At 66.9% G+C, this 55,441-nt stretch carries 56 protein-coding genes, 1 tRNA gene and 1 pseudogene (2 of these 58 running past the window's edge); 41 read left to right on the forward strand and 17 right to left on the reverse strand.

Features of this window, described 5'->3' with window-relative positions; translation table 11 throughout:
- On the forward strand, positions 1-862 hold the 3' portion of the coding sequence (locus tag BCEP18194_RS12105; RefSeq protein ID WP_011351566.1) for a pyridoxal-phosphate dependent enzyme. Its footprint begins 59 nt before the window's first position; only the last 862 of its 921 coding nucleotides appear in the window; its start codon lies beyond the left edge, outside the window; the stop codon is at positions 860-862.
- 343 nt (positions 863-1,205) lie between these two features.
- On the opposite strand, the gene BCEP18194_RS12110 is transcribed toward BCEP18194_RS12105, so the two are convergent.
- Both BCEP18194_RS12110 and BCEP18194_RS12115 read right to left on the reverse strand, forming a co-directional pair.
- Entirely contained in the window at positions 1,206-2,333 is a 1,128-nt protein-coding gene (locus tag BCEP18194_RS12110; RefSeq protein ID WP_011351567.1) for a DUF2242 domain-containing protein, read from the reverse strand.
- Between the two features lie 116 nt (positions 2,334-2,449).
- Complete coding sequence (locus BCEP18194_RS12115) at positions 2,450-3,343, reverse strand: LysR family transcriptional regulator (RefSeq protein WP_011351568.1); 894 nt, start codon at positions 3,341-3,343, stop codon at positions 2,450-2,452.
- Between the two features lie 108 nt (positions 3,344-3,451).
- Between BCEP18194_RS12115 and BCEP18194_RS12120 the strand changes: the two genes are divergently transcribed.
- Both BCEP18194_RS12120 and BCEP18194_RS12125 read left to right on the forward strand, forming a co-directional pair.
- Entirely contained in the window at positions 3,452-4,207 is a 756-nt protein-coding gene (locus BCEP18194_RS12120) for a TerC family protein (RefSeq protein ID WP_041492794.1), read from the forward strand.
- Between the two features lie 90 nt (positions 4,208-4,297).
- Entirely contained in the window at positions 4,298-4,612 is a 315-nt protein-coding gene (locus BCEP18194_RS12125; RefSeq protein ID WP_011351570.1) for a zf-TFIIB domain-containing protein, read from the forward strand.
- 87 nt (positions 4,613-4,699) lie between these two features.
- Here BCEP18194_RS12125 and BCEP18194_RS12130 read toward each other — a convergent pair whose 3' ends face one another.
- Together BCEP18194_RS12130 and BCEP18194_RS12135 are read right to left on the reverse strand one after the other, a co-directional pair.
- On the reverse strand, positions 4,700-5,110 hold the full coding sequence (locus tag BCEP18194_RS12130; RefSeq protein ID WP_011351571.1) for an Hsp20/alpha crystallin family protein: 411 nt from the start codon (positions 5,108-5,110) through the stop codon (positions 4,700-4,702).
- A 16-nt stretch (positions 5,111-5,126) separates the two neighbouring features.
- Complete coding sequence (locus tag BCEP18194_RS12135) at positions 5,127-5,567, reverse strand: Hsp20/alpha crystallin family protein (protein WP_011351572.1); 441 nt, start codon at positions 5,565-5,567, stop codon at positions 5,127-5,129.
- Between the two features lie 247 nt (positions 5,568-5,814).
- Between BCEP18194_RS12135 and BCEP18194_RS12140 the strand changes: the two genes are divergently transcribed.
- Complete coding sequence (locus BCEP18194_RS12140) at positions 5,815-6,732, forward strand: 3-hydroxyacyl-CoA dehydrogenase NAD-binding domain-containing protein (protein ID WP_011351573.1); 918 nt, start codon at positions 5,815-5,817, stop codon at positions 6,730-6,732.
- 34 nt (positions 6,733-6,766) lie between these two features.
- On the opposite strand, the gene BCEP18194_RS12145 is transcribed toward BCEP18194_RS12140, so the two are convergent.
- Positions 6,767-7,048, reverse strand: coding sequence for a DUF4148 domain-containing protein (locus tag BCEP18194_RS12145; protein ID WP_011351574.1), 282 nt, complete (start codon positions 7,046-7,048; stop codon positions 6,767-6,769).
- 181 nt (positions 7,049-7,229) lie between these two features.
- Positions 7,230-8,078, reverse strand: a complete 849-nt coding sequence (locus BCEP18194_RS12150) for a LysR substrate-binding domain-containing protein (RefSeq protein ID WP_011351575.1) — start codon at positions 8,076-8,078, stop codon at positions 7,230-7,232.
- Between the two features lie 328 nt (positions 8,079-8,406).
- On the opposite strand from BCEP18194_RS12150, the gene madL reads away from it, so the two are divergent.
- The 11 genes from madL (at position 8,407) to BCEP18194_RS12205 (ending at position 17,241) form a co-directional block, all read left to right on the forward strand.
- Complete coding sequence (gene madL / locus BCEP18194_RS12155) at positions 8,407-8,802, forward strand: malonate transporter subunit MadL (protein WP_011351576.1); 396 nt, start codon at positions 8,407-8,409, stop codon at positions 8,800-8,802.
- Between the two features lie 11 nt (positions 8,803-8,813).
- On the forward strand, positions 8,814-9,581 hold the full coding sequence (gene madM / locus BCEP18194_RS12160; protein WP_011351577.1) for a malonate transporter subunit MadM: 768 nt from the start codon (positions 8,814-8,816) through the stop codon (positions 9,579-9,581).
- A gap of 134 nt (positions 9,582-9,715) precedes the next feature.
- Positions 9,716-11,362 carry a malonate decarboxylase subunit alpha gene (gene mdcA, locus BCEP18194_RS12165; protein ID WP_011351578.1) on the forward strand — a complete coding sequence of 549 codons (1,647 nt, stop codon included), beginning with the start codon at positions 9,716-9,718 and terminating at the stop codon, positions 11,360-11,362.
- A 10-nt stretch (positions 11,363-11,372) separates the two neighbouring features.
- A complete protein-coding gene (mdcC, locus tag BCEP18194_RS12170) occupies positions 11,373-11,690 on the forward strand; it encodes a malonate decarboxylase acyl carrier protein (RefSeq protein ID WP_011351579.1) in 318 nt (105 codons plus the stop codon).
- Positions 11,687-12,691: a biotin-independent malonate decarboxylase subunit beta gene (locus BCEP18194_RS12175; protein WP_011351580.1), complete on the forward strand. Its 1,005-nt coding sequence runs from the start codon at positions 11,687-11,689 to the stop codon at positions 12,689-12,691. The genes mdcC and BCEP18194_RS12175 overlap by 4 nt, the downstream gene beginning before the upstream one ends.
- Positions 12,678-13,385: a biotin-independent malonate decarboxylase subunit gamma gene (gene mdcE / locus BCEP18194_RS12180; protein WP_011351581.1), complete on the forward strand. Its 708-nt coding sequence runs from the start codon at positions 12,678-12,680 to the stop codon at positions 13,383-13,385. Before BCEP18194_RS12175 ends, mdcE begins: the two co-directional genes overlap by 14 nt.
- Complete coding sequence (gene mdcG, locus BCEP18194_RS12185) at positions 13,372-14,040, forward strand: malonate decarboxylase holo-[acyl-carrier-protein] synthase (RefSeq protein ID WP_041493046.1); 669 nt, start codon at positions 13,372-13,374, stop codon at positions 14,038-14,040. Before mdcE ends, mdcG begins: the two co-directional genes overlap by 14 nt.
- Positions 14,037-14,903 (forward strand): triphosphoribosyl-dephospho-CoA synthase MdcB, encoded by an 867-nt coding sequence (gene mdcB / locus BCEP18194_RS12190; protein ID WP_011351583.1) that lies wholly within the window; start codon positions 14,037-14,039, stop codon positions 14,901-14,903. The genes mdcG and mdcB overlap by 4 nt, the downstream gene beginning before the upstream one ends.
- The gene (mdcH, locus tag BCEP18194_RS12195) at positions 14,900-15,832 is read left to right on the forward strand and encodes a malonate decarboxylase subunit epsilon (RefSeq protein WP_011351584.1); all 933 of its coding nucleotides are present in this window, start codon (positions 14,900-14,902) and stop codon (positions 15,830-15,832) included. Before mdcB ends, mdcH begins: the two co-directional genes overlap by 4 nt.
- Positions 15,833-15,949: 117 nt before the next feature.
- Entirely contained in the window at positions 15,950-16,471 is a 522-nt protein-coding gene (locus BCEP18194_RS12200; RefSeq protein WP_011351585.1) for a phospholipase D-like domain-containing protein, read from the forward strand.
- Between the two features lie 125 nt (positions 16,472-16,596).
- A complete protein-coding gene (locus BCEP18194_RS12205) occupies positions 16,597-17,241 on the forward strand; it encodes a phosphoribosyltransferase (protein ID WP_011351586.1) in 645 nt (214 codons plus the stop codon).
- A 7-nt stretch (positions 17,242-17,248) separates the two neighbouring features.
- Here the strand turns inward: BCEP18194_RS12205 and phaZ are convergent, their stop codons facing one another.
- On the reverse strand, positions 17,249-18,466 hold the full coding sequence (phaZ, locus tag BCEP18194_RS12210; protein WP_041492796.1) for a polyhydroxyalkanoate depolymerase: 1,218 nt from the start codon (positions 18,464-18,466) through the stop codon (positions 17,249-17,251).
- A gap of 259 nt (positions 18,467-18,725) precedes the next feature.
- Here phaZ and BCEP18194_RS12215 point away from each other — a divergent pair, with 259 nt between their 5' ends.
- Positions 18,726-19,355 carry a glutathione S-transferase family protein gene (locus BCEP18194_RS12215; RefSeq protein WP_011351588.1) on the forward strand — a complete coding sequence of 210 codons (630 nt, stop codon included), beginning with the start codon at positions 18,726-18,728 and terminating at the stop codon, positions 19,353-19,355.
- A gap of 172 nt (positions 19,356-19,527) precedes the next feature.
- Positions 19,528-19,734, forward strand: a complete 207-nt coding sequence (locus tag BCEP18194_RS12220) for a hypothetical protein (RefSeq protein ID WP_174915255.1) — start codon at positions 19,528-19,530, stop codon at positions 19,732-19,734.
- 108 nt (positions 19,735-19,842) lie between these two features.
- Here BCEP18194_RS12220 and proP read toward each other — a convergent pair whose 3' ends face one another.
- Positions 19,843-21,330: a glycine betaine/L-proline transporter ProP gene (proP, locus tag BCEP18194_RS12225; protein WP_011351590.1), complete on the reverse strand. Its 1,488-nt coding sequence runs from the start codon at positions 21,328-21,330 to the stop codon at positions 19,843-19,845.
- A gap of 538 nt (positions 21,331-21,868) precedes the next feature.
- Between proP and BCEP18194_RS12230 the strand changes: the two genes are divergently transcribed.
- Positions 21,869-22,201, forward strand: coding sequence for a YnfA family protein (locus tag BCEP18194_RS12230; RefSeq protein ID WP_011351591.1), 333 nt, complete (start codon positions 21,869-21,871; stop codon positions 22,199-22,201).
- Positions 22,202-22,237: 36 nt separating this feature from the next.
- Here BCEP18194_RS12230 and dnaQ read toward each other — a convergent pair whose 3' ends face one another.
- From dnaQ to BCEP18194_RS12245, 3 genes are read right to left on the reverse strand one after another with little or no spacing between them, the layout of a single operon-like run.
- Positions 22,238-22,972 carry a DNA polymerase III subunit epsilon gene (gene dnaQ, locus BCEP18194_RS12235; RefSeq protein ID WP_011351592.1) on the reverse strand — a complete coding sequence of 245 codons (735 nt, stop codon included), beginning with the start codon at positions 22,970-22,972 and terminating at the stop codon, positions 22,238-22,240.
- A 38-nt stretch (positions 22,973-23,010) separates the two neighbouring features.
- Entirely contained in the window at positions 23,011-23,454 is a 444-nt protein-coding gene (gene rnhA, locus BCEP18194_RS12240; RefSeq protein WP_011351593.1) for a ribonuclease HI, read from the reverse strand.
- The gene (locus tag BCEP18194_RS12245) at positions 23,451-24,263 is read right to left on the reverse strand and encodes a class I SAM-dependent methyltransferase (RefSeq protein ID WP_011351594.1); all 813 of its coding nucleotides are present in this window, start codon (positions 24,261-24,263) and stop codon (positions 23,451-23,453) included. The genes rnhA and BCEP18194_RS12245 overlap by 4 nt, the downstream gene beginning before the upstream one ends.
- An 18-nt stretch (positions 24,264-24,281) precedes the next feature.
- Here BCEP18194_RS12245 and gloB point away from each other — a divergent pair, with 18 nt between their 5' ends.
- The 8 genes from gloB (at position 24,282) to BCEP18194_RS12285 (ending at position 34,769) form a co-directional block, all read left to right on the forward strand.
- A complete protein-coding gene (gloB, locus tag BCEP18194_RS12250; protein ID WP_011351595.1) occupies positions 24,282-25,088 on the forward strand; it encodes a hydroxyacylglutathione hydrolase in 807 nt (268 codons plus the stop codon).
- Between the two features lie 151 nt (positions 25,089-25,239).
- Positions 25,240-26,814, forward strand: coding sequence for a transglycosylase SLT domain-containing protein (locus BCEP18194_RS12255; protein WP_011351596.1), 1,575 nt, complete (start codon positions 25,240-25,242; stop codon positions 26,812-26,814).
- Between the two features lie 157 nt (positions 26,815-26,971).
- Positions 26,972-28,189, forward strand: a complete 1,218-nt coding sequence (locus BCEP18194_RS12260; protein WP_011351597.1) for an MFS transporter — start codon at positions 26,972-26,974, stop codon at positions 28,187-28,189.
- Positions 28,190-28,554: 365 nt separating this feature from the next.
- Complete coding sequence (carA, locus tag BCEP18194_RS12265; RefSeq protein WP_041492797.1) at positions 28,555-29,700, forward strand: glutamine-hydrolyzing carbamoyl-phosphate synthase small subunit; 1,146 nt, start codon at positions 28,555-28,557, stop codon at positions 29,698-29,700.
- Positions 29,701-29,737: 37 nt separating this feature from the next.
- Positions 29,738-30,397 carry a leucine efflux protein LeuE gene (leuE, locus tag BCEP18194_RS12270; RefSeq protein WP_011351599.1) on the forward strand — a complete coding sequence of 220 codons (660 nt, stop codon included), beginning with the start codon at positions 29,738-29,740 and terminating at the stop codon, positions 30,395-30,397.
- Between the two features lie 49 nt (positions 30,398-30,446).
- Positions 30,447-33,701, forward strand: coding sequence for a carbamoyl-phosphate synthase large subunit (gene carB, locus BCEP18194_RS12275; RefSeq protein WP_011351600.1), 3,255 nt, complete (start codon positions 30,447-30,449; stop codon positions 33,699-33,701).
- A gap of 118 nt (positions 33,702-33,819) precedes the next feature.
- A complete protein-coding gene (gene greA, locus BCEP18194_RS12280) occupies positions 33,820-34,296 on the forward strand; it encodes a transcription elongation factor GreA (RefSeq protein ID WP_011351601.1) in 477 nt (158 codons plus the stop codon).
- Positions 34,297-34,310: 14 nt separating this feature from the next.
- The gene (locus BCEP18194_RS12285; RefSeq protein WP_011351602.1) at positions 34,311-34,769 is read left to right on the forward strand and encodes a DUF4149 domain-containing protein; all 459 of its coding nucleotides are present in this window, start codon (positions 34,311-34,313) and stop codon (positions 34,767-34,769) included.
- A gap of 79 nt (positions 34,770-34,848) precedes the next feature.
- On the opposite strand, the gene BCEP18194_RS12290 is transcribed toward BCEP18194_RS12285, so the two are convergent.
- Positions 34,849-35,376: a YhbY family RNA-binding protein gene (locus BCEP18194_RS12290; RefSeq protein ID WP_011351603.1), complete on the reverse strand. Its 528-nt coding sequence runs from the start codon at positions 35,374-35,376 to the stop codon at positions 34,849-34,851.
- Positions 35,377-35,569: 193 nt separating this feature from the next.
- On the opposite strand from BCEP18194_RS12290, the gene BCEP18194_RS12295 reads away from it, so the two are divergent.
- The 11 genes and pseudogenes from BCEP18194_RS12295 to phoR all read left to right on the forward strand — a co-directional run bounded on the left by BCEP18194_RS12295 (position 35,570) and on the right by phoR (position 47,811).
- Positions 35,570-36,232: an RlmE family RNA methyltransferase gene (locus BCEP18194_RS12295; protein ID WP_011351604.1), complete on the forward strand. Its 663-nt coding sequence runs from the start codon at positions 35,570-35,572 to the stop codon at positions 36,230-36,232.
- Between the two features lie 166 nt (positions 36,233-36,398).
- The gene (ftsH, locus tag BCEP18194_RS12300; protein ID WP_011351605.1) at positions 36,399-38,297 is read left to right on the forward strand and encodes an ATP-dependent zinc metalloprotease FtsH; all 1,899 of its coding nucleotides are present in this window, start codon (positions 36,399-36,401) and stop codon (positions 38,295-38,297) included.
- 36 nt (positions 38,298-38,333) lie between these two features.
- Positions 38,334-39,275 carry a dihydropteroate synthase gene (folP, locus tag BCEP18194_RS12305; RefSeq protein WP_050781580.1) on the forward strand — a complete coding sequence of 314 codons (942 nt, stop codon included), beginning with the start codon at positions 38,334-38,336 and terminating at the stop codon, positions 39,273-39,275.
- A gap of 28 nt (positions 39,276-39,303) precedes the next feature.
- A complete protein-coding gene (glmM, locus tag BCEP18194_RS12310; protein WP_011351607.1) occupies positions 39,304-40,659 on the forward strand; it encodes a phosphoglucosamine mutase in 1,356 nt (451 codons plus the stop codon).
- Positions 40,660-41,113: 454 nt separating this feature from the next.
- Positions 41,114-42,143, forward strand: a pseudogene (gene pstS, locus BCEP18194_RS12315) (phosphate ABC transporter substrate-binding protein PstS).
- A gap of 94 nt (positions 42,144-42,237) precedes the next feature.
- The gene (gene pstC, locus BCEP18194_RS12320; RefSeq protein ID WP_011351610.1) at positions 42,238-43,224 is read left to right on the forward strand and encodes a phosphate ABC transporter permease PstC; all 987 of its coding nucleotides are present in this window, start codon (positions 42,238-42,240) and stop codon (positions 43,222-43,224) included.
- Positions 43,221-44,114, forward strand: coding sequence for a phosphate ABC transporter permease PstA (gene pstA, locus BCEP18194_RS12325; RefSeq protein ID WP_011351611.1), 894 nt, complete (start codon positions 43,221-43,223; stop codon positions 44,112-44,114). The genes pstC and pstA overlap by 4 nt, the downstream gene beginning before the upstream one ends.
- A 15-nt stretch (positions 44,115-44,129) precedes the next feature.
- Positions 44,130-44,978 (forward strand): phosphate ABC transporter ATP-binding protein PstB, encoded by an 849-nt coding sequence (gene pstB, locus BCEP18194_RS12330; RefSeq protein WP_011351612.1) that lies wholly within the window; start codon positions 44,130-44,132, stop codon positions 44,976-44,978.
- A gap of 18 nt (positions 44,979-44,996) precedes the next feature.
- Positions 44,997-45,701: a phosphate signaling complex protein PhoU gene (phoU, locus tag BCEP18194_RS12335; RefSeq protein WP_011351613.1), complete on the forward strand. Its 705-nt coding sequence runs from the start codon at positions 44,997-44,999 to the stop codon at positions 45,699-45,701.
- 31 nt (positions 45,702-45,732) lie between these two features.
- The gene (gene phoB, locus BCEP18194_RS12340) at positions 45,733-46,434 is read left to right on the forward strand and encodes a phosphate regulon transcriptional regulator PhoB (RefSeq protein ID WP_011351614.1); all 702 of its coding nucleotides are present in this window, start codon (positions 45,733-45,735) and stop codon (positions 46,432-46,434) included.
- Positions 46,435-46,491: 57 nt separating this feature from the next.
- The gene (gene phoR, locus BCEP18194_RS12345; RefSeq protein ID WP_011351615.1) at positions 46,492-47,811 is read left to right on the forward strand and encodes a phosphate regulon sensor histidine kinase PhoR; all 1,320 of its coding nucleotides are present in this window, start codon (positions 46,492-46,494) and stop codon (positions 47,809-47,811) included.
- A 128-nt stretch (positions 47,812-47,939) separates the two neighbouring features.
- On the opposite strand, the gene ppk1 is transcribed toward phoR, so the two are convergent.
- Positions 47,940-50,003, reverse strand: coding sequence for a polyphosphate kinase 1 (ppk1, locus tag BCEP18194_RS12350; protein ID WP_041492798.1), 2,064 nt, complete (start codon positions 50,001-50,003; stop codon positions 47,940-47,942).
- 279 nt (positions 50,004-50,282) lie between these two features.
- Between ppk1 and ppx the strand changes: the two genes are divergently transcribed.
- Positions 50,283-51,797 (forward strand): exopolyphosphatase, encoded by a 1,515-nt coding sequence (gene ppx, locus BCEP18194_RS12355; protein WP_011351617.1) that lies wholly within the window; start codon positions 50,283-50,285, stop codon positions 51,795-51,797.
- 107 nt (positions 51,798-51,904) lie between these two features.
- Here ppx and BCEP18194_RS12360 read toward each other — a convergent pair whose 3' ends face one another.
- Together BCEP18194_RS12360 and BCEP18194_RS12365 are read right to left on the reverse strand one after the other, a co-directional pair.
- The gene (locus BCEP18194_RS12360; RefSeq protein WP_041493048.1) at positions 51,905-52,339 is read right to left on the reverse strand and encodes a hypothetical protein; all 435 of its coding nucleotides are present in this window, start codon (positions 52,337-52,339) and stop codon (positions 51,905-51,907) included.
- A gap of 352 nt (positions 52,340-52,691) precedes the next feature.
- Positions 52,692-52,768: transfer RNA gene (locus tag BCEP18194_RS12365), tRNA-Pro, on the reverse strand.
- 160 nt (positions 52,769-52,928) lie between these two features.
- Here BCEP18194_RS12365 and sixA point away from each other — a divergent pair.
- Positions 52,929-53,390, forward strand: a complete 462-nt coding sequence (gene sixA, locus BCEP18194_RS12370; protein WP_011351619.1) for a phosphohistidine phosphatase SixA — start codon at positions 52,929-52,931, stop codon at positions 53,388-53,390.
- 170 nt (positions 53,391-53,560) lie between these two features.
- Positions 53,561-54,367, forward strand: a complete 807-nt coding sequence (locus BCEP18194_RS12375) for a GNAT family N-acetyltransferase (RefSeq protein WP_011351620.1) — start codon at positions 53,561-53,563, stop codon at positions 54,365-54,367.
- A gap of 201 nt (positions 54,368-54,568) precedes the next feature.
- Here BCEP18194_RS12375 and BCEP18194_RS12380 read toward each other — a convergent pair whose 3' ends face one another.
- On the reverse strand, positions 54,569-54,739 hold the full coding sequence (locus tag BCEP18194_RS12380; protein ID WP_011351621.1) for a hypothetical protein: 171 nt from the start codon (positions 54,737-54,739) through the stop codon (positions 54,569-54,571).
- A gap of 136 nt (positions 54,740-54,875) precedes the next feature.
- Between BCEP18194_RS12380 and BCEP18194_RS41645 the strand changes: the two genes are divergently transcribed.
- Entirely contained in the window at positions 54,876-55,052 is a 177-nt protein-coding gene (locus BCEP18194_RS41645) for a hypothetical protein (RefSeq protein ID WP_011351622.1), read from the forward strand.
- Between the two features lie 19 nt (positions 55,053-55,071).
- Here the strand turns inward: BCEP18194_RS41645 and BCEP18194_RS12385 are convergent, their stop codons facing one another.
- Positions 55,072-55,441 carry the 3' portion of an MATE family efflux transporter gene (locus tag BCEP18194_RS12385; RefSeq protein ID WP_011351623.1) on the reverse strand. It continues 995 nt past the right edge of the window, so 370 of the gene's 1,365 nt are visible here — the last part of the coding sequence; the start codon falls outside the window, past its right edge; it ends in the stop codon at positions 55,072-55,074.

A 55,441-nucleotide genomic window follows, 5' to 3' on the forward strand; every position in this document is an offset into this window, starting at 1 on the left:
CAGGACCATCCGGCTGAAGCTCGATGCGCTGCAGCCGTCGGGCTCGTTCAAGCTGCGCGGCATCGGCGCCGTTTGTGAAGCGCGGCATGCGGCCGGCGCGCGGCGCTTCGTGTCGTCGTCGGGCGGCAATGCGGGCATCGCGGTCGCGTATTGCGGCCGCGAACTCGGCGTGCCGGTGCTCGTCGTCGTGCCGGAGAGCGCGTCGGCCCGCGCCCGCGAGCTGATCCGCGTCGAGGGCGCGGAGGTGGTCGTGCACGGCGCGAGCTGGGCCGAGGCGAACGCGTACGCGCAGTCGGCACTCGGCGAGCACGATGCGTTCGTGCATCCGTTCGACGACCGTGTGCTGTGGCAGGGCCACGCGACGATGATCGACGAGATGGCGGCGGCCGGCCCGAAGCCCGGCGCGGTCGTGCTCGCGGTCGGCGGCGGCGGGCTGCTGTGCGGCGTGCTCGAAGGGCTGGCGCGCAACGGCTGGCACGACGTGCCGGTAGTCGCCGCCGAAACGGAGGGCGCCGACTGCTATGCGCGCTCGCTGGCGCAGGGGCGTGTGGTCGAGTTGTCGGCGATCACGAGCATCGCGACGTCGCTCGGCGCGAAGCGGCCATGCGATGCGGCGGTCGAATGGGCCGCGCGACACGAGATCCATCCGGTCGTCGTGTCCGATGCCGACGCGGTGGCCGCGTCGCTGCGCTTCCTCGATGAACACCGGATCGTTGTCGAGCCCGCATGCGGTGCTGCGCTGGCCGCACTCGAGCGACCGGTGCCCGTGCTTGCATCGGCGACGGATATCGCCGTGATCGTCTGCGGCGGCGTGACGGCAACCGTCGAGCAGATGCAGACGTTGCGCGCGACGTTGCGGTAGGCGAGAGGCCGGCGCAAGCAGGTTTGTCGGAGTCGGTTGGATGGCGGTCGATGATGGATATCCCTGCGATCGTCTGCGCTGGCGTGACGGCGATCATCGAGCAGATGCAGACGCGGCGCGCGACGTTGCGAAAGGCCGGGTGGCCGTCGACCCCGACGAACGTCGGCATCGGCCGCGTATGCCCGCCACGATGTCGCGAAGCATCGAAGCACATCGAAGCAATATCCGCAACACAACGGGTAAGCAGCCGGTGGCGCGGAGATTCCCGTGAGGAATGACGGGGAAGGGTGCGTATCGTCGCGCGGTGCCGGGTACGGCCGGGCGCGACGATACGGGCGGCCGGTCAGTTTGCGGCCGGTGCGCTCGCGCCGGACGGTGCGGACGATGCGACGGGGTTGGCGGCGGCAGGCGTGGGTGAGGTGCTCGACGGTGCCGATGCCGATACGGGGGCCGAAGCGGTGGACGCAGGCGCGACCGGAGCCAGCGTCGCAGCGGCCGGCGCCGAAGCGGCATGCGTCGACGCCGCCGTGGCAGCTGACGATGCCGGGCTGGAAGCGGATGCCGGCGCGGAAACCGGCACGGCAGCCGAAGCCGGCGTGGATGCCGATCCGGACGCCGGTGCAGGCGTCGACGAGGCGGCCGATGCAGGCGCCGCACCCGAAGCCGGTACCGACCCCGAACCAGACGCCGCCACCGGCGCGGCAGCACGCATCGCCGCCGGCACGACCACGGCCGACGCGGCGGCCGGCACGGCATTCGCGCCCGACTCGGGCGCCACGACCGGCAGCGACAGCGGCACCGGCGCCGCGGGCGGCGTCGGCACGACCGGCGTCGTCATCTTCATCGGCTCGCCCTGGGGTGTCGGCGCGGGTTCGGGCAGCGGCGTGACGGGTTCCTTCTCGGCAGCCTTGACGGTCGCGCGGTCGCGGCGGGCCGGGTCGATCTTCAGGAAATGCTCGACGAGATTGAAGAAGCGCTCATAGAACACGCCGGCGGGAATCGTCTCGCTGGCGGTCTTGACGAGCGCATCGTCACTCGACCCGATCGGCAGCGACAGCGAGCCGAACACGCTCAAGCCCACGCTGGCCGACGTATTCGACTTCTTCAGCGTGTAGCGATCCTGCACCGCGTTAACGTACGCAATGCTCGACGAGCCATCGGCGTTCGCGTCCGCGCACACGACGTGAAACTCGATCACGACGTGCATGTCGTTGTTCGGCTGGAAATTCTTGCTGCCGTCGACCGCATCGTTGCGCGACGACGACACCACATAGCCCTGGCTCAGCAGCGCGCGCCGCGCGGCCTCGCAGGCCGCGTCGGATTTCGAGTGGAACGTATGCGCATACGGGCTGCTGGTCGCGTCGAACTGTTCCTGCTGGTAGATCGGCTTGGGCGGCGACGAGCACGCCGCCAGCACGGTCGCGGCCGCGAGCGCGCACGAAACGGAAAACAGGCGAAATCGGTTGTGCATGGCGTCTTTCAGAAGGCTTGGCGAGAGGTCGCGCAACGGGCGGAGCCAGGATGAAGCGCGCGGCCATCTCGTAAGGCCGGGGCGTCATTATAGTTTCCTTTGATGTCGCGCTCGCTTCAGTCGGCCGGTGCGCCGCGTGCCGCGGCGAGCAATTGCGACGTCAGCGGATGGTGTTCGCCGCGCCGCGAGCGGATCGCGTGGATCTCCTCGGTCACGTCGCCGGCACGCCCGAGCCGCCGCAACCCGCGCAGCAGCGACGCGTCGTTCGCGCCGAGTTCGCTCAGCGGAAACACGCCGAGGCCGCGCGCCGCGAACACGGCCATCAGCGCGCTGTCCTCGAACTCCCCGGCCACACGGGGCAGGATCCGTTCTCCTTCCAGCCACAGGTCGAGGCGCGCGCGCAGCGCAGAATGCGCGGTCGGCAGCAGCACGGGCAGGTCGGCGAGGCACTGCGGAAAGTGCTGCCGCGCGGCCGGCGTGACGAGCGCCGAGGGGCCATACCAGTCGACCGGCGACGCGACGAGCCGCTCGCTCGTCACGCGCAGGTTCGAACCGGACGGCGCGCCCTGGCCGGCCAGCACCAGGTCGAGATGATGCAGCGCCAGCTCCGCGAGCAGCGCATCGTGCTCGCCTTCGTGGCACAGCAGCCGCAGCGTGGGCGTATCCAGCACGGGCGCGAGGATCGCGTGCGCGGCGAGCTTGGAGATGCCGTCCGCGAGGCCGACCGCGAGCCGCACGGTCGGCTGGCTGGCCGCCGCGCGCACTTCGTCGGGGATCAGCCGCCCCATTTCGAAGATCGCCTCCGCGCGCGCAAACGCGGCCTGGCCGGCGTCGGTCATCGTGACGCCGCGCCCGGCCGGGCGCAATAACTGGTGCCCGAGCGCTTTTTCGAGCTCGCGCACCTGCGCACTGATGGTCTGCACGGCCATGTCGAGCCGCGCGGCCGCGCGCGCGAAGCCGCCTTCCTTCACGACGACCCAGAAGTAGTACAGATGTCGGAAATTGAGCATCGGATCGTAATTTCGGAAAAACCGAACCAAAAGTCAGATTCTCTCTGATTTTTCCGAAGTCCGGGGCGGCATATGATCTGGCTTTCCACTTTCGTATCGGCCCATTTCATGGACTACCTGCTGACGCTTGCCGTTGACCCCGCCGTCTGGGCTGCGCTTCTGACGCTCGTCGTGATGGAAGTCGTGCTCGGCATCGACAACCTGATCTTCATCTCGATCCTCAGCAACAAGCTGCCCGAAGCGCAGCGTGCCCGCACGCAGCGCCTCGGCATCGCGCTCGCGCTGGTGATGCGCCTCGCGCTGCTCGGCAGCGTCGCGTGGATCGCGAGCCTCACCGAACCGGTGTTCACGCTGTTCGACCATGCGTTCTCGTGGCGCGACCTGATCCTGCTGTCGGGCGGCCTGTTCCTCGTCTGGAAGGCGACCACCGAGATCCATCACCATGTGTCGCGCGACGGTGAAGGCGCGGGCGGTTCGGGCGGCGCGGTCGGCCTGACGGTGTGGGCCGCGATCGGCCAGATCGTGATGCTCGACATCGTGTTCTCGATCGACAGCATCGTGACCGCGATCGGCATGACCGAACACGTGCCGATCATGTTCGTCGCGGTGATCGTCGCCGTCGCCGTGATGCTGTTCGCTGCACAGCCGCTCGCACGCTTCATCGACCGCAACCCGACCATCGTGATGCTCGCGCTGTCGTTCCTGGTCGTGATCGGCATGACGCTGATCGCCGAAGGGTTCGGCTCGCATGTGCCGAAGGGCTACATCTACGCGGCAATGGCGTTCTCGGCTTTCGTCGAAGGCATGAACATGCTGGCGCGGCGCGCGAAGTCGAAGCGCTCGGCACCGACGGAAGGCCACTGAGCCACCGCGCGTGACACGGCTGCTGCGGTGGCCGGCGTCACGCGCCTCATATGGAATCCAGACGAAATTCGCACGGAAAGGAGAAGCGCGATGAAATGCCCAGTCTGCAAGACGCCCGACCTGCTGATGGCCGAGCGCCAGTCGATCGAGATCGACTACTGTCCGACCTGCCGCGGTGTGTGGCTCGATCGCGGCGAACTCGACAAGCTGATCGCACGCGAGGCCGGCGACGCGCCCGTGCGGCACGATGCGCAAGCACCGCGCGGCCACGACGGCGGGTGGGGGCGCGACGCTCGCTCGCATGACAGCCGTGACAGACACGATGGCCGCTCGCACGATGATCGCTACAAGCACGACGGCCAGCGTCGCAAGAAATCGGTGTTCGACCTGTTCGACTTCGACTGATCACACCGCACGTCATAAAAGAAAGCCCCGCCGTACGTACCCGGCGGGGCTTTTTCATGCGTGCGGGATGATCGCCCGCGTGGGTGCTTACGCGTTGCCGGCCGTCACGTCGATGCGGCGTGGTCGCGTTTCCTCGCGGCGCGGAATCGTCAGCGTCAGCACGCCGTCGCGCAGGTTCGCGTCGATCCTCGACGTGTCGAGATCGGGGCTCAGCACGAAGCTGCGTGCATAGCGCGTCGCGCGGATTTCGGCGTGCCGCACGCGGAGATCGGCAGGCGTGTCGATCTGCGTGTCGGCCTCGATCGTCAGCGTGTTGTCGTGCACCCTCACGTCGAGGTTTTCGCGCGGCACGCCGGGCAGGTCGGCCCGCAGCGTGACGCCGAGATGGTTCTCGACGATGTCGACGGCCGGCGTGATCGCGGGCCGGCGGGCCGCTTCGGCGGCAGCGGGGTGAACGGTGTTCGTCTGACGCTCGGCCAGGGTCGGGTTCGCATTCATGTCGGTATCCTGAATATTATTGAACGGTGATTGCACGCGGCTTCGATGCCTCGCGCCGGCCGACGCGAATCAGCAGGCAGCCGTTTTCGTAGCGGGCGCTGACCTGGTCGGAGTCTGCATCCCGCGGCAACTCGACGACGCGACGGAATGCACCGTGAAAACGCTCCTGCGCATAAGTACGCAGATCGTCGCCTTCGCTGCGAGCCGCCGGCTTGCGCTCGCCGCTGATCGTCAGCAAGTCCTTGTCGATCGATACGTCGAAGTCGGCCGCGGCCATGCCGGGCGCAAACGCGACGATCTCGATGGCGCCGTCGGTGGCGCCGACGTTGAGCGCGGGAAAGGCGCCGGGCCGCACCGCGCGAATGCCGGACGGACGTTCGCCCAGCAGGTTGGCCACTTGCCGCTGCACGCGGGCGAATTCGTCGAACAGGTCGCTGCCGAAATGGATACCGCTCATGTTGGTCCTCCTGAACAGGGAACACGGGAGACGTGACGGCGCGGCGCCTGCGGCGGGCGCGACGTGGAAGCTCCACTGGGTCGAAACGGGGGCAGTGCGTTGGATGGTGCACTGCCCGACGACGTGTAATTAGTGGCCACCTCAGCGCATTTCAAGAGGGCATCTGCAATCTGCGTCAATACATGCCCGTGCGATTCGATGCGACAATCGCCGCGATCTATCTGCAGACCAACGACACGGGACAATCATGGACATTCGACGCATCGCGATCGTCGGCGCCGGCGTGATCGGCGCGAGCTGGGCCGCTTTCTATCTGACGCAGGGCTTCGACGTCGTCGCGACCGATCCGGCGCCGCAAGCCGACACGCGGCTGCGCGAATCGCTGGCCGCGTTTCTCGGCGAGCGGGCCGCCGAACTTTCGGCGCGGCTGTCGTTCGACGCCGATCTCGTGCGTGCGCTCGACGGTGTCGACTTCGTGCAGGAAAACGGCCCGGAGCGGCTCGACCTGAAGCGCGCGCTGTACCGGCAGATGGACGACGTGCTGCCCGCGCACGTGCCGATCGCGTCGAGTTCGTCGGGCCTGAAAATGTCGGACATCCAGACCGCATGCGACAAGCATCCGGAACGCTGCCTGATTGCGCATCCGTTCAATCCGCCGCACCTGATTCCGCTCGTCGAGCTGGTCGGCGGCGACGCCACCAGCCAGGACGTGACCGCGCGCGTGAAGGATTTCTACGATGCGCTCGGCAAGCAGACGATCGTCCTCAACAAGGAGATGACCGGCCACGTCGCGAACCGGCTCGCGGCCGCGCTGTTCCGCGAGGTGTATCACCTCGTCGGCGAAGGTGTCGTGAGCGTCGCCGATGCGGACAAGGCTGTCGCGTGGGGGCCCGGTCTGCGCTGGGGGCTGATGGGGCAGTGCCTGACCTATCACCTCGGCGGCGGCACGGGCGGGATCGCGCACTTTCTCGAACACCTGTCGGGGCCGATCACGAGTTGGTGGGACGACCTCGGCACGCCTTCGTTCGATCCGGACGTCGATCGCAAGCTGAACGACGAATTGCGCGCGATCCAGGGCGAGCGCTCGATGCAGGAACTGGCGGCCGAACGCGACCGCTTGCTCGTCGAGCTGATCGACGCGCGGCGCCGCAGCTTCCTGCCGTGACCGCGCCGCGGCGTCGCGTCCGGGCCGCGGCCGGCTACTGCTGCGCGGCGGTTTGCGCTGCCTGCGGCGTCTGCGCGAGCCAGGCGGGGCTCGCGGCCTGCACGAGTTCGCGGTTGCGTGCGCGGGTCGCGGCGTTCGGCGGATAGTTGCCGTCGTTCGTCGGCAGTTGGCCGTCGAGATAGGCCTGCTTGAGTTGCGCGATGACTTCCGCGCGGGTCAGCCCCTGCGCGGGCGCCGCGGTATCGGACGTCTGGGCAAAGGCGGGGGACAGCAGGGCGGCGGCGGCGGTCGCAACGGCGAATCGCATGACATTCATGGCGTGCTCCGATCAAGGGGACGGGACACCGGATGCGCGGCGGCGGCTGGCCGTGCGTTCCGATGGGTCCCATTGTCGCGAGCGGGTGCTGCGTGGACGATGACGCGTTCCGGGCAAAGCTGTCAGTTGCGGGCGCGGGCACCGGGCGCGCTCGCCGCTGCGTGGATCGCGCCCGATGCGCTTACAACTCCGATGCGGCTGTAATCAGCGTGGCTTCGAGGGCAAGCGTCGAACGCGATGCGGCCGCCGGCCGGTCGATCACGTATTCGAGTTCGCCGAGTTCGGGCAGCCCGGCCTCGAGCCGCGCGAGCCCGGCCGGGATCACGTAGCCGGCGAACGCGCTGACGCCGAGCCCCGCGCTTGCGGCGGCACGCAACACCGCGACGCTGCTGCTCACGACCGCGATCCGGTAAGGGCGCCCGACGGCTTCGAGCGATTCGAGCACGCGGCGGCGCGACACGCTCGGTTCCGGATGCATCGCAAGCGGCAGCACGGTCTCGTGGCCGGTGATCCGCGAATCGGGGCCCGTGCACCAGTACAGCGGCTCGCTGCGGATCACGCGGCCGCGCCGGCTGCCGGCGATGCGCTTCGCGAACACGAGATCGTGCCGCCCTTCGTCGAGCGCGTCGAACAGGTCGCCCGACAGCCCGGTCGAGATCGCGAGCTCGACTTCCGGATTGCGCTGCACGAAGCTCGCGAGCGCGGCGGTCAGGTGTGCCGACGCGAAATCCTCCGACATCGCGAGCCGCACCTTGCCCGACAGCGGCGGCCCGCACACCGACGTGACGGCTTCGTCCATCAGCTCGAGGATGCGCACCGCGTAGCGGAACAGCGCATCGCCGTGCTGCGACAGGTGCACGTTGCGCGTGTCGCGCTCGAACAGCGGCCGGTCGAGCAGCTCCTCGAGGCGGCGGATATGCTGGCTGACGGTCGACTGCGACAGGCTCACGCGCTCGGACGCGGCGGTGAAGCTGCCGGACTGGGCGACGGCGACGAAGCTGCGCAGCAGCTCGGGCGGTAACGGACGCATTGCTAAATCCACTGAATCGGTTTCGACAACTTCATAAATGGCCGGATTTTGCGGCGCTAGTATCGGATCACGCCCCGGTGCGGCCCGCAACGGGGCGTACCGGACGCGTAGCCCGCGTCGTGCCGGCGGCTGCTTCGTTCAGTCTAAGGCATCCGGCGTCCGGCCCGAAACCGCATCATCCCATCGACCGCCCGAGAACGTGCCCGCATGACGGGTCGCCGGGCCGCGGCGCACCGCCGCAGGAGACACGCCCGGCACGGAATCGGCGGGCAAGGTTCGGCTCCTGCTGGCGGCAATGCGCCCGTCACGAAGAGACTGGAGACGACTCATGATCATCTACGGAACCGCGCTGCTGGCGTTCTGCCACCTGGCCGGATTGTTCCTCGGCGACCTGCTCGGCGGCGCGATCGGCGTGAAGACCAACGTCGGCGGCGTCGGCATCGCGATGCTGCTGCTGATCTGCCTGCGCCTCTGGCTGCACCGGCGCGGCTGGCTGCCGAAGGAGACCGAGGCCGGCGTCGGTTTCTGGGGCGCGATGTACATCCCCGTCGTGGTCGCGATGGCCGCGAACCAGAACGTCGTCGCGGCGCTGAAGGGCGGCCCCGTCGCGCTGCTGGCCGCCGTCGGCGCGGTCGCGATCTGCGCATGCTGCATCGCGGTACTCGTGCGCACCGGGCGCGACGACACGGCCTTCGCGGGCGTGCCGCAATTCGAAGAACAGTGACGGAGGCCGCCATGCTGCAGATGCTCGAAAAAACTGTCGCCCACAACGGGCTCGTCGCGTCGTTCGCGCTGGTCGGCCTGATCATGTGGCTGTCGTCGATCGCGTCGCGCAAGCTCACGTTCGGCCGTGTGCACGGCTCCGCGATCGCGATCGTGATCGGCCTCGCGCTGGCGTACGTCGGCGGCGCCTTCACCGGCGGCGAGAAGGGGATCGCCGACGTGCCGCTGTTCGCGGGCGTCGGCCTGATGGGCGGCGCGATGCTGCGCGATTTCGCGATCGTCGCGACCGCGTTCGAAGTACAGCCGACCGAGGCGCGCAAGGCCGGGCTCGTCGGCGTCGTGTCGCTGCTGCTCGGCACCGTGCTGCCGTTCATCGTCGGTGCGTGCATCGCGCGCGCGTTCGGCTATACCGACGCGGTCAGCATGACGACCATCGGCGCGGGCGCCGTCACCTACATCGTCGGCCCGGTCACGGGCGCGGCGATCGGCGCAAGCTCCGACGTGATCGCGCTCAGCATCGCGACCGGGCTCGTCAAGGCGATCATCGTGATGGTCGGCACGCCGGTTGCGGCCAACTTCATGGGCCTGAAGACGCCGCGTTCCGCGATGATTTTCGGCGGCCTGGCCGGCACCGTCAGCGGCGTGAGCGCGGGGCTCGCCGCGACCGACCGCCGGCTCGTCCCGTACGGTGCGCTCGTCGCGACGTTCCATACGGGCGTCGGCTGTCTGCTCGGCCCGTCGGTGCTGTTCTTCACGACGCGCGCGCTGGTCGGCGCCTAGGCCCGGACGATGGGCGGCCCGAGTGCGGGCCGCATCCATCGCCGCGTCCTCTGAGTCGCATTCGTCAACATCATCAATCGGCGGCGGCGCCAGGCTTAGAATGCCGCTGAACCATCGAAGCGGGAGAACTGTTCATGACGGGATGGAATCACGCGCGGCAGGCGCGCGATGCACGGCTCGCGGCCGGCGCGGTGTACGCGCAGGGCAAGCGGGTCGATGCGCGCGACACCGTGGCGTTGCTCGAAGCGGTGCTGCGGCCCGGCGACCGCGTCTGCCTCGAAGGCGACAACCAGAAGCAGGCCGACCTGCTCGCGACGGCGCTCGCCGACGTCGACAGCGCGAAGATCCACGACCTGCACATGGTGCAGTCGGGCGTCGTGCTGCCCGAGCATCTCGACGTGTTCGAGCGCGGCATCGCGAAGCGTCTCGACTTCGCGTATTCGGGCCCGCAGTCGCAGCGGATCGCGAAACTGCTGTTCGGCGGCAAGATCGCGCTCGGCGCGGTGCACACCTATCTCGAACTGTTCGCACGCTACTTCATCGACCTCACGCCGCAGGTCGCGCTGATCGCTGCGGTCAGCGCCGATCGCGACGGCAACCTGTACACCGGCCCGAACACCGAAGATACGCCCACCGTCGTCGAGGCCACCGCGTTCAAGGACGGCGTCGTGATCGCGCAGGTCGACCGTATCGTCGACAAGGTGCCGCGCGTCGACATCCCGGGCGACCGCGTGCATTTCGTCGTCGAGGCCGGCCGGCCGTTCTACGTCGAGCCGCTGTTCACGCGCGATCCGGCCGCGATCACCGAAACGCAGATCCTCACCGCGATGCTCGCGATCAAGGGCATCTACGAGCCGTACGGCATCAAGCGCCTGAACCACGGGATCGGCTTCAACACGGCCGCGATCGAGCTGCTGCTGCCGACCTACGGCGAGAAGCTCGGGCTGAAAGGCAAGGTCTGCTCGCACTGGGCGCTCAATCCGCACCCGACGCTGATTCCCGCGATCGAGTCGGGCTGGGTCGAGCAGATCCATTGCTTCGGCTCGGAAGTCGGGATGGACGACTACATCCGCGCGCGTTCCGACATCTGGTTCACCGGCCCCGACGGGTCGCTGCGCTCGAACCGTGCGTTCTGCCAGACGGCCGGCCTCTATGCGTGCGACATGTTCATCGGCTCGACGCTGCAGATCGACCTGTCCGGCCATTCGTCGACGGTCACGGCCGAGCGCATTGCCGGTTTCGGCGGCGCGCCGAACATGGGCAGCGACGCGCGCGGCCGGCGCCATCCGAGCGAGCCGTGGCTGAAGGCCGGCGCGGAAGCCGACCCCGACACGCCGGCGGCGCTCAGGCGCGGCCGCAAGCTCGTCGTGCAGATCGGCGAGACGTTCGGCGACAAGAACGTGCCGATGTTCGTCGAGAAGCTCGACGCGCTGAAGCTCGCCGACAAGCTGCAGCTCGACCTCGCGCCGATCATGGTCTACGGCGACGACGTCACGCACATCGTCACCGAGGAAGGGATCGCGAACCTGCTGATGTGCCGCGACAAGGACGAACGCGAGCACGCGATCCGCGGCGTCGCCGGCTATACCGAGATCGGCCGCGGCCGCGACCGGAAAATGGTCGAGCGGCTGCGCGAGCGCGGCGTGATCCGCCGCCCGGAGGATCTCGGCATCGATCCGCTCGACGCCGATCGCCGCTGGCTCGCCGCGCGTTCGATCAAGGATCTCGTGCACTGGTCGGGCGGGCTCTATGCGCCGCCGGCCCGGTTCCGCAACTGGTAAGGACAAGGGCATGGAACAGTTGAACTATCGCTTCACCGCGCGCGAACGCGCGAAGGGCGAGCAGGCCGCGGCGCTCGTCGGCGTGGTGGCATCCGGCAATCTCGAAGTGCTCGTCGAGCGCGTGCTGCCGGGCAACGAATGCGAGATCGACATCCGCACGGCGGCGGTCGGGTTCGGCGCGGTGTGGCAGGCCGTCGTCACGGATTTCGTCGAGCGGCGCACACCGGGCGGTTTGAAGCTGTCGATCAATGACGGCGGCGCGCGGCCCGACATGGTGTCGCTGCGGCTCGCACAGGCGGTGCGAGCGATCGAGGGAGACGCGCAATGAACACCCCCCACGCTCACATCCATTCGCTGCCCCCCGAGGGGGCCGGTGCCTCCCCAGGGGCGGAGGCGCCGAACGACGTGATCCACGACGCACCGGCGTTCGTCGCGAACGCCGCGAGCTGGTACGAAGCGTCGGCGCGGCAGCGCATCGACGGGCTGCTCGACGCCGGCAGTTTCAGTGAATTCCTCGGTCCGGCCGAGCGCGTGACGAGCCCGCACTTGCCGCTGTTCGACCTGCCGCAGCAGTTCGACGACGGGATGGTGGTCGGCCACGGCCGGCTCGACGGCCAGCCGGTGTTCGTCGCCGCGCAGGAAGGCCGCTTCATGGGCGGCGCGTTCGGCGAAGTGCACGGCGCGAAGCTCACCGGGCTGCTGCGTGCCGCGCGCGAAACCGGCAAGCCGGTGCTGATCCTGTTCGATACGGGTGGCGTGCGGCTGCAGGAAGCGAACGCGGGCGAACTCGCGATCGCCGAGATCATGCGCGCGCTCGTCGAAGCGCGCACGGCCGGCGTGCCGGTGATCGGGCTGATCGGCGGGCGCGCGGGCTGCTATGGCGGCGGCGGGTTGCTCGCCGCGTGCTGCTCGGCGCTCGCAGTATCGGAGCAGGGCCGCATCAGCGTGTCGGGCCCCGAAGTGATCGAGACCAATCGCGGCGTCGAGGAATTCGATGCGAAGGACCGCGCGCTGATCTGGCGCACGATGGGCGGCAAGCACCGGCGGCTGATCGGCGGCGCGGATCGCTACGTGGCCGACACGCCCGATGCGTTCCGTGCGGTGGCGCTCGAGCTGATCGGCCGCGCGCCGAAATTCGATGCGGCAATGCTGCGCGCGGAACAGGCGCGCCTCGAAGCGCGTGTCGAGCGATTCGGTGCATGCAACGATGCACTCGACGTGTGGCGTGCGCTGGGCGCATCGGCGCCGGAAGCGATTCCGGGGATGCCGGACGATGCCTTCGCCGCGCTCGCGGACCAACTGCAGGAGAGCCCGCATGACGCTCGATGAATTACTGAATTCACTGTTCCCGCAAGGCCATTGGATCGCCCGTGACGGCGGCCTGCTGACCGGCCACGCGGAGCTGGCCGGCACGCGCGTCGACGTGATCGGCGTCGCCGACCGTTTGCCGTTCGGCATCGACGAGGCGCTGACGCTCGCGGCGCGTGTGCTCGACACGATCGCGCGCGGCGGCGACACGCCGATCCTCGTGCTGGTCGACAGCGATAGCCAGCGGATGAGCAAGCGCGACGAACTGCTCGGCCTGAACGAAGGGCTGTCGCATCTCGCGAAGTGCCTGATGCACGCGGATCTCGCCGGGCATCGGACGATCGGCGTGCTGTACGGCCACACGGCCGCGGGCGCGTTCATCGCGACCGCGCTCGCAACCCGCACGCTGCTCGCGGTGCCGGGCGCCGAGCCGGAGGTGATGGACCTGCCGTCGATGTCGCGCGTGACCAAGCTGCCGATCGACGTGCTGAAGGAGATGTCGCGCTCGACACCGGTGTTCGCGCCGGGGCTCGACAATCTCGTGAAGATGGGCGCTGTCGACGCCGTGCTCGATCCGGCCCGCGCGCTCGACGCGCAGGTCGGCGAATGGCTCGGCAAGCCGGCCGACCGCGTCGACCGTCGTGCGTCACGCGGCCGGCCGGTTGCCGCCGATGTCGCCCAGCGCGTCGAGGCACTCGCGCGTGCCGCACGTTGAGCTGCCGCTGCGCCGCCACACGCTCGTCACGCTGACGGCGGCGGGGTGGGGCGCGGCATTCGCGCGCGATCCCGCGCTCGCGGCCGATCCGTTCGTGCGCGCGTGGGCCGAACGCGGCTGGCCGCTGATCGTGCGCCGCGCGTCGCCCGACGAGGCCGACGCCGGCCGTGTGCCGCTCGGCCTGCCGTTGCCGCCTTCGGCGGGCAAGCGGCGCATCGCGCTGAACGCGGCTGCCGACGCGCTCGCGACGGTCGGGCCGCTGCCCGCGCTGTCCGACGTGCTAGCCGCCGCGCCCGACGCATGGCATGCCGCGTTGCGCGAACTCGATGCACTCGGCGCGCGTTGCGGCGTGCAGTGCCGCGTGTTCGGCAGCCTCGCATGGCAGGCGCTGACGGGCGAGCGCTACCTGGGCGAATCGTCCGATCTCGACATCGTGTTCCCGCTGCCGGACGCCGCATCGATCGCGCCGCTGCTCGACGGCCTCGCGGCAATCGACGCGCGCGCGCCGATGCGCATCGACGGCGAACTGCTGCGCGACGACGGCGCGGGCGTCAACTGGCGCGAACTGCATGCGCGGCATCCGGAAGTCGCGGTCAAGACCGCGATCGCCGTCGAACTGATGGCGGCCGGCGCCTTCACCGGAGGCATGCGATGAGCGCATGGGCTGTCTGCCGCGTAACGGCGGCGTCCGAAGCCGAGCGCATCGCCGAATTGGCCGAGCGCAGCCTCGTGCTCGAAATCGAGACTTATCCGAAGCCGGGGCTCGTCAGTCTCGTCGACACCGGCAGCCACACCGACATGGATGCCGCGACGTTCGCCCGCAGCGCCGCTGTGCTGCGGCCGTACTTCGCCGAGTTGGCCGACGCGGGCGCACGCGATGCGGACATGGCCGTGCTGCGCAAGATCGGCCTGCGCGCCGAGCATGCGATGCTCGCCGCGACCGGCGGCGTCAATACGCATCGCGGCGCGATCTTCGGGCTCGGGCTGCTGTGTGCGGCCGCGGGCCGGCGCGCGACGCCGGGAACCATGCCGGCAGGAATGACGCTCGGTGCGTTCGTCTCGCGCCGCTGGGGAGCCGATATCCTCGGCGGCCCGCGCTTGCCCAACAGCCACGGCGAACGTGCGAGCCGTCGCTACGGCGTGGGCGGCGCACGTCGCGAGGCGGCTGACGGTTTCACGACCGTCTACGCGATCGGGCTGCCCGCGCTGCGCCGCGCGCAGCGTGACCTGCCTGGTGATCCGGAGGCTGCGCGCGTCGCTGCGTGCTTCGCGCTGATCGCCGCGCTCGACGATACGAACCTGCTGCACCGGGGCGGACAGGCCGGCCTCGACTTCGCGCGGGCGACCGCACGCGCGTTCGTCGCACGTGGCGGCGTGCGTGCGTGCGACTGGCGGCTGCGCGCGGCCGCTGCGCATCGGGCGTTCGTGGCGCGGCGGCTGAGCCCGGGCGGCGCGGCCGACCTGCTCGCGATGAGCGTCTTCGTCGATGCGCTCGAAGCGGACGGGGACGAAAAATGACGCTGGCCATCCTCTGTTCGGGACAGGGCGCGCAGCGCGCGGACATGTTCGACCTGACTGGCACCGCGCCGCAGGCTGACGCGCTGTTCGCGCACGCCGGCCGGCTCCTCGGCGACGATCCGCGGGCCTGGGTCCGACAGGCGGGGCCGGACGCGCTGCGCGAAAACCGTGCCGCGCAGATTCTCTGCACGGTCCAGGCGCTCGCCGCCGCCGCGCTGCTCGACGCGGTGTGGCCGCGCCGGCGCTGCGTCGCCGGCTACAGCGTCGGCGAAGTCGCGTCGTGGAGCGTCGCGGGGATGATCGAGCCGGACGCCGCGCTCGACCTGGCCGATGCGCGTGCGCGCGCGATGGACGCTGCAAGCGGCGGCGACGAGCGCATGGTGTTCGTCCGCGGCCTGACGCGCACGCAACTCGCGCAGTTGTGCGACGGCCGCGACGCGGCGATCGCGATCGCGAACCCCGGCGACGCGTTCGTGGTCGCGGGGCGGCAGGCCGATGTCGATGCCGTGGCCGACGATGCGTCGCGCGCCGGCGCGCTGCGCGTCGCGCCCGTCTGCGTGCGGATCGCGTCGCACACGCGCCGGCTCGCCGCGGCCGTGCCGGTGTTTCGCGCGTCGCTCGCCGCGACTGACGTGCGGCGGCCGCTGCCCGGCACGCGGCTGTTTTCGGGGATCGATGGCACATCGGTGCTCGACGTCGACGCAGGCCTCGACAAGCTTGCGCGGCAGGTCGCGGAGCCGGTCGAGTGGGCGGCCTGTCTTGCCGCCTGCGTGGAGGCCGGTGCGACCGCGTTCCTCGAGCTCGGTCCCGGCCGTGCGCTGGCGGAGATGGCTGGCGGTGCCTATCCGGCGCTGCCGGCGCGCAGCCTCGCGGATTTCCGTTCCGTCGATGGCGTGGCGAGCTGGCTCGCACGCGTCGCGGCGGGCTGATCGACAGCGTGAAAAGCGGGCTGTAACCCGTTCGCCGGGCACCGGTTTTGCGCTGTGTGTTGCGCCGGCGCAGCAGCATCGCAGCCGGTGCTTGCCACGCGAATTGGCGTCGCTACAATGGCGCCCGCCATGAGACCAGCCGCCTTCCTTCTCGCCGCGCTTTGCTGCGCGGCGAGCGCCCACGCCAGCCAGATTCCGTCCGACGCCGCATCGGTCGGCACATACTTTTCGTATGACAATGCAGCGGCCGACGCGACCGTCGACCTGATCGGCCAGGCCCAACGCCGGGTGCTGCTGGCAGGCTATGCGCACGTGCCGCCGGCGGTCGCGAGCGCGCTGCGCGCGGCCCGCGCGCGCGGGGTCGAGGTGCGTGTCGTGCTCGTGCGTTCGCCGCGCGCGGGCAGATACAGCGGCGCGGGCTATCTGAAATCCTCGGGTATCGACGTGGCGATCGATTCGCGGCACGGCGATCCCGCGCCGCGCTTCGTGATCGTCGACGACAGCGTCGCGCTGACGACGCTGTCCGAAGGCGCAGCCGCGCATGCGGAAACGGTGAACGTGTTCCAGCGCGCGCCCGAGCTTGCGCAATCCTATGCGCAGTCGTTCTGGCGGCTGTACCGGCAGGCCGGCGGCCTCTGACCCTTTCCGTCGGCGTCGCGCGCGCCGGTGTGACCCTGCTTGCATCGGTGCGGCCGATGAACCATGCTCGTTGACAGGCGCCGGCGCGGGTTTCGCGCATCCGGCGCAACGGCAGGGAGCCGATCGTGTTCGAGTGTTTTGCCGATCGCGCCGATGCCGGCCGCCAGCTGGCCGTCGCATTGGGCGATTACGCGGGGCGTGGCAATGTCGTCGTGCTCGCGTTGCCGCGCGGCGGCGTGCCCGTCGCGTATCCGGTCGCTTGTGCGCTGCACGCGCCGCTCGACGTGCTGGTCGTGCGCAAGCTCGGCGTGCCGTACGATCCCGAGCTCGCAATGGGCGCGATCGCGACGGGCGGTGCGATTCATCTGCAGCGTTCGGTGCTCCGCTCGATGAACGTGTCCGACGCGCAGCTCGCCGACGTGATCGCGCGCGAGACCGCCGAACTGCATCGGCGCGAAGCGCTGTATCGCGGTGCCGCACCGCCGTTGCCGGTCGAAGGGCGCATCGCGATCGTCATCGACGACGGCGTCGCGACCGGCGCATCGATGCGTGTCGCGCTGCAGGCGTTGCGCGAGCGTCATCCGGCGCGGATCATCGCGGCTGCCCCGGTCGCGCCGGCGGGCACGCGCCATGTGTTCGACGATCTGGCCGATGCGTTTGTCACCGTGACGCTGCCGCTGCCGTTCTTCGGGATCAGCCAGTTCTACGCGCGCTTCGAGCAGACGAGCGACGACGAGGTCCGCGCTTTGCTCGACGCGGCAAGGCGCTGATTCGCGATCACGTCCGCCTGGTGCGGTGCGGGCGAGGGCGGCGGGTTTCGGCCCACGCGAACACGCGCTGCAGCATCGGATGGACATCCCCGTGCCAGCGCGCCCCGGTAAACAGCCCGTAGTGATCGCAGTCGTCGATGTCGATGCGGTAGCGCTCGTCGTCGGCGAGGCCGCTGCACAGGTCGAGTGCCGCGTGCGTCTGGCCGGCGCCCGTGACCTTGTCGCATGCGCCTTCGACGGTCAGCAGCGCGACGTCGCGCAACGCCGCCGGCTCGACGCGCTGGCCGCCCACGTCCCACGTGCCGAGCGCAAGGCTCATGCGCTGGAACACGATGTCGACCGTATCGAGGAAATATTCGGCCGGCATGTCGAGCAGCGCCGTGTATTCGAGCAGCGCACGCCGCGCGCCGGCGAGCCCGGTCATGTCGAAGCGCGACGCGGCCAGCGCGTACGCCTCGATCAGCGACAGGAAGCGCTGCGGGTACACGAGCGCGATCTCGCCCTGCTGCAGATAGGTCGGAAACACGTGGCGGCCGTGCCCCGCGAAGCCGGGCGGCACGACGTCGATCAGGTGGCGGCGGCACCAGCCGAGCGAATGGGCGGCAGCGGCGGTGCCGAGTGCGCTCGGATTGCGGCGCGCGTCAAGCGGGCCGCCGATCAGCGTGACGCTCGCGGGCGGTGGGAGGCCGCGCGCCGCGCGTAGCGCGAGCGCGCCAAGCACCGGCACGGTCGCCTGGCACACGGCGACGACATGCAGCGGCCGGTCGTCGGGCGCGAGCCCGTCGACGAAGCCGTCGAGCGTCGCGACATACTCGTCGAGCCCGAAGCGGCCCGATGCGAGCGGCACGTCGCGCGCGTTGCGCCAGTCGGTCACGCAGACGTCGCCGTCCGCGAGCAGCGTCTCGACGGTTTCCCGCATCATCACGGCCGCATGCCCGGCGAGCGGCGCGCACAGCAGCACCGTGCGCCGCGCATCGGCGCGCGTGAAACGCCGCAGGTCGCAGAACGGCGTGCGCGCGACCACGCGCTCGCCGAGCGCCGGCCATCCGATATCGAAGCGCGGGGGGCCGTCCGGCGGCCCGAGCAGCGGCTCGAACAGGTCGTCATAGCACGACGACGCGGCGTGCGGCAGCGTGGCCGCGGGCCACGCGTCGAACGCGTGCCGCGTCGCCGCGCGCCAGGCGCGCATCCATTCCCGCTGCTGCTCGACGAGGGCATACCACATGGCGAACCTTGGGGCGGAAGGGGTGTGAACTTGCATTATGGTCACTGTGGCCGGACAGCGTGAGCCCGGCGCGTGACTGGCGGATGCGCATCGAGCGCACGGACGCGAGGGCCGGCCGTGCACGTTCCGTCATTGCGGCAAACGCGTTCGTGGCGCCGGCGCCCGCGCCCGCCCGTTGCTGCCGGGAACGGGCCCTAGGCGATACCGCGCGACGCTGCTACAGTCGTCGATCCCATTCCCCTCAAGCGGAGCGTTCGCGATGAAGCTGATCGGCATGCTGGATTCCCCGTTCGTGCGTCGGGTCGCCATTTCGGCGAAGCTGCTCGACCTCCCGTTCGAACACGAGTCGATCTCGGTGTTCCGTCATTTCGAGCAGTTCAGGGCGATCAACCCGGTCGTCAAGGCACCGACGCTCGTGACCGACGACGGCGCGACGCTGCTCGATTCGTCGCTGATCGTCGACTATCTCGATCATCGGGTCGCGCCCGAACGGCGCCTGCTGCCCGATGCCGCCGATGCACGGCTGCGCGTACTCGTGCCGGTCGGCTTCGCGCTGGCGGCTGCCGAGAAGACCGTGCAGGTCGTCTACGAGCAGTCGCTGCGTCCGGCCGACAAACAGCATGCGCCGTGGCTCGAGCGCGTGCTGAGCCAGATCGAGGGCGCATACGGCGCGCTGGAGCCGCTCGTCGCGGCCGCGAACGGCTGGTTCGGTGGTACGCGCCTGCTGCAGTCCGACGTGACGGTCGCAGTGGCATGGCGTTTCACGCAGTTCATGGCGGCCGACTACCCGGTGCTCGCGCGGATCGATCCGGCCCGTTATCCGGCACTGGCCGCGCACTCGGCGCGGGCGGAAGCGCTGCCGGCGTTCGTCGAAACGCCGCTCGTCTAGGCGTCGCGGCAGGGAGCGATGCGGTCCGCGCCGCTCCCTGACGCCCGCTCGGCCTTGCCAGGCAGGCCTTTGCCGATTGTTCGCGGCGGCCGACAAGTGACTTCGCATTCGTGCTGTTTATCCGGAAGCGGCCGGTCCCTAGAATCCACTCCATCGAATCACGCATTGCCTGATGGAGCCGATGATGAAAGCCCTGATCGAATCGAGCCTGTACCACCCGTCCCTCGTGTTGCCGCTTGCCGCGCTGACGCAGTTGATGGTCGAGCGCGATTTCAATCTCAGTCAGGTCGGGCTGATCGTCGCGGCGCGCGGTGCGCAGGCCGCTGTGTCGCGCTCGCGCGCGCTGATTTTCTGCCGCCACTGCGAAGCGCAGGCATGACGGCGCACGCGTCGCATGGATGAAAAAAGCCCGGCCGGCGCAAGCCGGTCGGGCGGATCGGGTTCGATCGGGCCCCGGCTTCGGCCGGGGCTTTTTCATGGGCGACGCTCAGGCGCGTGCCGGCGATACGACACCGTACATCTCCGATTCGTCGTCCTCGCGCATCTGGCGCACGAGCTGATGGGCTTCGCGACGCGACGCGACGGCCGGCGGCGAACCCTTGAGCGGCTGACGCGCGGTTTCGGCGAGCGCGACGACCGACACGATGCCGATCACGGCGGCGCCCATCATGTAGTACGCGGGCATCATCAGGTTGTGGGTGACGTCGACCAGCCACGCGGTCACGAGCGGCGTCGTGCCGCCGAACAGCGACACCGACACGTTGAAGCCGATCGCGAGCGCGCCGTAGCGGATCTCGGTCGGGAACAGCGCCGGCAGCGCCGACGGCATCACGCCGGTGAAGCACGACAGCAGCACGCCGAGGATCAGCAGGCCGCCGAACACCGACGCCGTGGTGCCCGCATGGATCAGCATCATCGACGGGATCGACAGCGCGAGCAGGCCGACGCAGCCGGCGAGCATCACGGGCTTGCGGCCGATCCGGTCGGACAGGCGGCCGGCGGCGAGCGTCAGCGGCATCATCAGCACCATCACGATCAGCACGAGCACGAGGCTGTGCGATTCGTCGAAGTGCAGCGTCGACGACATGAAGCTCGGCAGGTACGACAGCACCATGTAGTCGGTCACGTTGAAGATCAGCACGAGGCCGACGCACAGCAGCAGGGCACGCCAGTTGCGCATCAGCGTTTCGCGGAAGCGCGTCTTCGGCACGGCCTTGTCCTGCGCTTCGCGCTCTTCGGCCTGGCGCTTGAACGCAGGCGTTTCCTCGAGCTTCATCCGGATGTAGAGACCGATCAGGCCGAGCGGGCCGGCGATCAGGAACGGCACGCGCCAGCCCCACGACAGCAGCGCCTCCTGCGACAGCGACGCGGTGAGCAGCGCGACGACGCCCGCACCCATCACGTAACCGATCAGCGTGCCGAATTCGAGGAAGCTGCCCATGAAGCCGCGGCGCTTGTCGGTCGAGAATTCGGCGATGAAGGTGGCTGCGCCGCCGTATTCGCCGCCGGTCGAGAAACCCTGCACGAGGCGGGCGACGAGCAGCAGCACGGGCGCCATGATGCCGATCGACGCGTAGCTGGGGATCAGGCCGATCGCGAAGGTGCCGACGGCCATCATGATCATCGTGGCGGCGAGCACGCGCTGGCGGCCGATGCGGTCGCCGAGCGGGCCGAACACCATGCCGCCGAGCGGGCGCACGAGGAACGCGGCCGCGAACGTGCCGAAGGTCGCGAGCAGCTGCGCGGACGGGCTGCTGGACGGGAAGAACACCTTGCCGAGCGTGACGGCGATGTAGCTGTAGACGCCGAAGTCGAACCATTCCATCGCGTTGCCGATGGCCATCGCGCTGACGGCGCGCTTGAGTAGGCTCTGGTCGACGACGGTTATGTCGTCCGCGACGAGCGGGGCTTCGCCGGACGACGAAGCGGAGGAAGAAGCAGCGGTCGGGCTGACGTGTGTTGCGGTCAAGGTCATGCACTCCTTTGACTGCGCCGAACGGGCGGGCCGTCCGACACGGTTTGCCGGCGAGCGCGGTGTCGGGTGCGGCGCGTCGGGGCAAACCTTTAAGCACTTACTGCACGATGGGCGGTAAAGGGCCGTAAGGGGCTGCTTCGACGCGGGCCCGATGGGCCGTCGCGACAGTGCGCTCATGAAGAATGGGCCGCGTGATGCAGGCGGCAGATGCCGGTGCGGACGGTGTCCAGCGTTCCGGCAAGCGCCCCGGAGGGGCAACGAAACGAGAAAAGCGGGCCTGTCGGGCGGGCTTTCCTGTATGTGCAATTTCGGTCGAAGGGCCGGCCCGCAACGCGCGGACGGACTTCTCTCGAAATCGAATAGACAGAGATTGAATGTTGAAACAGGCTACATGATAGCACGATGACGGATGATCGTGCAAATTGCCGGGAAACGCCCGTCTGGCGGGGCGTCCGGCGGGAGCGGCTCGGGTATGATCGGCGGCGCGCGGCGGAGCCGTGCGGCCCCCGGTGACGGGGCCGAATTCACGAGGAACCGGATGACCGAACTGATGAGGATCGCGGCGTTATTTGCCGCCACCGCGCTGGCCGAAATCGTCGGCTGTTACCTGCCGTGGCTCGTGCTGAAGGAGGGCCGGCCGGTGTGGTTGCTGGTGCCGGCCGCACTGTCGCTCGCGCTGTTCGCGTGGCTGCTGACGCTGCACCCGAGTGCGGCGGGGCGCACCTATGCTGCGTACGGCGGCGTGTATATCGCGGTGGCGCTGGTCTGGCTGCGGGTGGTCGACGGCGTCGCGCTGACCCGCTGGGACGTGGCCGGCGCGGTGCTTGCGCTCGGCGGGATGGCGGTCATCGCGCTGCAGCCGCGCGCGTGAGCGCGGCCGCGGCGCGTGCCGCACCGTGTGCCTGCCTTAAGCCGTTTCTGCAGCACCTGCGTCGGCCGACGTGCGCCACACGCAGGTGCCCTTGACTGACTTGTCGAGCTCGTCGAGCTGCGCCTGGTGGGCGGCGAGTTCGTCGTCGCTCGCGGCCACCACGGGCAGGTCGAGCGCCGCGAGCGACACGCGCTGACCATTGCCCGCACCGCCGTCGGCGCCCGCGTCGTCGAGCATGTCGATCACGAGGCTGTCCTGGCCGCGCGTCATCGCGAGATACACCTCGGCGAGCAGCTCCGAGTCGAGCAGTGCGCCGTGCAGCGTGCGGTGCGCGTTGCTGATGCCGAAGCGGTCGCACAGCGCGTCGAGCGAGTTGCGCTTGCCCGGGAACATCTGCTTGGCCTGCACCAGCGTGTCGATCACGCCGCCGCAATGCTTGGTGAACGGCGGCAGGTCGAGCCGCGCGAATTCCGCGTCGAGGAAGCCAAGGTCGAACGGCGCGTTGTGGATGATCAGCTCGGCGTCCTGCACGAAGTCGCGAATCTGGTTGGCGACTTCCGCGAATTTCGGCTTGTCGCTGAGGAATTCGGTCGTGAGCCCGTGCACCGCCAGTGCGCCCGGATCGCTGTCGCGCTCGGGGTTCACGTAGAAGTGCAGGTTGTTGCCGGTGAGCCGCCGGTTCAGCAGCTCGACGCAGCCGATTTCGATGAGGCGGTCGCCCGTGCGGGCGTTCAGGCCGGTGGTTTCGGTATCGAGAATGATCTGGCGCATGTCGGGAAAAACAATAGAAACAGGGGAGCGGCCCGCGTTCAGGCCGTGAGCGATTCGACGCCGCGATTCGCGAGTGCGTCCGCGCGCTCGTTTTCGGGATGGCCCGCGTGGCCCTTGACCCAGCGCCACTCGACCTCGTGCTGCGCGACGAGCGCGTCGAGCCGCTTCCACAGGTCGGCGTTCTTCACGGGCGTCTTTGCCGCGGTGATCCAGCCTTTCTTCTTCCAGCCGTGGATCCACTCGCTGATGCCTTTCTGCACGTATTGCGAGTCGGTATGCACGATCACCTGGCACGGCCGCTTCAGCGCTTCGAGCGCGGCGATCACGCCCATCAGCTCCATGCGGTTGTTGGTCGTGTTCGGCTCGCCGCCGAACAGCTCCTTCTCTTTGTCGCCGTAGCGCATCAGTGCGCCCCAGCCGCCGGGGCCGGGGTTGCCCTTGCAGGCGCCGTCGGTATAGATGTCGATGGTATCGGTAGTCATGAATGTTCTTGATGGGTGGTCGGGGAGGCCGCCGGCGTCAGGCCCGGTGCGAGCACGGGCTTCTTCATCTTGATCTGGCCGACGAGGCGCATGCCGCGCACGCGCTTGACGGCCGTCACCATGTAGACGGCGCCGAAGATCGGCCACCAGCGGTCGCCGGCGGCTTCCATGAAGCCGTAGCGGGCCAGCCACTTGTCGGTGACGAGCGGTGGCCGGTAGCAGCCGAAGCGGCCGCGTTCGAGATCGAAGCCGAGCAGCTTGATCCAGTCCTTGAGCCGGATGAACGCGATCTGGTCGCGCGTGGCCGGCACGAACGGACGGTTCGCCATGCGCCCGAACGATTGCCGCATGCCCCACAGGCTGAGCGAATTGAAGCCGGTGATCACGAGCTGGCCTTCCGGCATCAGCACGCGCTCGGCCTCGCGCAGCAGCCGGTGCGGGTCGGACGTGAATTCGAGCGTGTGCGGCATCACGATCAGGTCGACGCTCTGCGACTCGAACGGCAGGTCGAGCAGGTCGCACCAGGTCGTGCTGCGGCCGTCGGGCGCGTGCTCGGGTGCGTGCGCTTCGCGCGCCCACGGATACTGGTACGGCGCGCTCGCGCCGCTCGCCGGATCGAGCACGAGGCCGCGATACGGCATGCGGTTCTCGCGCAGCGCGTCGAGCTGCGGCAGGCCGAGCTGCAGTGCGTGGAAGCCGAAGACGTCGGACACGATCCGGTCGAGCTGCGCCTGCTCCCAGCCGAGCACGTAGCGGCCGGGCGGTGAGTCGGTCCAGGCGGGCCAGTCTATAATTTGACGGTCAGACATAACGATGATTGCGCGCCCATGAACGAGCTGGAATACGTGCCGGTTCCGGCATTCGATGACAACTATATCTGGCTCGTCTCGGACGGCCGCGATGCGATCGCCGTCGATCCGGGTGAAGCCGCGCCGGTGCGCCGGGTTCTAGCCGAACGAGGCTGGCGGTTGACCGCTATTTTACTCACGCACCATCACGCCGACCACGTCGGCGGTGTCGCGGCACTGCGCGATAGCCAACCGGACGATGCTCCGCTCACTGTTTACGGCCCCGCGGCCGAAGCGATCGGCGTGGTCACGCGGCCGCTTTCGGGCGGCGATCGCGTGACGCTCGACGCGCCCGCCGCCACGTTCGACGTGCTCGACGTGCCGGGCCATACGCGCGGCCATATCGCCTATTTCCAGGCGGCCGGGCAGGGCAACGCGGCGCCGCACGTGTTCTGCGGCGACACGCTGTTCTCGTGCGGTTGCGGCCGCCTGTTCGAAGGCACGCCCGCGCAGATGCTCGCGTCGCTCGACGCGCTCGCGGCGTTGCCGGGCGACACGCACGTGCATTGCGCACACGAATATACGCTGTCCAATATCCGCTTCGCGCTCGCGTGCGAGCCCGGCAATACGGCGCTCGCCACGTGGCGCGACGATGCGCAAGCGCTGCGCGCGCGCGGCGTGCCGACGCTGCCCACTACGATCGCGCATGAGCGTGCCGTTAACCCGTTCATGCGGGCGGACAGCGATGCGATCCGCGCGACGCTCGAGGCCGAGTTGCACGAAACAGTGCCGGATCGTCTGACGGCGTTCACGCTGATGCGCGAGTGGAAAAACCGGTTCCGATGATGATTTCCGGAGGACTCCAAAGCTCAAGCGGAGTCTGTAAAAATTGCTCCAAATGTAGGATTTCGCTGAGTTTTCGGTGTTTTTATTGACGTGAAGCACGCACTTCCGTAGTATCGCCTGCAATTTCCAGCCGTCGGAAGCAGAGATTTTCATGCGACTTATATTGAGTGCGATGGTGGTTCTGCTGCTCGCCGCTTGTGCGAGCCAGGCCCCTGTCGCCAACAACGCCGCCGATTCGCAGGCGACGTCCACCTACCTCCGTAAATCAGCCACCGCCAAAGAAACTGTCGACGTCGACAAGCAATCCGTCGGCGACCTGACCAGTGCAGACTCCGATCTCTGGGGTCGCATCCGCCGCGGTTTCCAGATGCCCGACCTGCAGACCGACCTCGTCGACATGCAGACCACGTGGTACACGCAGCGCCCGGATTACGTGCAGCGCATGACCGAGCGCTCGCAGAAGTACCTGTACCACATCGTCGAAGAGCTCGAGGCGCGTCACATGCCGACCGAGCTCGCGCTGCTGCCGTTCATCGAGTCCGCATACAACCCGCAGGCACTGTCGGTCGCGAAGGCGGCCGGCATGTGGCAGTTCATGCCCGGCACGGGCCGCACGTACAACCTGAAGCGCAACATGTGGCAGGACGAGCGTCGCGACGTGCTCGCGTCGACGAGCGCCGCGCTCGACTACCTGTCGCGCCTGCATGACATGTTCGGCGACTGGTATCTCGCGCTGGCCGCGTACAACTGGGGCGAGGGCAACGTGCAGCGCGCGATCGCGCGCAACCAGGCGGCCGGCCTGCCGACCGACTACCTGAGCCTGCGGATGCCGAACGAGACGCGCAACTACGTGCCCAAGCTGCAGGCGGTGAAGAACATCATCGCGAATCCGCAGCAGTACGGCCTCGCGCTGCCGGACATCCCGAACCACCCGTATTTCGTGACGGTCACGACGTCGCGCGACATCGACGTGGCGGTGGCCGCGAAGCTCGCGAACCTGTCGCTCGACGAATTCCGCTCGCTGAACCCGTCGTTCTCGAAGCCGGTGATCCTCGGTGCGACCGAGCCGCAGATCCTGCTGCCGTTCGACAACGCGTCGGCGTTCGAGAAGAACCTGAAGGCGTACAACGGCCAGCTCTCGACGTGGACCACCTACACGGTCAGCGAACGTGCGCGACCGGCCGCGATCGCCGAGAAGATTGGCGTGGACGCCGATACGCTGATGTCGATCAACAAGATTCCGGCCGGCATGCGCCTGAAGCCGGGCTCGACGATCGTCGTGCCGCGCGGCGATGACGACGATGAGGACATCAGCGCCGACGTCGCCGAAAACGGCGCGCTCGCGATGGAACCCGATGTCCCCGACACGCGCAAGATGCTGATCCGCGTGCGCCGCAAGCAGTCGATGGCGGCGATCGCCGGCCGCTACGGCGTGTCGGTCGGCCAGCTCAAGGCGTGGAACCGCACGCACCGCGATCTCGCGATGCCGGGCCAGGCGCTCGTGCTGCACGTGCCGGTCGGCCGTTCGGTGCCGGCGGAACCCGGTCCGGAGCGGATCGCGACGTCGGCCGGCGGTGCGCACATCGAGCGCGCGAGCCTGGCGGTGGGCGGCAAGTCGCATGGCGCGAAGCGCGGCGCGGCGAAGCCAGCAGCCAAATCGGCGAAGGCGGCTCCCGCGAAAGCGGCGCCGGCCAAGGCCGCAGCGCACAAGGGCAAGAAGAAGTAACGCAGTCGCGAGCGCATCGTGCGGCCGGCCCGGTTTGCGCGATTGCGGTATCATCCGACGAAATGCAAGGAAACGCCGTCACCGAGGTGACGGCGTTTTTGTTTGTACGCAGCGCGGGGGCGCTGTTTCGAAGGTCTTCATATAACAAGGGGAAGTGATGTCGTCGGTGCAGGTGAGAGTGCTCGCGCTGTTTTCGGTCGGGTATTTCGTGTCGTATGTGTTTCGCGGTGTCAATCTGGGCTTCGCGCCGTTCGTCACGCATGAGCTCGGCTTGTCGGCCGCCGATCTCGGCCTGCTGACCAGCCTCTACTTCCTCGGCTTCGCGGGCGCGCAAATCCCGGCCGGCGTGATGCTCGACCACTTCGGCCCCCGCCGCGTGACGGCCGGCATGCTGCTGTTCGCGGCCGCCGGCGCAGCCGTGTTCGGTGCCGCGCACAGCCTCGGCACGATGATGGTGGGCCGGCTGCTGATCGGCGTCGGCGTATCGGTGTGCCTCGGCGCGGCGTTCAAGGCGCTCGCGCAACATTTCCCGGTCGGCCGGCTGCCGCTCGTCAACGGCCTCGTGATGGCCGTGGGCGGCCTCGGCGGCGTGATGGTCGGTTCGCCGCTGACCTGGCTGCTCGGCTGGACGAGCTGGCGTGCGATCTGCTTCGGCCTCGCGGTGCTGACGGTGATCGTCGCGGCGTCGATTGGCCTGGGTGCGCCGGAGGCGAAGCAGGTGCGCCACCAGGGCGGCATCGTCAGCCAGTTCAAGGGCACGTGGCACATCCTGAGCAGCCGCGCGTTCTGGAAGATTTCGTCGTTCTCCGTCGTCACGCAGGGCGTGTTCTACGCGATGCAGTCGCTGTGGGTCGGGCCGTACCTGCGCGATGTCGCGGGGTTCGATGCGCCGCATGCCGCGCGCCTCGTGTCGGTGCTCGGCTTCGCGATGATGGCCGGCTGCGTCGGCTTCGGCGCCGCGGCGCGCGTGCTCGAGCGGCGCGGCGTGTCCGTGTATGCGTTCTGCGGCGTCGGCATGGCGCTGTTCGTCGCGACGCAGGCTGCGATCGTCGCGCGCGTGCCGTTGCCGCCGGCCGTGTTGTGGGCCGCATACGGGATGTTCGGTGGCGTCGGCATCCTGACCTACGCGGTGATGGCCGGGCATTTTCCCGCTCACCTGATCGGCCGCGCGAACACGACGCTCACGCTCGTGATTTTCCTGCTGATCTTTGCGTTCCAGATCGGTGTCGGCGCGGTGCTGTCGCACTGGCCGGCGGTCGACGGCCGCTATCCGGCCGCCGCGCACTTCACCGCATGGGGCGTGCTGCTCGCGCTGCAGCTCGCGAGCGCCGTCTGGTACGTCTGGCCCACGCGCGGCGCTGGTCAAGCGCACTGATCCGGCGGTACGCTGGCGGGTAGGGCGGCCGCGGAAACGGGGCCGCAGCGCGTTGCGCCGCGTCGCCGGACGCGGCGCGCGCACGAGCGGACGGCCATATCGATTGAAGATAGGGCCATTTTCAGGCTATAATTTGAAAGTTTGTGCTGATCAACCTCGCACCCTAGCGCCCACCTCATTCATCCCGTTCATCCGCCGCACGCCGCCTGCCGGGCGATGCCGCGAAGCCTCGTGCGCCACGCGCCGGGTTCGCGTCTCGACAACGCAGGCCGCGTCCAGCAAGCGACCACGCGCGCCCACGCAGCGCGGCGCTCGCGCGGCAGGGTAGACAGGTCGGCAGCAGGGTGTTCCCCAAGGAGCCTCCCGTGTTGCCGTCTTTTACTCCCGCCTTGCTTGCACTCGCCGACGGCACGGTCTTTCGTGGTTATTCGATCGGGGCCGAAGGCCACACGATCGGCGAAGTCGTGTTCAATACCGCGATCACCGGCTATCAGGAAATCCTGACTGATCCGAGCTACTCGCGCCAGATCGTCACGCTCACCTATCCGCATATCGGCAACGTCGGCGTCAACGCCGAAGACGTCGAAGCCACGAAAGTCCATGCCGCCGGCCTGATCATCCGTGATCTGCCCTCGCTCGCCTCGAACTTCCGCATGGACCGCACGCTCGGCGATTACCTGCGCGACGAAGGCGTCGTCGCGATCGCCGGCATCGACACCCGCAAGCTGACCCGTATCCTGCGCGACAAGGGCGCGCAGAACGGCTGCATCCTGACGGGTTCGGACGACGAAGCGAAGGCGATCGAGCTCGCACGCTCGTTCCCGGGTCTCGCGGGCATGGATCTCGCGAAGGTCGTGTCGACCACGAAGCCGTTCGAGTGGAAGCAGACCGAATGGCGTCTCGAAGGCGGCTACGGCATGCAGGAAGCGCCGAAGTACCGCGTCGTCGCATACGATTTCGGCGTCAAGTACAACATCCTGCGCATGCTCGCGGAGCGCGGCTGCCACGTAACGGTGCTGCCGGCGCAGGCGAGCGCGGAAGATGCGCTCGCGCTGAATCCGGACGGCGTGTTCCTGTCGAACGGCCCTGGCGATCCGGAGCCGTGTGACTACGCGATCGCGGCCACGAAGCAATTCATCGAGCGCGGCGTGCCGACCTTCGGCATCTGCCTGGGTCACCAGATCATGGGCCTCGCGGTCGGCGCGAAGACGCTGAAGATGAAGACCGGCCACCACGGCGCGAACCACCCGGTGAAGGATCTCGGCGACGGCCGCGTGGTGATCACGTCGCAGAACCACGGCTTCGCGGTCGATGCGGATTCGCTGCCGGCCAACGCGCGCGTGACGCACGTGTCGCTGTTCGACGGCACGCTGCAGGGCTTCGAGCTGACCGACAAGCCGGCATTCTGCTTCCAGGGCCACCCGGAAGCGTCGCCCGGCCCGCACGACATCGGCTACCTGTTCGACCGTTTCACCGCGCTGATGGACGCGGCGAAGCAGCGCAACGCTTAACGTCAACGACGCAACCGAAGGACGGGAGATTCGCATCATGTTCGGCCACGCACTCGGCATCACGGATATCTGGACCTACGTGTTCGGCGTGATCTTCATCATCCTGCTGCCGGGGCCGAACTCGATGTACGTGCTGTCGCTCGCGGCGCAGCGCGGCGTGAAGGCCGGCTATCGCGCGGCGTGCGGCGTGTTCGTCGGCGACACGGTGCTGATGGTGCTGTCGGCCGCCGGCGTCGCGTCGCTGCTGAAGGCGAACCCGCTGCTGTTCTCCGTCGTGAAATACGGCGGCGCCGCGTATCTGCTCTACATCGGCACCGGCATGCTGCGCAGCGCGTGGCAGAAGCTGCGCGCGCCGGCCCATGCGCCGGTCGATGCGCCGCCCGCGGTCGACGGCGAGCGGCCGTTCCGCAAGGCGCTGATCGTGAGCCTGCTGAATCCGAAGGCGATCCTGTTCTTCATCTCGTTCTTCATCCAGTTCGTCGACCCGGCATTCCCGCATCCTGCGCTGTCGTTCGTCGTGCTCGGGGCGATCGCGCAAAGCGCGAGCTTCCTGTACCTGAGCACGCTGATCTTCGCGGGTGCGCGGCTTGCCGAGCACTTCCGCCGCCGCCGCAAGCTTGCAGCAGGCGCGGCGAGCAGCGTGGGCGGCCTGTTCATCGGATTCTCGGTGAAGCTCGCGCTCGCCACGATGAGTTGAGCGCAGCCGGCCGACCCACGACAACGATTACTTATTGAATTCACAAGCCATGCCAAAACGCACAGACATCAAGAGCATCCTCATCATCGGCGCCGGCCCGATCATCATCGGCCAGGCGTGCGAGTTCGACTATTCGGGCGCGCAGGCTTGCAAGGCGTTGCGTGAGGAGGGCTACAAGGTCGTTCTCGTCAACAGCAACCCGGCGACGATCATGACCGACCCGAACACGGCCGACGTGACGTACATCGAGCCGATCACGTGGGAAGTCGTCGCACGCATCATCGAGAAGGAGCGCCCGGACGCGATCCTGCCGACGATGGGCGGCCAGACCGCGCTGAACTGTGCGCTCGACCTGCACCACCACGGCGTGCTCGAGAAGTTCGGCGTCGAGCTGATCGGTGCGTCGCCGGAAGCGATCGACAAGGCGGAAGACCGCCAGAAGTTCAAGGACGCGATGACCAAGATCGGTCTCGGTTCCGCGAAGTCGGGTGTCGCTCACTCGATGGAAGAAGCGACCCAGGTGCACGCCGAGATCATGGCGCTCACCGGCGGTAGCGGCTACCCGGTCGTGATCCGTCCGTCGTTCACGCTCGGCGGCTCGGGCGGCGGCATCGCCTACAACCGCGAAGAGTTCGAAGAGATCTGCAAGCGCGGCCTGGATCTCTCGCCCACGCGCGAGCTGCTGATCGAAGAGTCGCTGCTCGGCTGGAAGGAATACGAGATGGAAGTCGTGCGCGACCGCGCCGACAACTGCATCATCGTCTGCTCGATCGAGAACCTCGACCCGATGGGCGTGCACACCGGCGACTCGATCACGGTCGCGCCGGCGCAGACGCTCACCGACAAGGAATACCAGATCCTGCGTAACGCATCGCTCGCGGTGCTGCGCGAGATCGGCGTCGACACGGGCGGCTCGAACGTGCAGTTCTCGATCAACCCGAAGGACGGCCGCATGGTCGTCATCGAAATGAACCCGCGCGTGTCGCGTTCGTCGGCGCTCGCATCGAAGGCAACGGGCTTCCCGATCGCGAAGGTCGCGGCGAAGCTGGCAGTCGGCTACACGCTCGACGAGCTGAAGAACGAAATCACCGGCGGCCTGACCCCGGCGTCGTTCGAGCCGACGATCGACTACGTCGTCACGAAGATCCCGCGCTTCGCGTTCGAGAAATTCCGCGAAGCCGATTCGCGCCTGACGACGCAGATGAAGTCGGTCGGCGAAGTGATGGCGATCGGCCGCACGTTCCAGGAATCGTTCCAGAAGGCGCTGCGCGGCCTCGAAGTCGGTGTCGACGGTCTCGACGAGAAGTCGACCAACCGCGACGAGATCGCGATCGAGATCCACGAGCCGGGCCCGGACCGCATCTGGTACGTCGGCGATGCATTCCGCATCGGCATGACGGCCCAGGAAATCTACGCGGAAACCGCGATCGATCCGTGGTTCCTCGAGCAGATCGAGCAGATCGTCCTGAAGGAAAAGGCGCTCGGCGGCCGCACGCTCGCATCGCTGTCGTTCGACGAACTGCGCTACCTGAAGCAGAGCGGCTTCTCCGACCGCCGCCTCGCGAAGCTGCTCGGCGCGAGCCCGGAAGACGTCCGCAAGCGCCGCGTCGAACTCAACGTGCGCCCGGTCTACAAGCGTGTCGACACCTGCGCGGCCGAGTTCGCGACGAAGACCGCGTACATGTACTCGACCTACGAGGAAGAGTGCGAGGCGCAGCCGACCACCAACAAGAAGATCATGGTGCTGGGCGGCGGCCCGAACCGGATCGGCCAGGGTATCGAATTCGACTACTGCTGCGTGCACGCGGCGCTCGCGATGCGCGAGGACGGCTACGAAACGATCATGGTCAACTGCAACCCGGAAACGGTGTCGACCGACTATGACACGTCCGACCGCCTGTACTTCGAGCCGCTGACGCTGGAAGACGTGCTCGAGATTGTCGACAAGGAAAAGCCGGTCGGCGTGATCGTCCAGTACGGCGGCCAGACGCCGCTGAAGCTCGCACTCGACCTCGAAGCGCACGGTGTGCCGATCGTCGGCACGTCGCCGGACATGATCGACGCGGCTGAAGATCGCGAACGCTTCCAGAAGCTGCTGCAGGACCTCGGCCTGCGCCAGCCGCCGAACCGTACCGCACGCGCCGAAGACGAAGCGCTCGCGCTCGCGGAAGAGATCGGTTATCCGCTGGTCGTGCGCCCGTCGTACGTGCTGGGTGGCCGCGCGATGGAAATCGTCCACGAGCCGCGCGACCTCGAGCGCTACATGCGCGAGGCCGTGAAGGTGTCGAACGATTCGCCGGTGCTGCTCGACCGCTTCCTGAACGACGCGATCGAGTGCGACGTCGACTGCATCTGCGACGGCGAAGCCGTGTTCATCGGCGGCGTGATGGAGCACATCGAGCAGGCGGGCGTCCACTCGGGCGACTCGGCATGCTCGTTGCCGCCGTACTCGCTGTCGAAGGAAACCGTGGCCGAGCTGAAGCGCCAGACGGGCGCGATGGCAAAGGCGCTGAACGTGGTCGGCCTGATGAACGTGCAGTTCGCGATCCAGCAGGTGCCGCAGGCGGACGGTTCGAAGCAGGACATCATCTACGTGCTGGAAGTGAACCCGCGCGCATCGCGCACGGTGCCGTACGTGTCGAAGGCGACCAGCCTGCCGCTCGCGAAGATCGCGGCGCGCGCGATGGTCGGCCAGAAGCTCGCGCAGCAGGGCGTGACGAAGGAAGTCGAGCCGCCGTACTTCAGCGTGAAGGAAGCGGTGTTCCCGTTCGTCAAGTTCCCGAGCGTCGATCCGGTCCTCGGGCCTGAAATGCGTTCGACCGGCGAAGTGATGGGTGTCGGCCAGACGTTCGGCGAAGCGCTGTTCAAGTCGCAGCTCGCGGCCGGTTCGCGCCTGCCGGAGTCGGGCACGGTGCTGCTGACCGTGATGGATGCGGATAAACCGAAGGCGGTCGAAGTCGCGCGCATGCTGCACGACCTCGGCTACCCGATCGTCGCAACCAAGGGTACGGCTGCCGCGATCGAAGCGGCCGGCGTGCCGGTGAAGGTCGTGAACAAGGTGAAGGACGGCCGTCCGCACATCGTCGACATGATCAAGAACGGCGAGATCGCACTCGTGTTCACGACGGTCGACGAAACGCGCCAGGCGATCGCCGATTCGCGTTCGATCCGCATGAGCGCGCAGGCGCACAAGGTCACGTACTACACGACGATGTCGGGCGCGCGCGCGGCGGTTGAAGGCTTGCGCTACCTGAAGGATCTGGAAGTCTATGATTTACAAGGTCTTCACGCTCGCCTAAACTAAGCAGTCAGTTACCTGTCGAAGCAACACGTGCCGCGATTAGGCGGTGTTTCCAGTGCATCGGAAACGCGCTTAATCGCGGTGATTTTTTTTATAGCCGTTTTTAGCGATTGAGCCGTTTATGAGCACCATTCCGTTGACAAAGCGTGGCGCAGAACTCCTGCGCGATGAATTGCAGCGCCTCAAGTCCGTCGAGCGGCCGGCCGTGATCAACGCGATCTCGGAGGCCCGCGCACAGGGCGATCTGTCCGAAAACGCCGAATACGATGCTGCGAAGGAAAAGCAGGGCTTCATCGAGGGTCGTATCGCGGAACTCGAATCGAAGCTGTCGGCTGCGCAGGTCATCGATCCGACTGTGCTCGATGCCGAAGGCCGTGTGGTTTTCGCATCGACCGTCGAACTCGAGGATCTCGAGTCGGGCGATACCGTCAAGTATCAGATCGTCGGCGACGACGAAGCCGATATCGATCACGGCCTGATCTCGGTCAGCTCGCCGATCGCACGCGCACTGATCGGCAAGTCCGAAGGCGACGTCGCGGCCGTGCAGGCGCCGAGCGGCGTGCGCGAGTACGAAATCATCTCGGTCAGCTACATCTGAAGCGGGGCAACGTGATGCCGCATCGCGTGTTCCGTCTGCTGTCGGCCGTATGGGTCGGCAGCCTGCTGACGATCGGGTATGCGGTCGCGCCCGTGCTGTTCAAAACGCTGGAGCGGATGACGGCCGGTTCGGTCGCCGCCCAGCTGTTCCGTATCGAGGCGATCCTCGGTGTCGTATGTGGTGTGCTGCTGCTCGCGCTGTCGAACCAGCAGGTGCGGCGGGGCAGCAACGAATATCGCCGCGTGCGCTGGGTCGTCGCCGCGATGGTCGTGTGCGTGCTGGTCGGGTATTTCGCGCTGCAGCCGTTCATGAACGCGCTGCGGGTAGCCGCGATGGATGCGGGCACCGATATCGCAAACTCGCCGTATGCGAGCCGCTTCGGGATGCTGCACGGCGTCTCGAGCGTGTTCTACCTGGTCGAGAGTGTGCTGGGGCTGATGCTGATCTGGCGTCTGCCGGCGCGCGACGCCTGACGCAAATGCCGCGCAGGCCCGGCCGATGCCGGGCCTGCGGGCAGGGCGGCGGCACGGCGCAGCCGTACCGCCTCGATGCTTACTTGTCCTGGAACGGACGCTTCGTGCTGGCCTGGCGCTTCTTGGCGCGCTTCACGTTACCGCCTGCCGTCACGCGCTCGTTGCCGCGCACGACGACCTTCGTCGGCTTCGGGCGGCGCACCGGGCTCGCGTTCGGCGACACCTTGACGACCTTGACGGTGCGCGGTGCACGGCCTTTCTTGTCGTCGATGGCTTCGGCCGCGCTCGGCACGGTGCCGGCACGACGGCCGCGGGCCGGGGCCGCCACGGCGGCTTCGGGTTTCCAGATCACCAGCAGCTTGCCGATGTGCTGGATCGGCGCCGCGCTCAGGCGATCGCAGATCTCGTCGTAGATCGCGATGCGCTCGTCGCGCTCGTCGCCGAACACGCGGATCTTGATCAACTGGTGCGCGTCGAGGTGCACCTTGATTTCCTTCAGCACGGCGTCGGTCAGCCCTTCGGCGCCGATCAGCACGACGGGCTTGAGCGCATGGGCCTGGGAGCGCAGCGCGGAGCGCTCGGCGGGAGAAAGCGAAAGGGCGGGCATGGAAATGTCGAAATCTAAATAAGGGCGCGCTGACCGAATAGCGATCGCGGGAAGTTACCGCGTCAGCCGTGCGCCGAAACCACGTAAAATCGCGGCTTGGGCCTGAAAAGGGGCCGCAGCCGCGCGAAGAAGACGCGTATTATCCGCTAAAAGCGCGGCTTCACGAAGCAATTAGCAGCAATCTCTCTCTCGAATGGCAAAAAACCGCTTCAACCAGCACTGGCTGCACGACCACATCAACGACCCCTACGTCAAAATGGCGCAGCGGGAGGGCTATCGCGCGCGCGCCGCGTACAAGCTGAAGGAAATCGACGAGCAGGACAAGCTGATCCGTCCGGGCCAGGTGATCGTCGACCTCGGCGCGACGCCGGGCAGCTGGAGCCAGTATGCCCGCAACAAGCTCGCGCAGGGCAAGAAGCGCGACACGGAGCGCGAAGGCGGCATCGACGGCACGATCGTGGCGCTCGACATCCTGCCGATGGAGCCGATCGCCGACGTCCACTTCCTCCAGGGCGACTTCCGCGAGGACGAAGTCCTTCACCAGCTCGAAGAAGTGCTCGAAGGGCGCGACGTGGACCTTGTTATTTCCGACATGGCCCCCAACCTCTCTGGCGTGGCCTCGGCGGACGCGGCGCGCATCGAGCATCTATGCGATCTGGCGCTCGAATTCGCGCAGAATCATCTGAAGCCGGACGGTGCGCTGCTCGTGAAATGCTTTCACGGCAGCGGCTACAGCCAGATCGTCGAGAAATTCAAACAGCAGTTTAAGACCGTCGCGCCGCGCAAGCCGAAGGCGTCCCGCGACAAATCGTCCGAAACGTTCATTTTGGGTCGGCATCTGAAACGTCCGCGCTGATGCGCAACGGGGTGCCGCAAACGGGCTCCGGCCCTTGCCAGACAAGCGAAGCGCTATCGCGGCGGTTGTCAATGCTTATGGCGAGGGTGGTCGGACTGGATTAGAATGACCGAGGGGCGCCGCAAGGAAAATGTAGGCGCTCGTCTACGAGTGAAGGAGTGGTGCTTTGAACAACAATATGTTTTCGAAGGCAGCGGTGTGGCTGGTGATCGCACTGGTGCTGTTTACGGTGTTCAAGCAGTTCGACAAGCCCCGCGTCCAGGAAGGCGTGTCCTATTCGCAGTTCATGGACGACGCCAAGAACGGCAAGGTCAAGAACGTCATCGTTCAGGGGCGCAACCTCACCGTCACTCCGGCTGATGGCCAGAAATACCAGATCGTGTCGCCCGGCGACATCTGGATGGTTGGCGATCTGATGAAGTACGGCGTGCAGGTCAGCGGCAAGGCCGACGACGAGCCGAACGCGCTGATGTCCGCGCTGTACTACCTCGGGCCGACGATCCTGATCATCGTGTTCTGGTTCTACATGATGCGGCAGATGCAGGGAGGCGGCAAAGGCGGCGCATTCTCGTTCGGCAAGTCGCGAGCGCGGCTGATCGACGAGAACAACAACGCGGTGAACTTCTCCGACGTCGCGGGCTGCGACGAAGCGAAGGAAGAAGTGTCCGAGCTCGTCGACTTCCTGCGCGATCCGCAGAAATTCCAGAAGCTGGGCGGTCGCATTCCGCGCGGCGTGCTGCTCGTCGGCCCCCCGGGTACCGGCAAGACGCTGCTGGCCCGCGCGATCGCGGGTGAAGCAAAGGTGCCGTTCTTCAGCATCTCCGGTTCGGACTTCGTCGAAATGTTCGTCGGCGTCGGCGCGGCTCGCGTGCGCGACATGTTCGAACAGGCGAAGAAGCATGCACCGTGTATCGTGTTCATCGACGAAATCGACGCGGTCGGCCGTCATCGCGGCGCCGGCATGGGCGGTGGTAACGACGAACGCGAACAGACGCTGAACCAGATGCTCGTCGAGATGGACGGCTTCGAGGCGAACTCGGGCGTGATCGTGATCGCCGCAACCAACCGTTCCGACGTGCTCGACAAGGCGCTGCTGCGTCCGGGCCGTTTCGACCGCCAGGTCTACGTCGGTCTGCCGGACATCCGCGGCCGCGAACAGATCATGCGCGTGCACCTGCGCAAGGTGCCGATCGCGAACGACGTCGATGCGGCTGTCATCGCACGCGGCACACCGGGCTTCTCGGGCGCCGATCTCGCGAACCTCGTGAACGAGGCTGCGCTGTTCGCCGCACGTCGCGGCAAGCGCATCGTCGAGATGCAGGATTTCGAAGACGCGAAGGACAAGATCTTCATGGGTCCGGAGCGCAAGTCGGCCGTGATCCGCGAGGAAGCGAAGCGTGCGACCGCTTATCACGAGTCGGGCCACGCGGTGGTCGCGAAGCTGCTGCCGAAGGCCGACCCGGTGCACAAGGTCACGATCATCCCGCGCGGTCGCGCGCTGGGTGTCACGTGGCAGCTGCCGGAGCATGACAACGAAACGTACTCGAAGGACTACCTGCTGGACCGCCTCGCGATCCTGTTCGGTGGCCGGGTGGCGGAAGAGCTGTTCATGAACCTCGTCAGCACCGGCGCCTCGGACGACTTCAACAAGGCAACGCAGACGGCACGCGCGATGGTGGCCCGTTTCGGTATGACCGACGCGCTCGGGCCGATGGTCTACGTCGACGACGAGAACGATGCATCGCCGTTCGGCCGTGGCTTCACGCGCACGATCTCGGAAGCGACGCAACAGAAGGTCGACTCGGAAATCCGCCGCGTGCTCGACGAACAGTACAGCCTTGCGCGCCGCCTGCTCGACGAGAACCGCGACAAGGTCGAGGCGATGACCGCCGCACTGATGGAGTGGGAGACGATCGATGCCGATCAGATCAACGACATCATGGAAGGCCGTCCGCCGCGCTCCCCGAAGAGCTCGCCGGCTGTTGGCGGCGATTCGTCGGGTGGTGGCAGCAGCGCCGAGGTGAAACCCGGCAACGCGCCGGCGCCTGCTTCGCCGGCGGCGTAATCTCCGCTTTAGCGCTTTAGCGCCGTTCACGGGCTGGTGTGGCTTCACACCGGCCCGTTTTGCATTCATTCACGCCAGTTGCTCGTGTCCGATCCTGCTGTTTCCCCATTCATCCCCGCGCCACTCCAGTGCGGCCGCTTCGAACTGACGTTCGAACGCCCGCTGGTGATGGGCATCCTCAACGCCACGCCTGATTCGTTCTCCGACGGCGGCCGCTTCCTCGCGCGCGACGATGCGCTGCGCCAGGCCGAGCGAATGATCGCCGAAGGCGTCGACCTTCTCGATATCGGCGGCGAATCGACGCGCCCGGGCGCACCGCCCGTGCCGCTCGACGAGGAACTCGCACGCGTGATCCCGCTCGTCGAAGCGCTGCGGCCGCTGAACGTGCCGTTGTCGATCGATACGTACAAGCCGGCCGTGATGCGCGCGGCGCTGGCCGCAGGCGCCGACCTGATCAACGACATCTGGGGGTTCCGCCAGCCGGGCGCGATCGATGCGGTGCGTGACGGTAATTGCGGGCTATGTGCGATGCACATGCTGGGTGAGCCACAAACGATGCAGGTCGGCGAACCCGATTACGGCGACGTCGTGACCGACGTGCGCGATTTTCTCGCCGAGCGCGCGCAGGCGCTGCGCGATGCGGGGATTGCGCCGGAGCGGATCTGTGTCGATCCGGGCTTCGGATTCGGCAAGGCGGTCATCGACGACAACTACGCGCTGCTGGCCGCGTTGCCGGACACGGCACCCGCGCGGACCGACGGGCGCGCGTATCCGATCCTCGCGGGCATGTCGCGCAAGTCGATGCTCGGCGCGGTGATCGGCGGCAAGCCGCCGATGGAGCGCGTCGCGGCGAGCGTGGCAGCCGCAGTGTGTGCGGTCGAGCGTGGGGCGGCGATCGTGCGCGTGCACGACGTCGCGGCGACGGTCGACGCGCTGAAAATCTGGAATGCCGTGCGCGAAGCCGCGCGGCAACGATAAGTCAGAAGACGAAGGAGGAAGATTCGCTATGGGACGTCGATATTTCGGCACGGACGGTATTCGCGGCACGGTGGGCGAGGGGCCCATCACACCGGATTTCGTGTTGCGCCTCGGCTACGCGGCGGGCAAGGTACTGGCCAGCTCGGCCGAGGTCGCGGCGGGCTCGCGTCCGACCGTGCTGATCGGCAAGGACACGCGCGTGTCGGGCTACATGCTCGAAGCCGCGCTCGAGGCCGGGTTTTCGGCGGCGGGCGTCGACGTGATGCTGGCCGGCCCGATGCCGACGCCGGGCGTCGCGTACCTGACGCGTGCGCTGCGCCTGTCGGCGGGCGTCGTGATCAGCGCATCGCACAACCCGTATCACGACAACGGGATCAAGTTTTTCTCCGCTGACGGCAACAAGCTGCCGGACGACACCGAAGCCGCGATCGAAGCGTGGCTCGACAAGCCGCTCGAATGCGCATCGTCCGACGGTCTCGGCAAGGCGCGTCGCCTCGACGACGCGGCCGGCCGCTACATCGAGTTCTGCAAGAGCACGTTCCCGGCCGCGTTCAACCTGCGCGGGCTGAAGCTCGTGATCGACTGTGCGCACGGTGCCGCGTACCAGATCGCACCGCACGTGTTCCACGAACTCGGCGCGGACGTGATCCCGATCGGCGTCGCGCCGAACGGCTTCAACATCAACGACGGCGTCGGTGCGACCGCGCCTGACGCGCTGGTGCGCGCGGTGCGTGCCAACCACGCCGATCTCGGCATTGCGCTCGACGGCGATGCAGACCGCCTGCAGGTCGTGGACTCGACCGGCCGCCTGTACAACGGCGACGAGCTTCTCTACGTGCTCGTGAAGGACCGGATCGCGACCGACGGGAAGGTCGAAGGTGCGGTCGGCACGTTGATGACGAACCTCGCGGTCGAAGTCGCGCTGCAGCGCGAGGGCGTGAAGTTCGTCCGTGCGGCGGTCGGCGATCGCTACGTGCTCGAACAGTTGCGCGAGCACGGCTGGCAGCTCGGCGCGGAAGGTTCGGGCCACATCCTGTCGCTCGATCGCCATTCAACCGGCGACGGCATCGTGTCGGCGCTGCTCGTGCTGGCCGCGCTGAAGCGCAGCGGCCAGACCCTCGCGCAGATGCTCGACGGCGTCACGCTGTTCCCGCAGAAGCTGATCAACGTGCGGATGAAGCCGGGCGCCGACTGGAAGGGCAGCACGTCGATTCGCGCCGCGATCGACACAGCCGAAGCCGCGCTCGCCGGCAGCGGCCGCGTGCTGATCCGCGCATCGGGCACCGAGCCCGTGCTGCGCGTAATGGTCGAAGCGCAGCAGGCTGCTGACGCGGTCCGCCATGCGGAGACGATCGCCGACGCGGTGCGCGCGGCGACGACCTGACGCGCGGACCCGGCGCGGACAGGTCAAACGCCTGCGCGCCGGCGCTCCAGTGAATCCGCTCGCGGCGCCTTCGGGGCGCCGCGATTTCGTCAGACGCAAAGGTTTGCGATACCTGTAAGCAGGGCGCGTCGCCCACCTTGTTGCACGGTCGAGAAACCGTCTGACCCCTGATATCGGGACGGTCACGAGCGGGGGCTTTCCATCGCGCAGACACTGCGCTACGATCCGCTCGCACCCGGGTGAAACGGGTAGTCTCCCCATCCTTTCCAGGCAGGCAATTCTTGCCGCCACCGCCGTTCCGGCGCCGTCCGGGCGCCGCGCGCACCGCACCCGATACTCCCTTTCAACCAGTCATGTTACTGTCACGCCAGTTTCATCGATTGTCACATTACCGTCATGAGGACCCCCTAACCTTCGCGGTGCCGTAGTCATCCGCTCACACACTGGAGGTCTCATGAAATTGATGCAAACCGCGATTGCCGGCCTGGCTGGCGCGCTTTTCGCCGTCGCCGCTCACGCTGCCGACATCACGGGCGCAGGCAGCACGTTCGCGATGCCGATCTATACGAAATGGGCTGCTGACTACCAGCAGACCGGCGGCGCGAAGGTCAACTACCAAGGTATCGGCTCGTCGGGCGGCCTGAAGCAGATCGTCGCGAAGACGGTCGATTTTGCCGGTTCGGACGCTCCGCTGAAGGATGACGAGCTTGCAAAGGAAGGCCTGTTCCAGTTCCCGACGGTGGTCGGCGGCGTGGTGCCGGTCGTCAACGTGCCGGGCGTGAAGGCCGGTGAACTGACGCTGTCGGGCCCGGTGCTCGGCGACATCTACCTCGGCAAGATCAAGAAGTGGAACGACCCGGCGATCGCCGCGCTGAACCCGAAGGTCAAGCTGCCGGACACGGACATCGCCGTGGTTCGCCGCGCTGACGGCTCGGGCACGAGCTTCATCTGGACGAACTACCTGTCGAAGGTCAACGACGAGTGGAAGTCGAAGGTCGGCGAAGGCACGACGGTCAACTGGCCGACGGGCACGGGCGGCAAGGGCAACGACGGCGTCGCAGCCTTCGTGCAGCGCCTGCCGGGCGCAGTCGGCTACGTCGAATGGGCGTACGCGAAGAAGAACAACATGGTCTACACGGCCCTGAAGAATTCGACGGGCACGGTGGTCGAGCCGAAGACGGAAACGTTCAAGGCCGCTGCTGCAGGCGCGAACTGGTCGAAGTCGTTCTACCATGACGAACCAGCCGGGCAAGGAAGCATGGCCGGTCGTCGGCGCGACGTTCGTGCTGCTGCACGCAAAGCAGGACAAGCCGGAGCAGGGCGCGGAAACGCTGAAGTTCTTCAGCTGGGCGTTCAAGAACGGCGAGAAGGCTGCTGACAGCCTCGACTACATCTCGCTGCCGCCGGCAGTCGAAGTGGAAATCCGCAAGCAGTGGAAGGCGAAGGTGACGGACGCTTCGGGCAAGTCGGTCGCCGCCGAGTAAGTATTGCAGCGGTTCGCTGCCCGGCCGTGCCGGTCGGGCAGTGTGTGCGGTAAAGCCGGGCGTTACGGCGCTCGGCAATCAAAAGCAGGCACCCATGTCTGATATTTCCTATACGTCCTCACGGTCCGCCGACGTTGCGCAGCAACGCGCGCCGAGCCGCCTCGGGGATGTCGTATTCGGCGGTCTTGCACGGCTTGCCGCCATCGTGACCCTGCTGCTGCTCGGCGGGATCATCGTTTCCCTGATCATTGCGTCGATGCCGACCATCCAGAAGTTCGGCCTCGGCTTCCTGTGGCAATCCGAGTGGGATCCCAACTCGGACATCTATGGCGCGCTGGTGCCGATCTACGGCACGATCGTGACGTCGGTCATCGCGCTCGTCATCGCGGTGCCGGTCAGCTTCGGTATCGCACTGTTCCTCACCGAGCTGTCGCCCGTGTGGCTGCGCCGCCCGCTCGGCATCGCGATCGAGCTGCTCGCCGCGATTCCGTCGATCGTGTACGGCATGTGGGGCCTGCTCGTGTTCGCGCCGATCTTCGCGGAATACTTCCAGAAACCGCTCGGCCACCTGTTCAAGGACGTGTGGATTCTCGGCCCGCTGACCGCCGGCCCGCCGATCGGTATCGGCATCCTCGCAGCCGGCGTGATCCTCGCGATCATGATCATCCCGTACATCGCGTCGGTGATGCGTGACGTGTTCGAAGTCACGCCCGTGCTGCTGAAGGAATCGGCATACGGGATCGGCTGCACGACCTGGGAAGTGATGTGGAAAGTCGTGCTGCCCTATACGAAGACCGGTGTGATCGGCGGCGTGATGCTCGGCCTCGGCCGCGCGCTCGGCGAGACGATGGCCGTGACCTTCGTGATCGGCAACACGAACCTGCTCGACAGCATTTCTCTGTTCGCACCGGGCAACAGCATCACGTCGGCGCTCGCGAACGAATTCGCTGAAGCGCAACCGGGCCTGCATACGTCCGCGCTGATGGAACTGGGCCTGATCCTGTTCGTGATCACGTTCATCGTGCTGTCCATCTCCAAACTGCTGCTGCTTCGTCTCGAGAAGGGAGAGGGCAAGAAATGAGCGAGCCCATCATGAATTTCCCGGGTCCGGACGGCGCCGTGCTCGACGCGATGCGCAATCGCCTGCAGCGCAAGCGCAAGGCCATCAACGCGATCGCGCTGGCTGCGTCACTCGGCGCGATGGCCTTCGGCCTGCTGTGGCTCGTGTGGATTCTCTACACGACGGTGCATCTCGGCATCAGCGGCCTGTCGCTGCAACTGTTCACGGAATCGACGCCGGCACCGAACACGGAGGGCGGCGGTCTCGCGAACGCGATCGTCGGCAGCCTGCTGCTGTGCGGCTTCGGCACGCTGGTCGGCACGCCGATCGGCATCCTCGCGGGCGTCTATCTCGCCGAATACGGCCAGAAGAACCTGCTGGCGAGCACGATCCGTTTCATCAACGACATCCTGCTGTCCGCGCCGTCGATCGTCATCGGCCTGTTCGTGTATGCGATCGTCGTCGCGAAGTCGGGGCGCTTCTCGGGCTGGGCCGGCGTGATTGCGCTCGCCCTGCTGCAGATTCCGATCGTGATCCGCACGACCGAGAACATGCTGAAGCTCGTGCCGAACGCGCTGCGTGAAGCGGCCTTCGCGCTCGGTACGCCGAAGTGGCGCATGGTGCTGAAGATCACGCTGCGCGCATCGGTCGGCGGGATCGTGACGGGCGTGCTGCTTGCCATCGCGCGAATCGCCGGCGAAACGGCGCCGCTGCTGTTCACCGCGCTGTCGAACCAGTTCTTCTCGTGGGACATGAGCCAGCCGATGGCGAACCTGCCGGTCACGATCTACAAGTTCGCGATGAGCCCGTTCGCGGAATGGCAGTCGCTGGCGTGGGCGGGCGTGTTTCTGATTACGCTCGGGGTGCTCGGACTCAACATCCTGGCGCGCTCGATCTTCTCGAAAAAGTAACGGCGGAGCAATCCGATGAATATGGCAGAAAGCCACCTGAATCCTGTCGAGCGCACTGCAGCGCCGGCCGGCACGCAAGAAGCGGCGCACGGCCGTCCGCTCGAGCCGCTGAACGCGAAGATCGAGGTCAACAACCTCAACTTCTTCTACAACAAGTTCCACGCGCTGAAGAACATCAACCTGAGCATTCCCGAAGGGAAGGTGACGGCGTTCATCGGCCCGTCGGGCTGCGGCAAGTCGACGCTGCTGCGCACGTTCAACAAGATGTTCGCACTCTATCCGGAGCAGCGCGCCGAAGGTGAAATCATGATGGACGGCGAGAACCTGCTGACGACGAAGCGCGACATCTCGCTGCTGCGCGCGCGTATCGGCATGGTGTTCCAGAAGCCGACCCCGTTCCCGATGTCGATCTACGACAACATCGCGTTCGGCGTGAAGATGTTCGAAAAGCTCACGCGCTCGGAAATGGACGACCGCGTCGAGTGGGCGCTCACGAAGGCCGCGCTGTGGAACGAAGTGAAGGACAAGCTGAACCAGAGCGGCTACGGCCTCTCGGGCGGCCAGCAGCAGCGTCTGTGCATCGCGCGCGGCATCGCGATCCGTCCGGAAGTGCTGCTGCTCGACGAGCCGTGCTCGGCGCTCGACCCGATCTCGACGGGCCGCATCGAAGAGCTGATCGCGGAGCTGAAGAGCGACTACACGGTCGTGATCGTCACGCACAACATGCAGCAGGCCGCACGCTGCTCGGATTTCACGGCCTACATGTACCTGGGCGAGTTGATCGAATTCGGCGAGACCGAAAAGATCTTCATCAAGCCGGTGCGCAAGGAAACGGAAGACTACATCACCGGCCGCTTCGGCTGATGACGGAGAACAACAGCCATGTCGGATAAACATCTGTCGAGCCAGTTCGACGCGGACCTGAATGCCGTGTCGTCGAAAGTGCTGGAAATGGGCGGGCTCGTCGAGTCGCAGATCGTCGGCGCGATGCACGCGCTGAACGACTTCGATCGCGATGCAGCCGAGAAGGTGATCGCAAACGAAGAAGTCCTGAACACGATGGAAGTCGACATCGACCAGGAGTGCGGCAACATCATCGCGCGGAGGCAGCCTGCTGCGCGTGACCTGCGCCTTTTGATGTCGATTTCGAAAACGATTACGAACCTCGAGCGCGCAGGCGACGAGGCCGAGAAGATCGCGAAGCGTGTACGCCGCCTGGTCGACGAGCCGGCCGCGCGCACGGTCAACATCGCCGAGATCAAGGTGTCGGGCGAGATGGCCGTGACGATCCTGCGCCGCGCGCTCGACGCGTTCGCGCGTCTCGATACGGTGGCCGCCGCACAGATCGTCAAGGACGACAAGGAAATCGACCTGGAATTCCGCGCGTTCGTGCGCAAGCTCGTGTCGTACATGCAGGAAGATCCGCGCACGATCTCGGTCGGCCTGGAATACCTGTTCATCGCGAAGGCGATCGAGCGGATCGGCGATCACGCGAAGAACATCGCCGAATTCATCATCTACATCGTGAAGGGCACCGACGTGCGGCACCAGCCGCGCGACACGCTCGATCGCGAAGCCAACAGTTAATCGACTCCGTACAGGAAGAATAGAGGTGCCGATGCCCAGCAACATTCTCGTCGTTGAAGATGAGCCCGCGATTTCCGAACTGATCTCGGTGAATCTCCAGCACGCCGGTCACTGCCCGATCCGCGCGTACAACGCCGAACAGGCTCAAAACCTGATCAGCGACGTGCTGCCCGATCTCGTGCTGCTCGACTGGATGCTGCCGGGCAAGTCCGGTATCGCGTTCGCGCGCGACCTGCGCAACAACGAACGGACCAAGCACATCCCGATCATCATGCTGACTGCCCGCGGCGACGAGCAGGACAAGGTGCTCGGCCTCGAAATCGGCGCGGACGACTACGTGACGAAGCCGTTTTCGCCGAAGGAGCTGATGGCGCGGATCAAGGCCGTGCTGCGCCGCCGCGCGCCGCAGCTGACCGAGGACGTCGTGGCGATCAACGGGCTGCGCCTCGACCCGGCCACGCATCGCGTCGCCGCGCATGCGGAAGGCAGCGAGATCAAGCTCGATCTCGGCCCGACCGAGTTCCGCCTGCTGCATTTCTTCATGACGCATCCGGAGCGCGTGCACAGCCGCACGCAACTGCTCGACCAGGTGTGGGGCGACCATGTATTCGTCGAGGAGCGCACCGTCGACGTGCACATCAAACGATTGCGCGCGGCCTTGAAACCGGCCGGCTGCGATGCGATGATCGAGACCGTGCGCGGCAGCGGCTACCGGCTCGCCAAGCACGCGTAACGTATCCACGCATGCCGTGTGCCACGGCATGCCGTTCATTCTTTCGGGCGCTGAATCATGAACATCATCTGGGCGCGCTTTCTGGTGTCGCTCGTGCTGCTCGTGCTGATCGGCGTATTGGTCGGCGTCTTCGCCGGCCCGACCGCGGGCCTCGTGTTCGTGGTCGTGATGCTGGTCGCGCAGGGCTTTTTCAGCACCTTTCATACGCAGCGTCTGTGGCGCCTGCTCGATGCACCGGTCTATGGCGAGGTGCCGAGCGCGCCGGGCATCTGGGGTGAAATCTACTATCGTCTGCACAAGCTCGCGAAGCAGTGGCATGCGCAGGTGCGTCAGGTCGAGCAGCAGCATTCGCGCTTCATCCAGGCGATCCAGGCATCGCCGAACGGCGTCGCGATGCTCGACGACCATGACCAGATCGAGTGGTGCAATTCGATCGCCGAGGTGCATTTCGGCCTCGACGCGAAGCGCGACCTGCGCCAGCACATCACCAACCTGGTGCGCCATCCCGAGTTCGTCCGCTATCTGAACGCGCAGCATTACGACGAGACGCTCGTGATGCGCGGCATGGGCGACTCGCGGCAGAACGTGCTGGAAGTGCAGGTGTTTCCGTACGGCGAGAATCGCAAGCTGCTGCTCACGCAGGACATCACCGAGCTCGAGCGGACCGACGCGATGCGGCGCGACTTCGTCGCGAACGTGTCGCACGAATTGAAGACGCCGCTCACCGTGCTGTCGGGGTTCCTCGAGACGATGCGCGAGCTGCCGCTGAACGAGGAAGACCGTGCGCGCTATCTCGACATGATGGAGCAGCAGGCCTCGCGGATGCGGCACATCGTGACCGACCTGCTGGTGCTCGCGAAGCTCGAGGGCGAGAGCAAGCCGCCGCTCGATCGCGCGATCGACATGCGTGCCGTGTTCGACCATCTGAAGGAGGACGCGCAGACACTGTCGAACGGGCATCACGACATCGCGTTCACGATCGACGAGACGCTTGGCGTCACCGGCGCGCAGACGGAGCTGTTCAGCGCATTCGCGAATCTCGTTACCAACGCGATCCGCTATACGCCGGAAGGCGGCAAGATCGTCGTGACGTGGCGGCGCGAAGGTGCGCAGGGCGTGTTTTCCGTCACGGACAGCGGCTTCGGGATTCCGGCCGCCGACCTGCCGCGGCTCACTGAACGCTTCTACCGCGTCGATCGCAGCCGTTCGCGCGACACGGGCGGCACGGGGCTCGGCCTTGCGATCGTCAAGCACGTGCTGCAGCGTCATGACGCGCACCTGTACGTGCAAAGCGAGGAAGGGCGCGGCAGCACGTTCACCGCGCGGTTCCCGGGCTCGCGCATCATCGCGATCCGGCCGGCCGCATACGAGGCATGATCGCGTAACGGCATCCGTCGCTCGTTCGGCGAGCGGCGGCATGCTGGATCCGCAATAAAAAAGCGCAGCCCGCGGGCTGCGCTTTTTTTGTGAGCGACGCGGCGCGCGACTCGCGCCGCGCTACCGGTTCAAGAACAGAACTTCGCGAGCAACCCGAGTTGCGCGTTGCGGATCGTCTTGCCCGCGCGACGGCGACGGTAGTGGCCGTCGCTGTGCATCTGCCATGCCGACTGGTTGTCGCCGAGGCACACCGACAGGCCTTCGGCGATCACGCGCCGCTTGAGCTTGCGATCGCGGATCGGGAACGCGACTTCGACGCGGCGGAACAGGTTGCGGTCCATCCAGTCGGCGCTCGACAGATAGACGTCCTCGGCACCGTTCGCGTGGAAATAGTAGATCCGGTGGTGCTCGAGGAAGCGGCCGACGATCGAGCGCACGGTGATGTTTTCCGACAGCCCCGGCACGCCGGGCTTCAGCGCGCAGACACCGCGCACGATCAGGTCGACCTTGACGCCGGCCTGCGACGCTTCATACAGCGCGGCGATCACCGTCGGCTCCAGCAGTGCGTTCATCTTCGCGACGACGCGTGCGCGCTTGCCGGCGCGCGCATTGTCGATCTCGACGCGGATCGCGTCGATGATGCGCGGATGCAGCGTGAACGGCGACTGCCACAGCTCGTGCAGCGTGAGCTCGCCGCCGATGCCCGTCAGTTGCTGGAACACGTGATGGACGTCCTCGCAGATCTTCTGGTCGGCCGTCATCAGCCCGAAGTCGGTGTAGAGGCGTGCCGTACGCGGGTGGTAGTTGCCGGTGCCGAGGTGCACATAGCGGCGCAGCGATGCCTTGCCGGCCTGCACGACGCGCCGCACGATCAGCATCATCTTCGCGTGGCACTTGTGGCCGACCACGCCGTACACGACATGCGCGCCGACGGCTTCGAGCTGCGACGCCCAGTTGATGTTGGTTTCCTCGTCGAAGCGCGCGAGCAGTTCGACGACGACCGTCACTTCCTTGCCGTTGCGCGCGGCTTCCATCAGCGCGTCCATCAGCGGCGAATCGGTGCCGGTGCGGTAGATCGTCTGCTTGATCGCAACGACGCTCGGATCCCGCGCGGCCTGCTGCAGCAGTTCGAGCACCGGCTGGAAGCTCTCGTACGGGTGGTGCAGCAGGATGTCGCCGTTGTCGATCGCGTCGAACATCGTCGGCGCGTTCGTGATCGCGGACGGGGTCGACGCGGTGAACGGCGTGAACTTCAGGTCGGGGCGATCGACGAGATCGGGGATCTGCATCAGCCGCACGAGGTTCACCGATCCGGCCACGCGATAGCAGTCCTTCTCGCCGAGTTCGCTTTCCACGAGCAGGCGTCGCACGATGTGCGGCGGCGTGTCGGCCGACACCTCGAGGCGCACCGCGTTGCCAAGGTGGCGCGCGGGCAGTTCGCCCTGCAGTGCGACGCGCAGGTTCGTGATTTCGTCTTCGTCGACGAACAGCTCGCTGTTGCGCGTGATGCGGAACTGGTTGCAACTCTTCACGGTCAGTTGCGGGAAGAGCTCGCCGACGAAGTACTGCATGAACGAGCTCAGCAGCACGAAGCCGTGCTCGAAGCCCGACAGCGCGTGCGGCATGCGCACGACGCGCGGCAGCGCGCGCGGCGCCTGCACGATGCCCATCACGGCCTGGCGGCCGAATGCGTCGCGGCCTTCGAGCTCGACGACGAAGTTCAGACTCTTGTTCAGCACGCGCGGGAACGGGTGAGCGGGATCGAGGCCGATCGGCGTCAGCACGGGCAGCAGCTCGTCGAGGAAGTAGCGCCGCGCCCATTCGAGCTGCTCGTCGTTCCACGTGTCGCTCGCATGGAAGTAGATGCCTTCCTGTTCGAGCGCGGGCAGCACGGTTTCGTGCAGCATCGTGTACTGTCGATGGACGAGCCGTTGCGCGCGTTCGACGACGAGATCGTAAGCGTGTTGTAACGACATGCCGTCGGGCGTCAGTGCGCCGGGGTTGTCGCGGATCTGCTCCTGCAGCCCGGCCATCCGGACTTCGAAAAATTCGTCGAGGTTGCTGCTGGTGATGCAGATGAAGCGGAGGCGCTCGAGCAACGGGACTTGCGGATCGGCTGCCTGGGCCAGCACGCGCTCGTTGAAACCGAGGATGCCGAGTTCACGATTGAGAAGCGGATAACGGACGGACATCGGCAGAGTAGGGGGTGATTCGGGCGATGATTCGAAAGGACGCTCGGAAACTCTCACGGTACGATGACGTGCTGATGACAATGATGTATTTATATCGGGAAATTCTACGCTGTAACCGTTTCGTCTCATAAATGTTTCGACGATATGCAAACGAGCGGTGTGCATGCCCGTGAAGCGTGGCAATGGCAAGCGTTCCACGCTTAAAATGTCGCCTTTGATTGATCGCCCAGGGTTGCCGCATAGGCTGCCGTGGGAGAACGCGCACGGAGCCCCCTTCTGATGGTTACAACCCCCCACTTGCTGGCTGCCGTGGATCTCGGCTCGAACAGCTTCCGGCTGATCGTCGGTCGTGTCGAGGAAACGCCGGCAGGCAGCCAGATCTATCCCGTCGACGCGTTGCGCGAGCCGGTCCGGCTGGCCGCAGGCCTGTCGAGCGACAAGATGCTCGATCGCGCGTCGCAGGAGCGTGGCTGGGAGGCGCTCAAGCGGTTCGGCGAGCGCCTGCGCGATTTCCATCCCGATCATGTGCGCGCGGTGGCGACCAACACGCTGCGCGTCGCGAAGAACGCGGGCGAATTTCTCGGTGAGGCCGAAGCGGCACTCGGTTTCCCGATCGAAGTGATTGCAGGCCGCGAAGAAGCGCGGCTGATCTATGCGGGTGCCGCGCACTCGGTGCCGGCAAGCGCCGGCAAGCGGCTCGTCGTCGACATCGGCGGCGGCTCCACCGAATTCATCATCGGCTCGCACTACACGCCGATCGTGATGGAGAGCCTCTATATCGGCTGCGTGAGCCACAGCCGCACGTTCTTCCCGGCCGGCAACGTCGACGAATACACGATGCGGCAGGCCGAACTCGCGGCCAAGCGCGAGATCCAGATCATTTCGAGCGAGTACAAGAAGGCGGGCTGGGACCAGGCGATCGGCTCGTCGGGCACTGCGCGTGCGCTCGCGGAGCTCGTCGAGGCGAACGGCTTCAACGATCCGGGGATCACGCACGGCATTTCGCGCGGCGGCCTCGAGCGGCTGAAGCGTGCGCTGATCAAGTCGGAGAACGTCAACCGGCTGAAGCTGGTCGCGCTGAAGCCCGATCGCGTGCCGGTGCTCGCGGGCGGCCTCGCGATCATGCTCGCGGTGTTCGAGGAGCTCGGTGTCGACTACGTCGATACGACCGACGGCGCGCTGCGTCTCGGTGTGCTGTACGACCTGCTCGGCCGGACGCAGCACGAGGACATGCGCGCGGTGACCGTCGAGGGCTTTACGCGCCGCTACGGTGTCGATCGTGCGCAGGCCGAGCGGATCGGCGCGCTGGCGGGGCGTTTCTTCGACGAACTCGAGGAAGCCGACGAAGAAGCGCGCGAGGAAGGGCGGATGTTCCTCGGCTGGGCGGCCGCGTTGCACGAGATCGGTTTGTCGATCTCGCACAGCTCATATCACAAGCATTCGGCTTATATCGCGAGCAACGCGGACATGCCGGGTTTTTCGCGCACCGACCAGGCGCGCCTCGCCGCGCTGGTGCTCGGTCACGCGGGCAAGCTCGGCAAGCTGTCGCAGGCGCGTGAGGTCGAGTGGCCGCTACTGTTCTGCCTGCGGCTCGCGGCGCTGCTGTGCCGGCGCCGGACCGATGCCGGGCTGCCGGACATTTCCGTTTCGCAGATGAAGAAGGGCGGCTATGAAGTGCGCCTGCCGAGCGCATGGGTCGAGCAGAATCCGCTGACCGACTACAGCCTCAGCCAGGAGGCAGCCGAGTGGGAGAAGGTCGGCATCCCGTATCGCGTGGTGTATACCGGCGCGTAACAGGTCAAGCGAGGTCGAAGCGAGGTCGATAGCAGGGCTGGGAGGGGGCGGGCAGCAGGAAGGCTGGGCGTCCCTCAGGCTTGCCGCATGATCGTCCTGACGGCCGCTCAGTCCGACGAGCAGACGATCGCAGTCAGGAACGGAAACGCCTGCTTGACGGTTGCGTCGCTGCCGGCCTTGCGCACGGCTTCCTCCACTGCACTTTTCGTACCGCGCACCACGACGCCATAGGCCCAGTCGCCGATCGGCGTGCCGTCGCCCGCGCGGAAGATCGGGTCGTTCGCCTGGTATCCGAGCACGACATAGACGCCGAAGCCGTACGCCGTCAGCGCGTGGCTCGTGCGGAATGCATTGACCGAGTTCGATTCGACGTGCATCGGCTCCGACTGGATGTCGCCGGCGGCGAGCAGCGGTGCGACGAACTTGTGGCCGGTCGTGTGGCAGTCGAGTGCGTCGTCGAGCGCTTTGGCCGACGCGGTGCCGGAAGTCGCGAGCGCGAGCAGCGATGCGCAGAGGGCGGTCTTGAGAATGTTGTTTTTCATGCGCGGAAGCGGGTTGTCCACGCGCATTATCGCGTGTTCCGGCAAGTGCCGTATGCGGGCTGCGGATGGCGCGTTGGCTCGTATGTCGTCGGCAACCCGATGGGCCGGCGAGGCAGGCGCTCGATCATTTCCAGCCAGTTTTCCTGCATTGAAAGCGAAAGGCCATCGGCCATTTGCGCTGCGCTGACCGTCGAAAAATGGCCCTCGTGGTGCGTCGTTCATTGTAGCGTCGACGCCTCAATTGATCCCTACAATGAAATGAGGTGCTGCGAACCCGGAATCCCGGCTGACGCTCAAAGGGCCCAGAAACGGAAAAGGGGTTACGGTGTTCACCGTAACCCCTTGATTCCTTTGGTCGGAGCGATAGGATTCGAACCTACGACCCTCTGATCCCAAATCAGATGCGCTACCAGGCTGCGCTACGCTCCGACGAGCCAAAGATTGTATCTTTGAATGTCCGATCCGGTCAATCCCTATATGCGGGTAAATGCCACGGCGGCGAGCCGTCCCGATTTGCGACAATTCGCCCGGTAATCGGCGGGCCCGGGCGCATGGGCGCGGGGCCGCTCGCCGAAGCAAGGAGAACATCATGATGAACCTGATCCTGTGGCGCCACGCCGAAGCCGAAGACTACGCGTCGAGCGATCTCGCACGCCAGCTGACCGTCCGGGGCCGCAAGGACGCACAGGCGATGGCCAAATGGCTGCGCGGGCGGCTCGAGACGAACTCGATGATCCTCGCGAGCCCGGCGGCCCGCACCGTGCAGACCGTCGAAGCCCTGACCGACCAGTACCGGACGGTCGATGCGCTCGCACCGGGCGGCAGCGTCGACGACGTGCTGGCGGCGGCCGGCTGGCCGGAAGGCATCGCGCCGACGGTCGTGATCGTCGGGCACCAGCCGACGCTCGGCAGCGTGGCCGCGCAACTGATCGCCGGCGGCGACGACAGCTGGAGCGTCAAGAAGGGGGGAATCGTGTGGCTGGCGAGCCGCACGCGTGACGGCAGCCGGCAGGCCGTATTGCGCGCGGTATTGACGCCCGATCTGCTGTGAGGCCCGCCTGAAGGGCTTTGAAGGGATTCATCATACGGTTTCGCAAGCTTTCTGCTAAAGTCAATTCGGCGACACGTCATTGAAAGGACACGGTCGTGCCACATAACGGTCACGGCCGATTACTACATTGGCGGGCATGTCGTCCTATTCCTTACGACCAGGAAAGCCTAATGCGAGAACTGCCGACGCCTACGCTCCCTTTTGCCTCGCTGCCCCTCGACACGTCGCGGCGTCACCTGCCGCGCGCTGCTGAAACCGTCACCTCGGAGTATCGCCTGCGCGCCGCATGGGCGCGTACGGAAGACGAATTGCGCGAAGCCCAGCGCCTGCGTTACAGCGTGTTCGCCGAAGAGATGGGCGCGCAGGTCAGCGGCCCCTCCGGTCTCGACGTCGATCCGTTCGATGCGTACTGCGACCACCTGCTGGTTCGCGATCTCGACACCCTGAAGGTCGTCGGCACGTACCGCGTGCTGCCGCCGCATCAGGCCGCGCGTGTGGGCCGCCTGTACGCCGAAGGCGAATTCGACCTGTCGCGCCTCACGCACCTGCGCGGCAAGATGGTCGAGGTCGGCCGTTCGTGCGTGCACAGCGACTACCGCAGCGGCGCCGTCATCATGGCGCTGTGGGGCGGTCTTGGCGCGTACATGATGCAGAACGGCTACGAGACGATGCTCGGCTGCGCGAGCGTGTCGATGGCCGACGGCGGCCACTATGCCGCGAACCTGTACCAGTCGCTGTCGGCAGGCTCGCTGACGGCGCCCGAATATCGCGCGTTCCCGCACACGGCCCTGCCGGTCGACGAACTGCAGACGGGCACCGTCGTGGCGCCGCCGCCGCTGATCAAAGGTTACCTGCGTCTCGGCGCGAAGATCTGCGGTGCGCCGGCCTGGGATCCCGACTTCAACTGCGCGGATTTCCTGACGCTGTTCCGCCTGTCTGACATCAACGCGCGCTACGCCCGCCACTTCCTGGGCTGAGCCGTCTGAACCGCGTCGCGCCCGTCCGGGCGCGCGCAAGCGAACGCCGTCGCGTGGCACGAGCCGCGCGGCGGCGTTCGTCCATCTGATCGATGTGTGTGAGTCGGACCCTGTTAATTTCGGCGATACGCAATCACCGCCGTGCCGCGGGACGGCACGTTCGGGAACGGCCCGGGGAAGGGCCGGACGGCAGCGGCGCGCTTAGTGCTTGCGCCGCCAGTCGAGCAGGTGGTGTTCGGCCATCCAGTGATGGATCATCCCTTCGCCTTCATGGCTGCGCTTGTATTCGCGCGACTCGAAGAACGACAGCGCGACGAGCACCATCAGACCGACGAACAGGCCGATCAGGCCGGCAATTTCTTCAGACGACATGGCAGCCTCCTTTCCACGGCACAGCGCCATGCGTACATAGTAGGACATGCGCGGCGCGACTCCGAAGCAGGATTTCCGCTAGACTCGGCGCGGTCCCGGCGTGCGATGGGCGCGCCGATTTCCGGAGCCATACCCGATGACCCGTTTCATGCTGGCCGTGCTGGCCGCATTTTTCCTCGCCGGCTGTACCAGCGATCCGCATCAGGCCCGTCGCGGCCATCCGCCGGAAGATCCGGCCGACTATCACGGCGTGCCGACCGACATGACGCCGCCGTCGATGCTCGACGCGCCGCCGCCGAAACCCACGCAATAACGGCCGGTTCGGCCCGCCGTCAGGCGCGGGCCGCGGGCGTGTCGGTGCCGATGTGCCGCAACAGCGCCGGCAGGTAGCGCGCCAGCGTCGCGCCGCGTGCGGCCATGAACAGCAGCAGCGCGAACCAGAGGCCGTGATTGCCGAATGTGCCGACGGCGGCGAGCGTGGCCACGACGAAGATCGAGAACGATGCGACCATCGCACGCATCAGCGATTGCGTCTGCGTGGCGCCGATGAAGACGCCGTCGAGCAGGAAGCCCCAGACCGACACGATCGGCGAGATCGCGGCCCACGGCAGGTAACGCAGCGCCACTTCGCGGATCTCGGCCTGGTCGGTCAGGCGCGCGATGATCCAGCCGCCGGCGGCCCAGTACACGAGCGCGAACAGC

The organism is Burkholderia lata, from assembly GCF_000012945.1.
GTDB lineage: Bacteria > Pseudomonadota > Gammaproteobacteria > Burkholderiales > Burkholderiaceae > Burkholderia > Burkholderia lata.

Coding starts and splice junctions, on each gene's coding strand:
- BCEP18194_RS12110 (WP_011351567.1), bottom strand. CDS start 2,333: ATGCACAACCGATTTCGCCTGTTTTCCGTTTCGTGCGCGCTCGCGGCC.
- BCEP18194_RS12115 (WP_011351568.1), bottom strand. CDS start 3,343: ATGCTCAATTTCCGACATCTGTACTACTTCTGGGTCGTCGTGAAGGAA.
- BCEP18194_RS12120 (WP_041492794.1), top strand. CDS start 3,452: ATGGACTACCTGCTGACGCTTGCCGTTGACCCCGCCGTCTGGGCTGCG.
- BCEP18194_RS12125 (WP_011351570.1), top strand. CDS start 4,298: ATGAAATGCCCAGTCTGCAAGACGCCCGACCTGCTGATGGCCGAGCGC.
- BCEP18194_RS12130 (WP_011351571.1), bottom strand. CDS start 5,110: ATGAATGCGAACCCGACCCTGGCCGAGCGTCAGACGAACACCGTTCAC.
- BCEP18194_RS12135 (WP_011351572.1), bottom strand. CDS start 5,567: ATGAGCGGTATCCATTTCGGCAGCGACCTGTTCGACGAATTCGCCCGC.
- BCEP18194_RS12140 (WP_011351573.1), top strand. CDS start 5,815: ATGGACATTCGACGCATCGCGATCGTCGGCGCCGGCGTGATCGGCGCG.
- BCEP18194_RS12145 (WP_011351574.1), bottom strand. CDS start 7,048: ATGAATGTCATGCGATTCGCCGTTGCGACCGCCGCCGCCGCCCTGCTG.
- BCEP18194_RS12150 (WP_011351575.1), bottom strand. CDS start 8,078: ATGCGTCCGTTACCGCCCGAGCTGCTGCGCAGCTTCGTCGCCGTCGCC.
- madL (WP_011351576.1), top strand. CDS start 8,407: ATGATCATCTACGGAACCGCGCTGCTGGCGTTCTGCCACCTGGCCGGA.
- madM (WP_011351577.1), top strand. CDS start 8,814: ATGCTGCAGATGCTCGAAAAAACTGTCGCCCACAACGGGCTCGTCGCG.
- mdcA (WP_011351578.1), top strand. CDS start 9,716: ATGACGGGATGGAATCACGCGCGGCAGGCGCGCGATGCACGGCTCGCG.
- mdcC (WP_011351579.1), top strand. CDS start 11,373: ATGGAACAGTTGAACTATCGCTTCACCGCGCGCGAACGCGCGAAGGGC.
- BCEP18194_RS12175 (WP_011351580.1), top strand. CDS start 11,687: ATGAACACCCCCCACGCTCACATCCATTCGCTGCCCCCCGAGGGGGCC.
- mdcE (WP_011351581.1), top strand. CDS start 12,678: ATGACGCTCGATGAATTACTGAATTCACTGTTCCCGCAAGGCCATTGG.
- mdcB (WP_011351583.1), top strand. CDS start 14,037: ATGAGCGCATGGGCTGTCTGCCGCGTAACGGCGGCGTCCGAAGCCGAG.
- mdcH (WP_011351584.1), top strand. CDS start 14,900: ATGACGCTGGCCATCCTCTGTTCGGGACAGGGCGCGCAGCGCGCGGAC.
- BCEP18194_RS12200 (WP_011351585.1), top strand. CDS start 15,950: ATGGCGCCCGCCATGAGACCAGCCGCCTTCCTTCTCGCCGCGCTTTGC.
- phaZ (WP_041492796.1), bottom strand. CDS start 18,466: ATGTGGTATGCCCTCGTCGAGCAGCAGCGGGAATGGATGCGCGCCTGG.
- BCEP18194_RS12215 (WP_011351588.1), top strand. CDS start 18,726: ATGAAGCTGATCGGCATGCTGGATTCCCCGTTCGTGCGTCGGGTCGCC.
- BCEP18194_RS12220 (WP_174915255.1), top strand. CDS start 19,528: ATGGAGCCGATGATGAAAGCCCTGATCGAATCGAGCCTGTACCACCCG.
- proP (WP_011351590.1), bottom strand. CDS start 21,330: ATGACCTTGACCGCAACACACGTCAGCCCGACCGCTGCTTCTTCCTCC.
- BCEP18194_RS12230 (WP_011351591.1), top strand. CDS start 21,869: ATGACCGAACTGATGAGGATCGCGGCGTTATTTGCCGCCACCGCGCTG.
- dnaQ (WP_011351592.1), bottom strand. CDS start 22,972: ATGCGCCAGATCATTCTCGATACCGAAACCACCGGCCTGAACGCCCGC.
- rnhA (WP_011351593.1), bottom strand. CDS start 23,454: ATGACTACCGATACCATCGACATCTATACCGACGGCGCCTGCAAGGGC.
- BCEP18194_RS12245 (WP_011351594.1), bottom strand. CDS start 24,263: ATGTCTGACCGTCAAATTATAGACTGGCCCGCCTGGACCGACTCACCG.
- gloB (WP_011351595.1), top strand. CDS start 24,282: ATGAACGAGCTGGAATACGTGCCGGTTCCGGCATTCGATGACAACTAT.
- BCEP18194_RS12255 (WP_011351596.1), top strand. CDS start 25,240: ATGCGACTTATATTGAGTGCGATGGTGGTTCTGCTGCTCGCCGCTTGT.
- BCEP18194_RS12260 (WP_011351597.1), top strand. CDS start 26,972: ATGTCGTCGGTGCAGGTGAGAGTGCTCGCGCTGTTTTCGGTCGGGTAT.
- leuE (WP_011351599.1), top strand. CDS start 29,738: ATGTTCGGCCACGCACTCGGCATCACGGATATCTGGACCTACGTGTTC.
- carB (WP_011351600.1), top strand. CDS start 30,447: ATGCCAAAACGCACAGACATCAAGAGCATCCTCATCATCGGCGCCGGC.
- greA (WP_011351601.1), top strand. CDS start 33,820: ATGAGCACCATTCCGTTGACAAAGCGTGGCGCAGAACTCCTGCGCGAT.
- BCEP18194_RS12285 (WP_011351602.1), top strand. CDS start 34,311: ATGCCGCATCGCGTGTTCCGTCTGCTGTCGGCCGTATGGGTCGGCAGC.
- BCEP18194_RS12290 (WP_011351603.1), bottom strand. CDS start 35,376: ATGCCCGCCCTTTCGCTTTCTCCCGCCGAGCGCTCCGCGCTGCGCTCC.
- BCEP18194_RS12295 (WP_011351604.1), top strand. CDS start 35,570: ATGGCAAAAAACCGCTTCAACCAGCACTGGCTGCACGACCACATCAAC.
- glmM (WP_011351607.1), top strand. CDS start 39,304: ATGGGACGTCGATATTTCGGCACGGACGGTATTCGCGGCACGGTGGGC.
- pstC (WP_011351610.1), top strand. CDS start 42,238: ATGTCTGATATTTCCTATACGTCCTCACGGTCCGCCGACGTTGCGCAG.
- pstA (WP_011351611.1), top strand. CDS start 43,221: ATGAGCGAGCCCATCATGAATTTCCCGGGTCCGGACGGCGCCGTGCTC.
- pstB (WP_011351612.1), top strand. CDS start 44,130: ATGAATATGGCAGAAAGCCACCTGAATCCTGTCGAGCGCACTGCAGCG.
- phoU (WP_011351613.1), top strand. CDS start 44,997: ATGTCGGATAAACATCTGTCGAGCCAGTTCGACGCGGACCTGAATGCC.
- phoB (WP_011351614.1), top strand. CDS start 45,733: ATGCCCAGCAACATTCTCGTCGTTGAAGATGAGCCCGCGATTTCCGAA.
- phoR (WP_011351615.1), top strand. CDS start 46,492: ATGAACATCATCTGGGCGCGCTTTCTGGTGTCGCTCGTGCTGCTCGTG.
- ppk1 (WP_041492798.1), bottom strand. CDS start 50,003: ATGTCCGTCCGTTATCCGCTTCTCAATCGTGAACTCGGCATCCTCGGT.
- ppx (WP_011351617.1), top strand. CDS start 50,283: ATGGTTACAACCCCCCACTTGCTGGCTGCCGTGGATCTCGGCTCGAAC.
- BCEP18194_RS12360 (WP_041493048.1), bottom strand. CDS start 52,339: ATGAAAAACAACATTCTCAAGACCGCCCTCTGCGCATCGCTGCTCGCG.
- sixA (WP_011351619.1), top strand. CDS start 52,929: ATGATGAACCTGATCCTGTGGCGCCACGCCGAAGCCGAAGACTACGCG.
- BCEP18194_RS12375 (WP_011351620.1), top strand. CDS start 53,561: ATGCGAGAACTGCCGACGCCTACGCTCCCTTTTGCCTCGCTGCCCCTC.
- BCEP18194_RS12380 (WP_011351621.1), bottom strand. CDS start 54,739: ATGTCGTCTGAAGAAATTGCCGGCCTGATCGGCCTGTTCGTCGGTCTG.
- BCEP18194_RS41645 (WP_011351622.1), top strand. CDS start 54,876: ATGACCCGTTTCATGCTGGCCGTGCTGGCCGCATTTTTCCTCGCCGGC.